This is a genomic window from Streptomyces sp. NPDC017056 (assembly GCF_044332485.1).
Classification (GTDB): domain Bacteria; phylum Actinomycetota; class Actinomycetes; order Streptomycetales; family Streptomycetaceae; genus Streptomyces.
This window is the reverse complement of the sequence record NZ_JBIRPD010000023.1, coordinates 1-57,671: the sequence shown is the minus strand read 5'-3', so window position 1 is coordinate 57,671 and position 57,671 is coordinate 1. Positions and strand designations below refer to the sequence as shown.

Below are 57,671 nucleotides of genomic sequence, written 5' to 3'. Positions count from 1 at the left end.
TAGCCGACTTCGCGCCGCAGCATGAAGCCCACGAGGGAGATCTTTCCCTGGAACAGGTGGGTCAGGTTGATGCCCGCGCTGAACACCCGCCGGCCCCGGTAGGCGGGGTGCGACATCACCCCTCCCCGCAGGACGCCCACCCGGCTCTCCTCGTCCAGCAGCACCAGGTCCGTCGCCGTCTCCAGAGCTTCGACCAGGGCGTCGTCCTCCGCGTTCAGGTACGCGTCGTTGCGCACCTCGACCTGGGCGATCCCCTTCCTCCGGGTCACCGAGACGGCCTCCAGGTCCGCACGGCCGGTGGCACGGAACCCGGGCAACGCCGCGACCGACCGCCGTGTCGGCCGCAGCATCGAACGCAACAGGTGCGGCCCCGCGACAGCCGAGCCGAACAGGGCCTGGAAGAGGAGGCCCTGGTCGATCTCCCACCCCTCCTTCTCCCACTGCGGCAACCGCGCCTCCGCCGCCAGGCGTTCGGAACCCGGTACAAGCCCCGGACAGCGCTCGGCGGCGAGTACGGCGACCTCCTCCACGCGCAACGACCGGGTGAGCCCCTCGGTAAGTTCCTCGTAGAGCCGCTCGGCATGGAGGCCCAGGAATCTCCGGCGGAGCACGCGGGCTCGCTCGTGCAGGCCCTCGGCATGCAGCCTCAGGTCCTGTGACCGCTTAGCCTTCGGCGGCAGTGCGTCCACCGCCCTCACCAGCTCTGTGAGGGAACGGGACACCCGCTGCCGATCCGCGCCGAACACGCCACTCAGCGTGGGGAGTTCGCGGACGCCGGCGATACAGTCGTCCTCCTGGGCGAAGTGCTCCGCCTCGCGGGGGGCCGGGGTATCGGCGTGCCCTCCGGCCGAGAGCCAGGTCGTGGACGGCTTGACTGCCTGTGACACCTTCACAGACGTGGCGTCCGGATCCGAAAATTCCATACGGCCCACTCTCTGTCCGGTCGTACACCCCGGACCATCCGCGATCACCGCCGTTACGTGCGCGGGGAAACTCCGGGGAGAGGCGACCGGGCACGGCTCGGGGCAGGACGACCCGGCGTGCCGGGACGACGGTTTCCGATCGGCACATCGCCCGAGACCGGCGCCTGTTCACGGAAGCGATCACGGGGCGGGCGCCGGCGGGGCGCAACCGTTCATCGCCTCGACCAGGCTTTTGGGCCGCATGTCCGTCCAGTTCTCCTCGATGTACGCCAAGGCACCGGAACGGCTGTCCCGGGCGTTGGCCACGCGCCAGCCGTCGGGCACGTCGAAGGCGGCAGGCCAGAGGGAGTGCTGTCCCTCGTCGTTGACCAGTACGAGGAACTCGTCGTCCGGATCGTCAAAGGGGTTCATGCCCCCGAAGGTTCCAGACGCCGAACGCTTCGGGTATCGGCGATGACCGCAGTTACGCAGGTTCGTTCGCAGGCGGAAAGGCGATAGGGTCGCTCGAATTCGGGGCTCTGGATAAATGCGCAAGACGAAAAGGCGCCACATGGCCAATAGGGCAAGTGCGCGGTCGGAAGCCAAAGTTCGCGGAGTGGGCGGTGTAGTGGGCCCCCGCACTCGGGCAGAAGCCTTGGGGTGTACCCCTGCCCGACCTTCCGACGGCCGGAAGTGTTGTCATAATATGAGGAAAAACGAAACCCTTGAAACCTCGGGTGACGGTCCCTACCATAAAAATGGCTGACTACTCCGCACCGTCCATGAGATCCCCCTTCCCATCGCGCGGGACTTCCCTCCGATTCTCATGGAGTTGTTCATGGTCGATCCGAATTTTATGCCTTATTCCTGTGATTCATGTGGTTCTCTCCTGGGGAAAGGATGCAAAACCGAAGCCTCAGCTGCTCGATACTGCTCGAATGCATGCCGACAGCGCGCCTATCGGCGACGCGTGAAAAGCGAGATTCTGGCCACGGAAACGTCCGGCGATCTGCTGACCCCGCTGAGCAGCTTCGTCGGCCGTGTGGACGAGATGGTGGAGGTCAGCAGGCTGCTTCGGGGCACCCGCCTGCTCACGCTGACGGGCACCGCGGGCGTGGGGAAGACGCGACTGGCACTCGAAGTGGCCGGGAAGGAGCAACGGGGCAGGCGCCAGAAGGTCATGGTGGCCGAACTCGGGGCGTGTGCCGGGCAGGAGTCCGTGGCGGGCCGGGTCTCCGCGGCGCTGGACAGCCATATCGGCACCGACATCTTTTCGGCGGAGGCGAGGGGGGCGGGTGCCAAGCTGTCCGGCGGGCTTTTGGTTATCGACAACTGTGAGCACGTGATCGGCGAGTGCGGACTCCTCGTGGGCCGGCTGCTCGCCCGGCACCCCGGGCTACAGGTCCTCGCCACCAGCCGCGAGGTGCTGCGGGTACCGGGCGAGACCTTGTATCCGGTGCACGGGCTGTCGCTGCCCGGCCCTGGCGACAAGTCGTCGGCCACCGAATACCTGCGGTCCGACGCGGTCCGGCTGTTCGCCGACCGGGCGCGCGCCGTGGTGTCGGACTTCGAACTTTCGCAGGAGAACGCTGCGGACATCCGGGCCGTCTGCGAGCGGCTGGGCGGCCTCCCGCTCCTCATCGAACTCGCCGCACAGCTGCTTCGGACTTTCTCCGTGGCAGAGCTGCGCAAACGGCTGGACGACCCGCTTTCGCTGCTGGTCGGCGGGTGGCGGACGGCGTCCGCCCGTCACCGGAGCTGGCAGGCGGCGCTCACCTGGAGCTACGACCTGCTCAAGCCCGCGGAGCAGCTGCTCTTCCGCTGGCTCTCGGTCTTCCCGGGCGGCTTCGGAGTGGACGCGGCGGCCGCCGTGGTCACGGACGAAGTCCCGGCGGCGTCGGTGCCCGAGCTGTTGACGGCGCTTGAATCCAAGTCCGTCATTCAGTCCCCCACCAGGCGGGGCCGGAAGGAATCGGGAGCCGGCAGGTTCCTGATGCTGGAGCCGGTCCGAGGCTACGCCCACCAGAAACTCCGCGACCTGCACGAGGAGGCACCGGCATACGAGGGACTCACTCGGTGGCTGGCGACTCTGGTCAGTCCGCTGTGGCAAACAGGAATCGCGCCTTTCGACACGTTACGTATGGCGGGGACCGAACTCGCCAACCTGCGACACGCCCTCGAAAGGCCGGCCGGCGGCGATGACGAACGCCGATTGCTGCTGGCAGGCGGGTTGGTCACCCTGGACACGACCCCGGCGGCCGGGACGGACGTGGCACGCCTCGTCCGCAGCGCCTTGCACACCGGGCACCCCGAGTCGCGTTACAGGGCGATCGCTCTTGAGGGAGCGGCGGTGCTGGCCGCTCGGCGCGGTGCGCACGTCGAGGCGCTACGCGTCATCCAGGAGGCGGTCGACGGGGAACGCGCGGCCGCGCCGAGCCCCCTGCTGTGCCGCCTTCTGCTGCGGCTCAGCCTCTTGAAGGAGCATTCCGGCGACCGTTCCGGAGCCCTCGAAGTCCTCACCGCGAGCGTCCGCATCAGCGAACGCCTGGGTGACGAACCGACCTTCGCGGTAGGCGTGGGTCACCTCGCCAGGCACGAGCTGACCTGCGGCGATCCCGCCTCGGCGGCCCGGCTGATCGGCAGGGCGCTGCCCGCCGTGCAGGCTCTTCCGCCGGAGTGGCAGTGCGACGTCATGAATGTGGCAGGGGCGCTCGCCGTCGAGTGTGACGACCTTTCGACGGCGGAGAGGTACTTCGCCGAACCGCTGCGCTCGGTGACGGAGGAGCCTGGCCATGCGGCCGGGCTGATCGAAGGGCTGGCCGTCGTGGCTGTCCGGCGCCTCCAGTTCGACCGCGGACTCCACCTGATCTCGGCAGCCGAGGCGATGGACGAGTCGGCCACCTGCGGATTGCGGCCCCATCCTTGGTGGCGTCAACGGGTCGAGGCAGCCAAGGCCGCCGGCATGAGCGGGCTGGCCACCCGGGCGGACCGCGAGCTGGCCTTGGGCCGTGCGCTCCGCTCGGACGATGTGGTGGCGTACGCGCTGGGCGACGGACAGCCATCGGCCCCGGCCCAGGACGAGGCCGGCCACGGCCCGTTGAGCCCACGCCAGTGGACCGTTGCCGCCTTGGTCATAAAGGGCTTGACGAACCGTCAGATCGCTTCGCGGATTCACGTGTCGGTGCGCACGGTGGAAACACACGTCCGCAACATTCGCGGCACGCTCGGCCTGCGCTCGCGTTCCCACATCGCCGCATGGGCCGCCCAGACCCAGCAGGAATAGGAAACGGACGCCACCAAGACCCGAGCCGGCGCGGGGGCGGGTTCCTGCGGGGCGGCTGGGTGTGCGTGTGCACGCGGACGCAGCCGGGCCCGCGAAGGACGGGTCCGGCTGCGTCGCTGTTGCGCTTTCGCTGCTGCGACACCGCTGCGACCTGGTGTCTCGTGCAGAGCTGCGCCCTGTTGGACTGCTACTGGATGGCCTTGATCAGCTCGCCGTTCGCCGTGTCGCCGCTCAGTTCCCAGAAGAACGTGCCGCCCAGTCCCTGCTGGTTCTTGTATGCCATCTTGGTGCCGATGGTCTCCGGGGTGTCGTAGCTCCACCACTGGGTGCCGCACTTCGCGTAGGCCGTGCCGGCGACCTTGCCGGTTGCCGGGCAGCGGGTCTTGAGGATCTTGTAGTCCTCGATGCCCGCCTCGTACTTGCCGGGCGCCGCGCCCGTCGCCGTGCCGCCCGGGGCGTCCTGGGTCACGCCCTGCCAGCCGCGTCCGTAGAAGCCGAGGCCCAGCAGCAGCTTGTTGGCGGGGACGCCCAGGCTCTTGAGCTTCTTGATGGTGTCGGTGGTGTTGTAACCGGCCTTGGGGATGCCGTTGTACGAGGTCAGGGGCGAGTGCGGGGCTGTCGGTCCCTTGGCGTCCCAGGCGCCGAAGTAGTCGTACGTCATCGGGTTGTACCAGTCGACGTACTGGGACGCGCCCTTGTAGTCGGCGGCGTCCAGCTTGCCGCCGGGCGAGGCGTCGGCGCTGATGGCTGCCGTCACCAACTTGCCGTTGAACTTGGCGCGCAGTGCCTTGAGGAGGTTGGTGAGCGCTTCCCGGCCGCTGGTGTCGCAGGTCAGACCGCAGGCGTTCGGGTACTCCCAGTCGATGTCGATGCCGTCGAAGACATCGGCCCAGCGCTTGTCCTGGACCAGGTCCAGGCAGGACTGCGCGAACGCGTTGGGGTTCTTGGCGGCCTCGGCGAAGCCGCCCGACCAGGTCCAGCCACCGAAGGACCAGATCACCTTGAGGTTCGGGTGCAGCTTCTTGAGCTTGCGCAGCTGGTTGAAGTTGCCGCGCAGCGCGCCGGCGTCCCAGGTGTCGGCCTTGCCGTCGACGCTCTGGTCGGCGGTGTAGGCCTTGTCGTAGTCGGCGTACGCGTCGCCGATGGCGCACTTGCCGCCCTGGACGTTGCCGAAGGCGTAGTTGATGTGCGTCAGTTTGTCGGCCGAACCGGACGTCTGGATGTTCTTGACGTGGTAGTTGCGGTCGTACACGCCCCAGTTGGTGAAGTAGCCGACCACCTTGCCGCCGGCCGCCGTGGGGGCGGCCGGTGCGGACGCGGTCGTCGCGGCGGACGCGGCGGCGGGGGAGTTCGCGGTGGCCGTTCCCGCGAACAGGCTGCCGGCCAGGGCCGCCGTACACAGTGCGGTGGTGGCCGCGGCCAGCCGGCGCGGCGATCGCGAGCGGAGCGGTCTGAGCATGTCGTCTCCTCGGAGGGGGGTCGAGGGGGTGCTGCCGGACACGCGTTCCGAATTGGCATGAACGCGTTGAGTGTTGGGGGAGAAGGTAGAAGGACTAGACCAGTTCGGTCAATGGTTTGGACCAATTTCGCGCTGCGTACAGGCTCCGTTGGCCCTGCCGGGTGAGCGGAGGACGAGGTAACGGCGCAGGTGGCGGGGCTGGGGGAGGGGAATGGGAGATGGGCGGGGGGTGGGTGGGAGGGGGTGCTGCCTTGTCGCTCGATCGGGTGGATGGGTGGAGCCGCAGGTGCGGGGGGTGACGAAGTCCGCTGGGTAGCGGAACAAGATCGCTGTCAACCGGTGACGGGAAGCTGTCCATCGGGCATACTCACAGCGCCACAGCTGCAGGTCACCGCCCTCCGCGATCCGGTGGGAGATCATCGGCTGAGTACTGCTGTGTACGTCCGGCGACGCCGCCACACCCTCGCGCGCGTCGTCGTAGCGCCCGACAGGGAGGAGAGCGCCGCCATGATCGAGTACGGCCCCCGGCCGGTGGACCGCAGGCTGCCCACCGAGGAAGCCCGCGACCTGCTGACGCTGGTACGGGACCTCGTCGAGCGCGAGATCAAGCCGGCCGCGGCCGAACAGGAGGACGTCGGCCAATTCCCCCGGCAGACCTTCACCCTGCTCTCCGAGTCCGGACTGCTGTCCCTGCCGTACTCCGAGGAGCACGGCGGTGGCGGCCAGCCCTACGAGGTCTACCTCCAGGTGCTGGAGGAACTGGCCGCCGGGCGGCTGACCGTGGGCCTCGGCGTCAGCGTGCACACCCTCGCCTGCCACGCGCTCGCCCGGTTCGGCACCAAGGAACAGCGCGCCACCCACCTGCCCGCCATGCTCGGCGGGGGCCTGCTGGGCGCCTACTGCCTCTCCGAACCCTCCGCCGGTTCCGACGCAGCCTCCCTGACCACCAGGGCGGTCCGCGACGGTGACATGTGGACCCTGGACGGCACCAAGGCGTGGATCACGCACGGCGGCATCGCCGACTTCTACACCGTGCTGGCCCGCACGGGCGGCAAGGGTGCCCACGGCATCACGGCCTTCCTGGTGCCAGGCGACGCGGACGGGCTGACCGCCGCCGCACCCGAGCGCAAGATGGGCATGAAGGGCTCGCCCACCGCCCAGCTGCACTTCGACGGCGTACGGGTGCCCGACGCCCGCCGCATCGGGGAGGAGGGGCAGGGCTTCGGCGTGGCCCTGTCCGCGCTGGACTCCGGGCGCCTGGGCATCGCCGCCTGCGCCATCGGCGTCGCGCAGGCCGCCCTGGACGAGGCGCTGGCGTACACCGCCTCCAGGCAGCAGTTCGGCCGCCCGCTCGCCGACTTCCAGGGCCTGCGCTTCATGATCGCCGACATGGCCACCCAGATCGAGGCCGGCCGTGCGCTCTACCTGGCCGCCGCCCGCCTGAGCGACGCCGGGCTGCCGTTCTCGAAGGAGGCGGCGATGGCCAAGCTGTTCTGTACCGACGCCGCGATGCGCGTCACGACGGATGCCGTCCAGCTCCTCGGCGGGTACGGCTACACCCTCGACTTCCCGGCCGAGCGCTACATGCGCGAGGCCAAGGTCCTCCAGATCGTCGAGGGCACCAACCAGATCCAGCGCATGGTCGTCGCGCGCCAGCTCGTGGGGCCCGAATCCCACTGACGCGCGACGGGGCCGCGCACCACCACCGCATACGACCGTGGTGAATGGCGGGCCGGGAGCGGGCTGCCGCCGGGGTGCCCCGGCGGTGCGATCACCGGCCGGCCGTGCCCAGCCCCTTCATGCCCGTGGCCGTGCCGATCGCCACCACCGGTTCCGGCAGCTCGCGCAGCAGCCGGCGGGCCGCGGACACCGCGACGCTGGACGACACCTCCAGCAGCAGGCCCTGCTCGGCGAGGCGGAGCTGTTCGGTGACGAACTCCTTCTCCGCCACTGCGACGGCAGTGCCGCCGGACCGCCACAGTGCGTCCAGGCCCTGCCAGCACGGGCGTTCCTCGCCGAGCGAGAAGGCGGCGGTGGGGTGGCTGATCACGCGCGTGCGCTCTTGGGCCGCGCGGTCGGCGTGGCGCAGCGCCGCGGTGAAGGGCGCCGCCCCCGCGGGCTCGGCGGCCACCATCCGCGGCGCGGCGGACACCAGCCCGGCGGCCGCCAGCTCCCGGAAGCCGCGCTCGATCCCCGCCAGCAGGTCCGCCCGGCTCGTCGGTACGACCACGGCGCCGATCCGCCGCCCCGCGAAGTCCCGCGCCAGCTCGTACGCCACCGACTTGTACCCCTCGTTGGCGTACGGGTTGCCGCCGGGGGAGGGCGAGGAGTAGCTGGTCAGCGGGTACCAGCCGTGCTCCTCGACGGCCTGTGCCAGCGCGGCGTTGCGCGCCCGGAACCCGCCCTCGACGCGCACCTGCTCGGCACCCAGCAGGTCGATCTGCGCGGCCATCGCGGGCGGCACGCCCTCGTCGGTGAAGACCACACAGCGCAGCCCGGCGCGGCCCGCGTAGGCCGCGGCCGCCGCGCCCGCGTTGCCTGACGACGCGGCGGTCACCGTGTCGGCGCCGGTCTCCACCGCCGCGGCCACGCCGACCGCCATCGCACGGTCCTTGTGCGAGCCGGTCGGGTTGCCGCCCTCGTACTTGACCCACAGCTCGCTGCCGCACTCGGGCGCGTTGCCGTCGCCGAGCGCGGCCGGATCGGTGCGCAGCCGTACGTTCGGCGTGCCGCCTTCACCGAGGGTCACCGGCGGCCCGCTGACCGGCAGCGTCTCCGGCCATCCCCAAGGGCCGCCCGGGTAGGACGCGAGATCCAGGCCGTCCAGATCGGCGAGCGGGGGCATCGCGTTGGCTCCGATGCCTTCCGCCGCGCAGCGGGGGCAGCCGGCGAACCCCGTCACCGGCAGGCCGCAGCGCAGACAGTGCAGGCTGCTCGGGCCCTGCCCGGAGCTTGCCGTCGTCATGGTGTCCCCCTCGTTCGGTCGCTGCTTTCGTTGCCGGTGTCCGCGATGGCCTTGCCGTTCCACTGTACGGGGCGGCGTACGCCGTACGGGGCAGGCGGGGTTCTCCGTGTCCGGCAGGTGTGGGACGGAGTGTTCCCCCTGCCCGCGCGGGTACGGCTATGGCCCGCCGACGACTCCTGACGTACGGTCAAATGCTTTACGTGGGACGGAGGATTCCGCGCTCCACGGTCTCCTGCCCGCGTCCGCCCGCGCGTCCAGGAGGTTCCCGTGACCGACCGTCCGATCGCGCTCGACGAATACCCGATCCACCAAGTCCCGCTGTCCATGCGGCATGTCGCCACCGGCGACCGCAACGCGTACGACCGGTGCATCTTCCACGTCGTGGACCACACAGGCCGCGCACTGCTCGTCGCCGGCCTCGGCGTCTACCCCAACACCGGTGTCATCGACGCCTACGCCACCCTCCGGCTCGGCGACCGCCTGGACGCCGTACGGGCCTCCGACGCGCTGACCGACGACCGCCTCGCCCTTTCCGTCGGCCCCCTCACCATCACCGTCGACCGGCCTCTCGAACGGCTGCGGCTGCACTGCGCCGCCGACCCGGCCGACCCCGAAGGGCTCTCCTACGACCTCGAATGGCACGCCGCCTTCCCCGCCGTCTGGGAACCGCACCACACCCAGTACCGCGGCGGCCGGCTCATCCTGGAAGGCCGCCGCTTCGTCCAGGCGGGCACCTGCACCGGCACCATCCGGGCCGCCGGCGAGGAGTCGGCCGTCACCGCGGGGGAGTGGACCGGCACCCGCGACCGCAGCTGGGGCGTCCGGCCGATCCCCGGCGAGGAGACCGGCCGCGCGGCGGAGGAAGCGCGGCCCGAAGGCTTCCACTGGATCTGGTGCCCGGTCCGCTTCGACGACCGGTTCGTCATGGTCGTCGTCCAGGAGGACGCCGACGGTCACCGTACCCTCAACGAGGCACTGCTCGTCCGCGACGGCACGCCCGATGTCCAACTCGGCTGGCCGTACGCCGACATCACCTACCGGCCGGGGACCCGGCAGCCCGAAAGGGCCGTTCTCCACCTCACCGATCCGGGCCGCAAGCCGCTCGAACTCACCGCCGAGATCCTCACCTCCTCGCCCCTGGCCGTCGGCGCGGGCTACCCGCCCGCCGACGACTGGCAGCACGGCACCTGGCGCGGACGCGGCTGGACCGACCGCCGCACCTACGACCTCGGCGACCCCGCCGCCCACCCCCTGGCCGCCTGCGGCGTCACCGACCACGCGGCCCGCTTCACCCTCGAAGGGCGCACCGGCTACGGGATCTTCGAACACGGCAGCTTCGGCCGCCACGACCCCAGCGGCTTCACCGGATACGCCGACACGGCACCGCCGGCCGACGCGGAGGCAGCGCGCCCCGCCAGGGACCCCGGGAGCCGGTCATGAGCAGCACGCCACGGCCTCGCACCACCACCCGCGACCCCGCCGAGCTGACCCGCCGCCTCTCCACGTGGCTGGCCGTCCGCCTGCCCGGCGCGCGAGCGGTCGCGGCGACCGTCCCCGCCTCCAACGGCATGTCCAGCGAAACCCTGCTCTTCGACATCGACCACCCCCGTCCGCCCGCCCGCTCCTGCGCGTTGCGCCTCGCCGCCGACCCCGCCGCTTACACGGTATTCCCCACCTATGACATGGCCCGCCAGTACCGGACGATGCGCCTGGTCGCCGAGCACACCGACGTGCCCGTGCCGCGCACCTTCTGGCTCGAAGAGGACCCGGAGCCGCTCGGCGCGCCGTTCTTCGTGATGGAGCGCGCCCAAGGCCGCGTGCCGCCGGACGTCATGCCCTACACCTACGAGGGGAGTTGGCTGCACGCCGCCACCGACGCGGAGCGCGCGGGCCTGGAAGCGGCCACGGTCTCGGCCCTCGCCCGGATCCACGACCAGGTGCCCGTCGCAGAGGCGCAGTTCCTCGCCCTGCCCGGCAGCGGAAGCGCGCTGCGCCGGCACGTGGCGGCCCAGTGGGCGTACTACACGTGGGTCGTCACGGGACGGGAACCGTCGCCGCTCATCGAACGCGGCTTCGCCTGGCTGGCAGACCACTGGCCGCCGGACGCCGAAGGCGCCGACGGTACGGTCATGACCTGGGGCGACGCGCGCGTCGGCAACATCGTCTACGACGGCTTCGCGCCCGCCGCCGTCCTGGACTGGGAAATGGCCGCACTCGGCCCGCGCGAACTCGACCTGGGCTGGATGATCTACCTCCACCGGTTCTTCCAGGACCTGACGGAGAGCGGCGGCCAGCACGGTCTGCCGGACTTCCTGCGCCGTGAACGCGTCGAGGAGCGCTACGCGCGGCTCACCGGCCACGAGCCGCGGGCCATGGACTTCCACACCCTCTACGCGGCCCTGCGGCACGCCGTCGTCATGCTGCGCGTGGCCTACCGGCAGGTGCATTTCGGTGAAGTGCCCGCACCGGCCGACCCGGACGCGCTGATCATGCACCGGGCGTCGCTGGAGGCGATGATCGAGGGCCGCTACTGGTGAGGCCCTCGGCGGCGGTGGTGTGCCGCCGAGGTGGCGCGGGAGCGGGGGTCCGCTCCCGCCCGGCTCAGGGCCTGCGCATGCGCGGCACCCGCGTCGGCCGCGTGCCGGGGCTGCCCACGTGCGAGAACGGCTGCCGCCGCCAGTCGAGCCCCTCCGGGAGCGTCAGCAGCACGCCCGCGTCCCGCTCCTGCGCCTCCATGGAGTCGTCCGGTGACGGGGCGTCGGCCACCGGCCGCCCCGAGCCCTCGCACACCGTCAGGCAGAAGGGGTCCCACGGCGTCGGGCACAGCGCGTGCTCCGGCAGCGTGTCCTCGTCCGCCAGCATCGCGATCGGCTGGGCGCAGTCCGGGCAGTTCACCCGGAAGATCTCCATGGTCTCGAAGGCGTCGTACGGATCGTCGTCAACGGCGAAGCCGAGACTGTCGCCCTCCTCGGCGTCGTGGCTGAGCGGCGTGGATTCGGACTTCAGACGTCGCAATGTGGTCATCCCCCTCGGGTGGGCCGTATGCGGGCCGCCGGCTTCCTGTGACGGGCGGCTCCGGCCATCACGAGCAATTCCCCTCATGCCCCGCGCATAATCGCCGAGCCCTGCGGGATACGGGGTCACGCGTGTGGCATTGGTCACACACTCCGCGCGAACGTGTCCACGATCCGGCGCACGGTGCGCATATGCGCCCGAGCACAGTAGGTTGATCGGGTGGAGGAGTTGGACCGACAAATCGTGGATCTGCTCGTCAAGGACGGGCGGATGAGCTACACCGACCTGGGCAAGGCCACCGGCCTGTCCACTTCGGCGGTGCACCAGCGGGTGCGCCGCCTGGAGCAGCGCGGTGTCATTCGCGGCTATGCCGCCATCGTGGACCCGGAGGCCGTGGGGCTGCCGCTCACCGCCTTCATCTCGGTGAAACCCTTCGACCCCAGCGCCCCGGACGACATCGCCGACCGCCTCGCCGAGGTGCCGGAGCTGGAGGCGTGCCACAGCGTGGCGGGTGACGAGAACTACATCCTCAAGGTGCGGGTGGCCACGCCTCTGGAGCTGGAGCACCTGCTGACCCGTATCCGCACGCTGGCCGGGGTCTCCACACGCACCACGGTCGTGCTCTCCACGCCGTACGAGGCCCGCCCGCCGCGCATCTGACGCCTGTCCGGTGCGTTGCGTGTGCCGGGGGCGTGCCTCCGGCCGGTCCGCCCGCGCGGGCGCCGCGCACGCCGGGCCTCGGAATCCCGACCCCGCGCGCGGAAGTGCCGCCCGCAGGGGCCAGACTGTCCGCTATGAGTGAGCGCACCCCCGACCCGGCCCGGCCCCGTACCGTCCTGCTTCGCGGCGGGGAGGTGCACAGCCCCGCCGACCCCTTCGCCACCGCCATGGTGATCGAGGGCGGCAGCGTCGCCTGGGTCGGCGAGGAGGGCGCCGCCGACTCCTTCGCGGACGGCGTGGACGAGGTCGTCCACCTGGACGGCGCGCTCGTCACCCCGGCGTTCACAGACGCACACGTGCACACGACGGCCACCGGCCTCGCGCTCACCGGCCTGGACCTGGCCAGGGCCGGTACGCTCGGCGACGCGCTGGCCCGCGTACGGGAGCACGCCGCGGCACGTCCCGGCGACCGGGTCCTGCTGGGGCACGGCTGGGACGCCTCCGCCTGGCCCGAGGGCCGGCCCCCGTCCCGCACCGAACTGGACGCCGCGGCCGGCGGCCGCCCGCTCTACCTGACCCGGGTGGACGTGCACTCGGCGGTCGTCACCACCGCCCTTCTCGACCTCGTCCCCGGCATCCGCGACCTGCCCGGATTCCACGCCGAGCAGCCGCTGACCGGCGACGCGCACCACGCCGTACGAGCCGCCGCGTACGCCACCGTCACCCCCGCCCAGCGCGACGCCGCCCAGGCGGCGGCCCTGGCGCACGCCGCGTCCGTCGGCATCGGCACCCTCCACGAGTGCGCCGGACCCGAGATCTCCAGCGAGGACGACCTCGCCGCCCTGCTGGCCCGCGCCGCGGACGGGCCGGGCCCTCGCGTCGTCGGCTACTGGGCCGAAACCGTCACCAACGCAAAGGACGCCGACCGCATCCGTGCCCTCGGCGCCCTCGGTGCCGCCGGCGACCTCTTCGCCGACGGATCCCTCGGCTCGCACACCGCCCACCTGCACGCCCCGTACGCCGACGCGCCCCACATCGGCACCGCCCACCTGGACGCCGACGCCGTCGCCGCGCACGTCGCGGCCTGCACCGAGGCCGGGCTCCAGGCCGGGTTCCACGCCATCGGCGACGCCGCCCTGACCGCCGTCACCGACGGCGTACGGGCTGCCGCCGACCGCGTCGGCACGGCCCGCGTCCGGGCCGCCCGGCACCGCGTGGAGCACGCCGAGATGCTCACCGGGGACACCATCGCCGCGTTCGCCGAGTTCGCCCTCACCGCCTCCGTCCAGCCCGCCTTCGACGCGGCCTGGGGCGGCGAGGACGGCATGTACGCGGCCCGCCTCGGCGCCGACCGCGCCCGTACCCTCAACCCGTACGCGGCCCTGCTGCGCGCCGGCGTCCCGCTCGCCCTGGGCTCCGACAGCCCCGTCACGCCGCTGGACCCGTGGGGCACCGTCCGCGCCGCCGTCTTCCACCGCACCGGCGGGCACGGCATCTCCGCCCGCGCCGCCTTCACCGCGCACACCCGCGGCGGCTGGCGCGCGGTCGGCCGGGACGACGCGGGCGTCCTGGTGCCCGGCGCGCCCGCCGACTACGCGGTCTGGCGCACCGGCGACCTCGTCGTACAGGCCCCCGACGAGCGTGTCGAGCGCTGGTCCACCGACCCCCGTTCCGGCACGCCCGGCCTGCCCGACCTCACGCCCGGCCGGGACCTGCCCGTATGCCTGAAGACGGTGGTGGCGGGGCGTACGGTGTACGAGCGGCCGAACGAGTGACTTCGCGCGGGCGCGTACCACCTCGGGACGCGCCCGCAGGCCCCAGCCCCACCTGCGAGGCTGGGGCGCCGACCTGGGGCGACGCGAAAACCACGCAGGTTGGCCAACTGTTGACAGCAGACGGTCGGCGGCCGGTAGGTTCGGCCGGGTCCACCACAGGACGTCCGACCGGGAGACCTCCGCGCAGTCGTCGAGCGCAGCTGGGCCATGGGACGGGGTGCCGCACCGGCACACCGCCACTGGGAGCCAGGTCCAGCACCTGCGGCACGGGGACGACGGAAAGGTTTCGTCCGATCGGCAGGTGCGACCCGGGTGGGGCCCGGTTGCTCAGTAGACAACGGCTTTCGGTCGATCCGCAGCCAGCGGGTCCCAGGTCGGCCCGAAGGGCGCCGGGCCCCGATCCGCACCGCGTGCGGAGCCCCGCCTGCCGCCGCCGTACCACGGACGCGGCTCCCCGTACCTTCCGCCACCCCCGCTCCGCCGCCGCGGCGCACCGTTGTACGGTCTGCACACCACCGCACGACCTGCAAGGAAGGCCGCGACCGTGCCATCGGGCTCCGACACCCCCCAACCAGCCGTTCCCGGGCGCGGTCGCCGGTTCGCGGCGCTGGTGCGCCGTGCGGCGCCGCGCACGGCGCTCGCCGTAGTGAGCGGCCTCGCGCTCGCGCTGGCCTTCCCTCCGTACGACCTGTGGCCGCTGTCGCTCGCGGCCGTCGCCGCCCTCGGTCTGCTGACCCGCGCCCGGACGGCCCGTCAGGGCGCCTGGACGGGCTTCGCCTTCGGTCTGCCGTTCTTCTTCCTCCTGCTCAAGTGGCTCCATGTCGTCGGCTGGGACGCGGTGTTCGGGCTGGCGGTGATCCAGGCGCTGTACCTGGCCCTGCTCGGGGCCGGCCTCGCGGTCGTCTCGCGCCTGAAGTTCTGGCCGCTGTGGGGCGCCTGCCTGTGGATCGCGGAGGAGTGGGCCCGTGACCGCGCGCCCTTCGGCGGCTTCCCCTGGGGGCGGCTCGCTTTCGCCAACACCGGTTCGCCCTTCACCCCGCTCGCGGCCCTCGGCGGCGCCCCGCTGGTGACCTTCGCCGTCGCCCTCGCCGGCTCGCTGCTGGCGGCGGCGGCCGTCGTCCTGTGGAGGCTGCGTGGTCCCGGGCGGTCCGCGAAGGCGGTGCTGCCCGCCGTCGAAGCCGTCGGCCTGGCCGCAGCGGTCACGGTGGCCGGCCTCCTGGTCCCGGTGCACACCGGCGCGGACGAGCACACGAACATCGCCATCGTGCAGGGCAACGTGCAGCGGCCCGGCATGGACTTCCTCGGCCGTCCGATGCAGATCCTGGACAATCACGCCACGGCGACGGAGAAGCTGGCCGCCGACGTGAAGGCGGGCAAGGCCGAGAAGCCCGACCTGGTCATCTGGCCGGAGAACGCCTCCGACCTGGACCCGTTCCGCTACCCGCAGGCGTACGACCGCATCGACGAGGCGGTCAAGGCGATCGGCGTGCCCGTCCTGGTCGGCGCCCTCGTCGACCACCCGGACAAGCCGGGCTACGTCTTCAACCAGGGCATCGTCTGGGACCCGGTGAAGGGCCCCGGCGCCTCGTACACCAAGCAGCACCCGGTGCCGTTCGGCGAGTACGTGCCGTTCCGGGAGCAGCTGAGCAAGATCATCACACGTTTCCAGCGGGTGCCGCGCGACTTCTACCCCGGCGACCACACCGGCGTCCTCGACGTCGGCCCCGCCCGGCTCGGCGACGTCATCTGCTTCGAGGTCGCCTACGACGAGATCGTGCACGACACCGTGAACGCGGGCGCCCGCGCCCTCGTCGTCCAGACCAACAACGCCACCTACGGCCGCACCGGACAGCCCGAGCAGCAACTGGCCATGTCCAAGCTGCGCGCCGTGGAACACGGCCGTGCCGTCGTCACGGCGGCCACCAGCGGGATCAGCGCGGTGGTGGCCCCGGACGGTACGGTCACTCACAAGATCCCGGAGTTCACCCAAGGGGTGCTGGAGGCGAGCCTCCCTCTGCGTGATGAAAAAACCGTGGCCGACCGCGTCGGTGCCATTCCCGAGTGGGTGCTCGCTATCGTGGGACTTCTGTCCTGCGTCGCCGCGACAGTCATTGGCCGGCGCGGGCGTACGAAGGACGAGAAGGGGCAGCAGTGACAGACGGCGGTCAGCGGAAGTACGGTCCGCTCGGCACCACTTTGGTGATCATTCCGACCTACAACGAGGCGGAGAACATCAAGCCGATCGTCTCGCGGGTACGGTCCGCCGTGCCGGAGGCGCACATCCTCGTCGCGGACGACAACAGCCCCGACGGCACGGGAAAGATCGCCGACGAACTCGCGGCGGTGGACGACCACGTCCAGGTGCTGCACCGCAAGGGCAAGGAAGGGCTCGGCGCCGCCTACCTGGCGGGCTTCAAGTGGGGCATCGAGCACGGCTTCGGCGTCCTGGTGGAGATGGACGCCGACGGCTCCCACCGGCCCGAGGAGCTGCCGCGGCTGCTCACCGCCCTCAAGGGCGCCGACCTCGTGCTCGGCTCGCGCTGGGTCCCCGGCGGCCGGGTGGTGAACTGGCCCAAGCACCGCGAGTACCTCTCCCGCGGCGGCAGCACGTACTGCCGGGCCATGCTGGACGTGCCGCTGCGCGACGTGACCGGCGGCTACCGGGCCTTCCGCAAGGAGACCCTGGAAGGGCTCGGCCTGGACGAGGTCGCCTCACAGGGCTACTGCTTCCAGGTCGACCTGGCCCGCCGTGCCGTCGAGAGCGGCTTCCACGTCGTCGAGGTGCCGATCACCTTCGTCGAGCGCGAGCGCGGCGACAGCAAGATGAGCAAGGACATCGTCGTGGAGGCCCTGTGGCGGGTCACCGGCTGGGGCGTCGGCTCCCGGGTCAACAAGCTCCGCGGCCGCTGAGCCGTAGCCGCGCGGGATAGGCCGGTCGGGCGGAGTCCTCTCGGCCCGGCCGGTCATCATCGGCCGGGCCGAGTTTTGCGGTCGCATGATCGGGAAACTCGCGCCATATGGTGCAAATCGGCTACACGATGATGACTGAGCAAGCCGGCCCGCGTGATCTCGTCGACCACGTCGTCCGTGCCGAGGAAACCGGGTTCGACTTCTCGGTGACCTCCGACCACTACGCGCCCTGGCTGGAGTCCCAGGGCCACGCCCCGTACGCGTGGAGCGTCCTGGGAGCCGCGGCGCAGGCCACCTCCCGCATCCCGCTGATGACGTACGTGACCTGCCCGACGGTGCGCTACCACCCGGCGGTCGTCGCGCAGAAGGCCGCGACCCTGCAACTGCTCTCCGGCGGCCGCTTCCGGCTCGGTCTGGGCTCGGGCGAGAACCTCAACGAACACGTCGTGGGGCGCGGCTGGCCGGGCAAGAGCACCCGGCACGAGATGTTCACCGAGGCGCTGGAGATCATCCGGGCGCTCTTCGACGGCGACACCGTCACCTACCACGGCAACCACTTCGACGTGGACGCCGCCAAGCTCTGGGACCTGCCCGACCAGGCCCCGCCGATCGGCGTGGCCGTTTCGGGGGAGCGGTCCTGCGAGATCGCCGGCCGCCTCGCCGACCTGGTCATCGCGACCGAGCCGAAGAGCGAGCTGATCACCTCCTTCGAGAAGCACGGCGGCGCCGGCAAGCCGCGGGTGGGCCAGCTGCCCATCTGCTACGACCCCGACCGGGACGCCGCCGTACGGCGCGCCCACGACCAGTTCCGCTGGTTCGCGGGCGGCTGGAAGGTCAACTCCGAGCTGCCGGACCCGGCCGGGTTCGCCGGGGCCACCCAGTTCGTGCGCGAGGAGGACGTGGCCGGGACGATTCCCTGCGGGAACAACGTGGACGACTTCGTCGAGGCGGTGCGCCCGTACGCGGAAGCCGGTTTCACGGAGATCGCCGTCGTCCAGGTCGGCGGCGACCACCAGCGGGAGTTCTTCGACTGGGCCGAGAAGAAGCTGCTGCCCGCGCTGCGCGAGCTCTGAGCGGGCCGGAAAGCCCCGAGCGAGCCGGGAGCCCCGCCGGACGGTGTCCGCGGGGCTCCCGGGCCGTACGAGGGGCGTGCGCCGCCCGGCGGGCCCGCATCAGTCGGCGGGCTCGTCCGGGGTCGGCTCCTCGGCCTGCGTGTCGTGGTCGTGCGCCGCCCCGCGGCGGCCCGTGCCGGAAACATCGGTGTCGGGGACATCCGTGTGCTCCTCGCGGTCGTCACCGTCGTCGGGGGTGCGGCCCTCCCACGGATCCGGCGCGCCCCGCGGGTCGGCCTGCTGGTCCGGCAGGTCCCGGGGAATGGCGCTGCCGCCCTGCTCCGGCGTCTCGCTGCGCTTGTCCATCGCGTTCGACCTCCTGGTACGGGGAAGGGGAATGGTGTCCGGTACGGGTGCCCGACGGACGGGCCCGCATGCGTTCCGCATGATCAGCAGTACGGGAGAAGGGGAGACAGCGGTGACGTCCAGGGAACTCGCCATGGTGCTGGACTGCGCGGACCGGGAGGCGCTCGCCGCCTTCTGGGCCCAGGTCCTCGGCTACCGGATCACGCGCGAGACACCGCCGTACATCGCCCTGACCGACCCGGCGGGGCGCGATCCCGAGCTGCTCCTCCAGCAGGTGCCGGAGCCCAAGCAGGGCAAGAACCGGATGCACGTCGATCTGCGGGTGCCCGCGATGGAGCCGGAGCTGAGCCGGGTGGTGGGCCTCGGCGCGCGGGTGCTGCGCGGGCCGTTCGACGACGAGGGCTGCCTGACGACGGTGCTCGCCGACCCCGAGGGCAACGAGTTCTGCCTGATCGTCTTCAGCAGCACGTGAGGCGGCCCCGGGGCCCACCCGCGGGCGTGCCGGGCGCGCGGCGCCAGGCACACTTGAGACATGACGTTCGCAGCCACGCCATCGCCCCAGTCCCGCCCGCCCAAGCGCTCGCGGGCCCGCCGGTTCGTCCCGTTGGGCATCGCCGCCTGGCTGGTGCTCGAAATCTGGCTGCTGACGCTGGTCGCCGACGCGGCGGGCGGCCTGACGGTGCTTCTGCTGCTGATCGCCGGCGCCGTCGCGGGCGGCTACGTGATCAAGCGGGCCGGGCGCCGGGCGTGGAAGAACCTCACGGAGAGCATGCAGGCGGCCGGAGGCGCCACGGCGTCGGCGGAGCCGCGGGAGCGGAAGCCGTCGGGCAGCGGCAACACCCTGCCCATGCTCGGCGGGCTGCTGCTGATGTTCCCTGGCCTGGCCTCCGACGTCGCCGGGCTGCTCTGCCTCTTCCCGCCCACCCGCAAGCTGCTCCACCGCCGCGCTGAGCGCTTCCTGACCCGCCGGGCGCGCTATGCGCCGGGATCGCTGGGCGACGCCTTCCAGCAGGCCCGTATGCACCAGCCGGACGGCAAGGTCGTCCAGGGCGAGGTCGTCCGCGAGGACGAGCGGCCGGCGCCGCGCCGCGAGGACCCGCCCCTGCCGCGCTGAGGCCCGGTACACCGCCGCGGACCTGCGGAAGATTCCGCAGGTCGCGCGTGACCCGGCCCACACCGGCAGGGCCGGGAAAGGGTACGGAAACGGGCCGGGGCCACTGCGTGATGCAGTGGCCCCGGCCCGATCGCGCGTCCGTTCGTCAGGCGGACTTGCGACTGTTGTTGTTGTCGCGCGGGTGCACGGCAATGTTCATGGTGCCGGAGCGCAGGACGGCCAGCCGTTCGGCCAGCACCTCCTCCAGCTCCTCGCGGGTGCGCCGCTCCATGAGCATGTCCCAGTGCGTACGCGCGGGCTTGCCCTTCTTTTCCTCAGGGCCATCGCCATCCACCAGGAGGGCTTGTGCACCACATACCTTGCACTCCCACTCTGACGGAATCTCGGCCTCTACCGAGAACGGCATCTCAAAGCGATGTCCGTTCTCGCATGCGTACTCCACCGCCTGGCGCGGGGCCAGGTCGATGCCGCGGTCGGTCTCGTAGCTGGTCACCACAAGTCGCGTGCCGCGAAGAGCTCGCTCACTCATGAATCGTGCCTCCCGGGCTTTGTCGCCCACAGGACAGGTGTCGCTGTCGTCGTCATCCGGTCAACGTCCGGTCGGCGGTGAAGATTCCCGTCACCGGGACCCGTGCCCACCCGTCGCCCACCACCGCCCAAGATGGAGGCGCTGGCGCTGCTGCCTTCCTTCGTGCCGCCCCTTGTTGTACCCACCAGTGCCCGGTTTGTCACATCTGGCAGCAGATGTCACCCAGCGCTTTCGGTAGTTCAGCGCGCAGTAACGGTCCGCCTGGTGAGCCAAAGGCGTACACTACCGGCCCACCGGCCCCATCCCTAAATCCGGGGCGCCATCGGCGGGACCACCGGGGTCTGCTAACGGCTCGTCAGGGGCCCGGAAGCCTCACTGCGAGGGCCAGGAGTCCCGGGCGGCCAGTACCTTCCGCAGGGCGCCGATGTCGTCGGTCATGATCCCGTCGACTCCGAGATCGAGCAGCGCCGCCATCCGCCGCGGGTCGTTGACCGTCCACACGTGCACCTGTAGACCCCACGCGTGCGCCGCCCGGATCAGCAGCGGGTCCACCACGCGCACCCCGGACTGCCGCTCCGGGACCTGGACGCAGACCGCGTTGCGCCGGACCGCGGCCCCCATCAGCCGGTCCAGCGGCACGCCCCGGCCGTACGAGCGCACCCGCAGCCCCAGGACCCCGCGCGTGCCGAGCGACGTCGCCAGCCGCGGACCGGCCAGCCGCTGCGCCCGCGCCACCCTGGCCTCCGAGAACGAGCCGACGCACACCCGGTCCCAGGCCCCCGTGCGGCGCAGCAGGTCCAGCGTCGGCCTGAGCGCGGCCTCCGCCTTGATGTCGACGTTCCAGCGGGCCTGCGGGAACTCCTCCAGCAGCTCTTCGAACAGCGGCAGCGGCTCCCGCCCCGCCACCCGCGCCTGCCGGACGGCCTGCCAGGGAAGGCGCCCGATCGCCCCGCCCGTGTCCGTGACCCGGTCCAGCGTCGCGTCGTGGAACGCGACGAGCCGGCCGTCCGACGTGGCGTGCACGTCGGTCTCCAGGTAGCGGTAGCCGAGCGCCACCGCCCGCCGGAAGGCCGCGGCGGTGTTCTCCAGCCCGTCCGCCGCGCCGCCCCGGTGGGCGAAGGCGAGCGGGCCCGGGTGGTCGAGATAGGGGTGGCGTACGGGAAAGCCGCGGGAGGTCAACTGCTGGGAGCGCATTGGCCAGAGGATATACAGGCCGGGTGGCCGCCCCGTCGGCAACCGGCCATGCGCCACCGGTCACGCGGGGCGACGGCCCGTCGCTCCGCGCGCATCAGCGCAGGGTCTCTCCGGACAGGTCGAGTATCAGCTCGGCCGCGGTCTCCAGCTGGGAGAGATCGTGCCGCGGGCTCTCCTCCGGCGGTACGGGCCCGGCGTAGCTCGACAGGAAGGTGTCGAGAACGACGTAGGCGACACCCAGCTCCGCCAGCGCCTCCAGGTCCGCGCGGACCTGGTCGACCGTCCCGTGCCCCGGGAGGCGGGTCTCCGACTCCACCGGCCGCTCCGTGAGGTGCAGGGCGATCCGGGGCGCCACCGCCGGCGTCGGGCGGCCGGCCGCCTCGGCCGCGGCCTCCAGGACGGGCAGCCGCTCGCGGATCGCGTCCGCGCCCAGCGTGTACGGGTGCCAGGCGTCGCCGAAGCGCGCGGCCCGGCGCAGCGCGGCGTCGCTGAGGCCGCCGACCCAGACCGGCGGGTGCGGGTCCCGTACGGGGGCGGGGCCCGTGGTGATGCCGGAGTACTCGGCGTGCTCGCCGCTGAACGAGACCTCCGGCTGCGTCCAGTGCTCCTTGATGCAGGTCAGGTACTCGTCGGTGATCCGGCCGCGGGCCGCGAAGTCGATGCCGAGCGCCGCGTACTCCTGCTCGGACCAGCCGATGCCCACGCCGAACACGAGCCGGCCGCCGCTGAAGCGGTCCAGATTGGCGGTCACGCGGGCGGTCTGCAGCGGGTGGCGGTACGGGAGCACCACCACCGTGGTGCCCAGCTCGATGGTGCTGGTGCGGCCCGCGAGCCAGGCCAGCGTGGTGAACGGGTCGTAGAAGGGCGGCGGGAAGGCGCCGGCGACCTCCCGCGGCAGCGTCACGTGGTCGGAGATCATCGCCAGGTGGTACCCCAGCTCCTCGGCGCCGCGCACCCACGTCTCGATGCCTTCGGGGGTGGTGCCCGCCCCGTAGTTGAGGATGTTGATCCCGACCTTCACAGTCCGCTCCCTCGGTTGGTGCTCCCCGCCAACCGGCCAGCCGGACATAAAAAAGACCAGGTCAGAGGGGGTGTTGGCGAGGCGAGCGTAACAGTTGGCGGGATCGGCGAAGGGCGCGTACCGCGATAAAAGGGCATAAGCGGAAGGGAGTTGGACCGGGGAGCGGCGGGTGCGCCCCGGTCAGCGGTCGACCGCCGCGGGGGCGTCGGCGGCCGGGGCGGGGGGGGGGGGGGGGGGGGGGGGGGGGCGCCCCCCCCCCCCCCCCCCCCGCCACGGTCGCCGATCTCGAAGAAGCGCAGCGAGAACTGGGCCAGCGGCCCGATGGCCAGCGCGTAGATCACGGTGCCAGCGCCCACCGAGCCGCCCAGCAGGAAGCCGACGGCGAGCACGGTGACCTCGATGCAGGTCCGCACGAGGCGCAGCGGCCGGCCCGTACGCCGGTGCAGGCCGGTCATCAGGCCGTCGCGCGGGCCGGGGCCGAAGCGCGCCGAGATGTAGAGCCCCGTCGCCAGGCCGTTGAGGAGGATGGCGCCGGCCAGTAGCGGGATGCGGGCGCCAAGGGAAGAGATCTCCGGTACGACGGCGAGCGTCGCGTCCATCACGAGGCCGAGGAGCACGACGTTGGAGACCGTCCCCAGGCCGGGGCGCTGCCGCAGCGGAATCCACAGCAGCAGGATCAGCGCTCCGGAGACGATCGTCACCGTGCCGATCGTCAGGCCCGTGTGCCGGGAGATGCCCTGGTTGAGGACGCTCCACGGCTCCAGACCGAGGCTCGCGCGCAGTTGCAGGCCCATGCTGAGGCCGTACAGGACCAGCCCCGCGTAGAGGTGGACGAGCCGGCGCGGCAGCCGCCGTCCCCGAGCCCCGGGGGTGTCTGCCGTACGGCCGCCGGTGCCGCCCTCCGTGGGACGGTCGGCGCCACCTTCCGTACGGCGCTCGTCCGCGCTCCCCGCCGTACCGGACCTACGCGTGCTGAACAAAACCTTCCCCCTCCTGGCATGATTGGACTGGCGCGTGTCACTCTGTGGCCCGGACTTGATCTCTTTCCATGGCCAATTCCAGAAAGGTGGACTGCTTCAATGGCGCAGTGGACTTCGGCAGTAGGGGCGTCACAGCTCGCCAGGCTGCTCCGGTCGCAGGACACCCGGGACGCCGTGCCACCGGCCGGCGGCCGCCGCGTCCCCGCCTACCGCGGCCTCGCCGACGGCGTACGGCTCCTCGTCCTCGAAGGCCGCGTGCCCGTCGCCGCCCGCCTCCCCGCGGAACGCGAACTGGCCGCCGCGCTCTCCGTGAGCCGCACCACCGTCGCCGCGGCCTACGAGGCGCTGCGCGCCGAAGGCTTCCTGGAATCCCGCCGCGGATCGGGCAGCTGGACGGCCGTACCCGCCGGGAACCCCCTGCCCACCCGCGGCCTGGAACCGCTGCCGCCGGAGGCCGCAGGGTCCATGATCGACCTCGGCTGCGCCGCCCTCCCGGCCCCCGAGCCCTGGCTCACCCGCGGCGTACAGGGCGCCATGGAACACCTGCCGCTGTACGCCCACACCCACGGCGACTACCCGGCCGGCCTGCCCGCCCTGCGCCAGGCCCTGGCCGACCGCTACACCGCCCGCGGCATCCCCACCATGCCCGAACAGATCATGGTCACCACCGGAGCCATGGGCGCGGTCGCCGCCATCTGCCGCCTGATCACCCGGCCCGGCGAACGGGTCGCGGTGGACTCCCCGTCCTACGCCAACATCCTCCAGCTCATGCGCGACGCGGGCGCCCGGCTGGTTCCCGTCGCCCTCGCCGACCGGCTCGCCGGCTGGGACATCCCCGCCTGGCGTCAGGTCCTGCGGGACGCCGCGCCCCGCATGGCGTACGTCGTCGCCGACTTCCACAACCCGACCGGCACCCTCGCCACCGAGGACCAGCGCCGTCGGCTGGTGGACGCCGCCCGGGCGGCCGGCACGGTCGTGGTCGCCGACGAGACCATGAGCGAACTCAACCTGGACGGCGTCGACCTGCCCCGCCCCGTCTGCGCCTTCGACCCGGCGGGCAGCGCCGTCATCACGGTCGGCTCCGTCAGCAAGGCGTTCTGGGCCGGCATGCGCATCGGATGGGTGCGGGCCGCTCCCGACATCATCCGCAGCCTCATCGCCGCCCGCGCCTACGCCGACCTGGGCTCGCCGGTCCTCGAACAGCTCGCCATCACCTCGCTGCTGGAGAGCGACGGCTGGGAACAGGCCGTGGAGGTGCGCCGCGACCAGGCGCGCGAGAACCGCGACGCCATCGTCGCCGCGCTCCGGCGCCACCTGCCCGACTGGGAATTCAGCGTGCCCGGCGGCGGCCTCACCCTGTGGGCGAGGACCGGCGGGCTCTCCGGTTCACGGATCGCGGAGGCGGGGGAGCGGCTCGGCGTACGGGTGCCCTCCGGGCCCCGCTTCGGCGTCGACGGCGCGTTCGAGGGGTTCGTCCGGCTGCCGTTCACGGTCAGCGGGGCCGTCGCCGACGAGGCCGCTTCCCGGCTGGCCGCCGCGGCCCGCCTGGTCGCGACCGGGGCCGCGGCCGGCGAGGTCGAGACGCCGTACAGCTTCGTGGCCTGACGGGCCGGTGCCCGGCGCGTGGCCTGACGCGCCGGTGCCCGGCGCCGGGCACCGGCCCTGGGTCATCCGCGCCGCACGCTACCGGGCCCGGCCGGTGTCAGGCGGCGGGGGAGCACCGGTAGAGCGACCCGGTGGCCGTCCGTTCGGCCGCCGAGGCTGCCGGGCCGCCGTACGCCTTCGGGGGCACCTCGGTGCAGTGCGACCGCACCCAGGCGCTGATCTTCTCCGTCTCCGACACGGGCGCAGGCCCCTTGTTGCCGCCGTCGTTCGGCTTCGGGACCGTGAGCATCGCGTAGCGCAGCTCCCCGGACGCCACCATCCTCTGATACTCGGCGAGGGTGACGGACGGAGCCGAGCCGGTGAGGCCACCGAGAGGCAGGATGGGCAGCCCGGTCGCGGCGATGGCCGAGGCCCGGGCCCAGCCGCCGTCCGCGGAGAAGGTGTACTCGGCCCCGCCGTTGTGCTGCCGGACGTAGTCGATGATGCGCTTCTGCAGGGGCGTCAGTGCTTTCGGGGTGTGGTCGGCCGACGATTGGGACTGGCCGCCGACGACCCTGCTGACCGGTGCCGTGCCCCGGGGCGGCCCCGTGCCCTTGTCCTCGGGGCCGCGCGGTCCCGCGTTGGCGTCGAATGCCGTTCCCGCGAACCGCGGGTTGAAGACGGACAGCGACCAGACGGCCGGGGCCGCGAACATCGCCAGACAGCCGGCGGCCGCCCCGGCGAGACCGATGTGCCGCAGCCGTACCCGCCCGCGCAACACCAACGCCGCGAGGCCGACGAGCGCGGCCGCGATGATCAGAGGCAGCAACCACGGTGTGAAATAGGGGTATTGGGAGGCAATGTAAGCCGACCATGCGGCTTGCAGGGCGACGGTCACGGGAAGCGCGTGGGCCCAGCGGCCGTCGCGCGTGCGGTAGGCACGCCACATCGCCAGGGTCCCGGCCGCCGACAGCGCCGCGAGGGCGGGGGCGAGTGTCGCCACGTACGCGGTGTGCGGCACCGAGGCGAAGCTCAGCGCCACCGCCACGGTCAGCAGCCAGGCACCCCACATCACATAGCCACCGCGCCCCACGTCGGTACGCGGCCGCTTCCGGTGCCTGAGCAGTCCGAACGCGAGAGACGCCAGCGCCAGGGGATAGAGCCAGCCGATCTGCGCCAGCAGACGCAGGTCGAACAGCTTGTGCCAGACGTTCCCCCAAGGCCCCATGTTCAGGCGCTTGCCCTGGCCGCCTTGCGGGGGAGTGCGGCCCTTCTTGCCGGAACCGTCACCGCCCTGGCGCTGCCCCGAGTCGCCCTGCCCCGAGCCGGCGGTGGCACCGCCTTGACCACCGGTGTTCCCCTTCTGGCCGCCGGAGCCGCCCGACGTGATGCCTGGTCCGTTGCCCTGGTCGATGCGGTCGAAGCCGTTGTATCCGAAGACCATCGAGAAGGCACTGTTGTTGGCCGACCCGTCCACGTAGGGGCGCGAGTCCTTCGGCGTGAACGTCACCATCAGCACCCACGAGAGGGACACCGCGCCCATCACCACCCCCGCGGTCAGCAGATGGAGGAGCCGCCTGCGCAGCGTGACCGGTGCGGCGATGAGGTAGCCCAGGGCCAGGGCCGGCGCGATGAGCCACGCCTGCATCATCTTGGCCTGGAAGCCCAGCCCCACCCACACGCCGGCGAGGAGCAGACGCGACAGCCACCCCGTCGTCACGGCCCGCTGGTACTGGTCCGCTGCCAGCACCAGGCACATCACCAACGCGGCGTCCAGGATGGCGTGGGCGAACATCGACGCGGCGATCGGGGTGAGCGTCAGCAGGCCGGCCGCGAACAGCCCCGCCGCCGCTCCCCGCCAGCGCCGCACCACCCGGTACATGACCAGGACGCTGACGACCCCTTCGACGCACTGCGGCAGGGTCAGCGACCAGTCGTGGAAGCCGAAGATCCGTGCGGATATCGCCTGCGGCCACAGGAAGCCGCCGATCTTGTCAAGGGTGACGGTCGCCCCGGGGTCGTAGGCGGTGAACAAGAACGCCTTCCAGCTCTCCGTCATGCTGCGGGCGGCGACGGAGTAGTAAGGGGCCAGACCGCTGGAGGTGATGTTCCAGGCGTACAAGAGGGCGGCGAGCGCGGCGATACCGAGCAGCGCGGGCCTGGCCCACCGGGGCTGGTCCGCCGGCGACCGCCAGAACTGCCACCGGGGGCGCGCCGGGGCGCCGGGCGCCGTGGCGCTGCGGGACGCCGACGACACCGGGGCGGAGGAAGAGGGGGGAGGAGGAGACGACGCTGACATGACTGAGGCAGCTCCCTGATCGCAGGGGTTGTCGGTGAGAGGGCCGACGCGATGACGGTCGTCGCCCGGCCGGGCACGGGCGGCGCGCCGCCACAGCGTGGCTCGGTAAGGACCAAAATCACCGTGCGGTGCAGATACTGGGCCCCGCGCATTGGGCGAGGCAAGAGGGGCGGAAGTCCATAACGGGTTCAGCCGTGGTCCCGGCGGGCCGCAGACGACGGGAAGTCGCCATTCCGGAAGGGGACGGAACCACCGCAGGCCCGGAGCCCGGAGGTTGCCTCCCGGGACGTGCCGGGATGTGAGGTCGGTGACGCGTACGGACACTTACGGGGACGCCAGGATTCCGATGGCGAGTGGCTGGTGCTGAATACTGAGGCGAAAGAGGCTCCGGAGAACCCGCAAGTTGGCCGAACTTGCCCAAACTCCGACGGCCGTGCCGTGTCCAGAGTCCGCACCCCGCCACGGTGGTCGCGGTAGTGATGATGTCACTGATGGCGACGTCATTACAGGGGAGCAAGGAAATTCCGTGGTCGATGGTGTCCGGAACTCCGAGATCGAAAAGAGTGTGCCCCGGCCAACCGGTTATTTGGACAGTTGGACACGAGAACGGAGAGTCCGGCGTCCGGACCTGTGTCGAACGGACGCGACTGCTGAGCGCTGGGAATTCGGACAGGTCATCAGTATCGTTCATGACGTGACTTCCGCCGTTCACGCGTAATGGCGGACCAGTTCGACAAGACGGGGGCGGCCACCTCGGTGGCCAGCCAGTAGGCGTCGCAGACGACGTTGGAGTACTGGAAATCAAGTGCGGAGCGCAACCCGACCCTGCCTTCCCTCCGGGGTGAAGTGCGGGCCGGTGCCGACTGTTGCCGGTCGACGAGCGGGCGGAATGTGATCGACCCGTGATCGGCCGGGAACGTCGTGCTGCGGGGAGCGCTCCGCATAACGGGGGGAAATGATGAACGTCCACACCGGTGACACGCTGCCCCTGTCCGATTGCCAGGAGGGGATCTGGCGGTCACGGCGCGCGAATCTTTCCGGAACGCCTGGCCACTCCGGGCTTTCCGTCGACATACACGGGCCTCTCGACCTGGCCTTGTTCGAACGCGCATTGCGACAGGTCGTTTCCCATGTGGACATGCTGCGTGTGCGCTTCGTGGAGGACGGCGAAGAGGGCGTGTCGCAGATATTCACCGGGCAGCCGATATGGGAGCTGTCGGTCGTCGATCTCGGCGCGGAAAGCGACCCTCGGACGGCAGCCGAGAGCCTGATGCGGGCGGAAGCGCGGCGGGTACAGAACACCGCAGCCGACCAGCTGTTTTCTTACACAATCTACCGCCTGGCCGCCGATCGCCACGTGTGGTTCCAGTGCTACAACAGCCTGCTGATGGACGGTTACGCGTGCGCACTGCTGGGGCGCCGGGTTGCCGAGGTGTATACGACGCTCTCCCAAGGCGAGACGGTCTCCGGGCCGCAGCACGCCTCCTTGCGTGAACTGTGGGACCAGGAGGCGAATTACCACAGCTCGGAGAGGTATACGCGCGACCGGGCGTACTGGCTCGCGCGTTTCGCGGACCGGCCGGAGTGGACCGGCATTCCGGGATACCGGTCGGGGCGCGCCCAGGACGTCGCGGCAGAGGACGGTGTGCTGCGGGAAACCGGGCAGCTGCCGCCCACGGTGGCGGCCGGGCTGCGCGCGGCGGCCGACTGCGCGGGGGTGAGCTGGACGAGGCTGCTGCTCGCCGCGACCGGGGCCTTCCTGGGCCGGATGACCGGGGCGGACGAGACGGTCCTGAGCCTGCCGGTGACGGGACGGGCGGGGGACGGGGCGCGGCGGACGCCGTGCGCGATGGCGAACACCCTGCCGCTGCGGCTCCCGGCGCGAGCCGGATCGAGCCTGCTGGAACTGGCCGGCGCGGCGGAGCGAGAGGTCGCCGCGCTGCTGGAGCACCAGCGGTTCCGCGGCGAGTGGCTGCGGCGGGAGCTGGGCCGTCCGGAAGGCGGGCGCCGGCTCTTCGGGCCGTACGTGGACGTCGTTCCGGCGGGCGCGGACCTGTGGTTCGGGCCGCACCGGGGCGTCGTGCGGGAGCTGCCGAGCCGACGGATCGAGGACTTCGGCGTACGGGTGAACAGCTCGTCGGACGGCGAGGACACGCAGATCACTTTCGAGGCCGACGCCGACCTGTACGACCACGCGTGGCTGTCGGGAGCCCACCGGTCGTTCCTGCGTTTCCTGGAGCAGGCGGCGGACGATCCGGCCCTGCCTGTCGGCCGGATGGACGCACTGGGCGAGGCCGAGCGTTCGCAGGTGGTGGAGGAGTGGAACGACACCGCACAGCCGGTGTCAGCGGGCAGCGTCGTCGAGTTGTTCGCCGCTCGGGCCGAGGCGGCGCCGGACGTGGCCGCGGTGCGGTGCGGTCCGGAGGTGTTGTCGTATGGGGAGTTGGAGGCGCGGGCGAACCGGTTGGCGCGGTATCTGACGGGTCTGGGTGTGGGGCGTGAGTCGCGGGTTGGTTTGTGCCTGCCGCGTGGGGTGGACATGGTGGTGGGTCTGCTGGCGGTGTGGAAGGCCGGTGGTGCGTACGTGCCGCTGGACCCGGAGTACCCGGCCGACCGGCTCGCGTACATGGTCGCCGACAGCGGCGCTTCGGTGGTGCTGGGCACGGCGGAAACACTGTCGGAGATACCGGTCGGAGCGGCGACGAACGTCGTGCTGCTGGACCGGGTGGCGGAGGAGATCGCGGCCGAGTCGTCCGCCGGCCTCGAAGTGGCCTGCATGGCAGACCAGTTGGCGTACGTGATCTACACGTCCGGTTCGACGGGTCGGCCCAAGGGCGTGGCGGTGGCCCACGGTGGGGTGGCGAATCTGGCGGAGGCGATGCGCCCGGTGCTGGGCGTGGCCCCGGGCGTGGCCGCGCTCCAGTTTGCTTCGTTCAGCTTCGACGCCGCCGTACTGGATGTGGCGGTGACGTTGGGCGGAGGCGGCACCCTCGCGATCGCTTCCGGCGAAGAACGCATGGAGCCCGAGGCGCTGGCGGAGATGATCCGTACGGCGGGTGTGCGGGTGGCGAGTGTGGTGCCGTCGCTGCTGGGTGTGCTGGACCCGGAGGCCGTGCCGGGGGTGGAGAACTGGGTGCTGGGCGCGGAGCGTCTGACCGCTGATTTGGCGGCGCGGTGGCGGGCCGGGGCGCGGGTGTGGAACACCTATGGCCCGACCGAGGCGACCGTGATCACGACGGCGACGCCGTTGAAGGAAGGTATCTCCCCGGCGGACGCGGCGCCCGCGATCGGGCGGCCGATCGGCAACACGCAGGTCTTCGTGCTCAACGAGTTCCTCCAGCCGGTGCCGGTGGGCGTGGTTGGCGAGGTGTACGTAGCGGGTCCGGGCCTGGCGCGCGGTTACGTGGGGCGCCCCGATCTGACGGCGGAGCGTTTCGTGGCCAGTCCGTTCGCCGAGGGTGGGCGGGTGTATCGCTCGGGTGACTTGGCGCGGTGGACGGCCGGCGGGGAGTTGGAGTTCGTCGGGCGGGCGGACGAGCAGGTCAAGATCCGTGGGTTCCGGGTGGAGCCGGGTGAGGTCGAGGCGGTGTTGGCGGGGCATCCGGACGTGGCCCAGGCCGCGGTGGTGGTGCGGGAGGACCGGCCGGGCGAGAGGCGTCTGGTGGGTTATGTCGTGCCTGGGGTGCGTGAGGTTGATCCGCAGTCGTTGCGTGCGTATGTGGCGGAGGCCGTGCCGGAGCACATGGTGCCGGCGGCGGTGATGGTGCTGGACGCGCTGCCGCTCACGGTGAACGGAAAGCTGGACAAGGCCGCCCTGCCCGTACCCGAACCGGAGAACCGGCGCGAGGGGCGAGCCCCGCAGAACCCTGTCGACGCTCTTTTGTGCGACCTGTTCGCCGAGGTACTGGGCCTGGAACGGGTGGGCGCCGACGACAGCTTCTTCGAGCTGGGCGGCGACTCGATCCATTCCATGCTGCTGGTGTCGAGCGCCCGGCGGGCCGGCCTGGCCATCACCACCCGCGAGGTCTTCGAGCACCGGACGCCGGAGGGCCTGGCAACCGTGGCCGTCGTCCTGGGCGAGGGTGGTCTCGGAGCGGAAGGCACCGCTGCCGGGGCGGCGGTCGCGCCGACCGGCGGCCTGCCGCTGACCCCGGTGATGCACGAGGTGCTGGGACGAGTGGGCCCGGAGGCTCTGCCCGAGGTGTACCAGTCGGCTCTGGTGGCCGTTCCGGGCGGCCTGGATCTCGCCGTGCTGGTGGATGCGGTGCAGGCGGTGGTGGATCACCACGATGTTTTGCGGGCGCGGTTGGAGGTTGTTCCGGAGCGGCGGTTGGTGGTCGGTGAGGTGGGTGCGGTCTCGGTTGAGCCGTGGGTGCGCCGGGTGGATGTGGCGGGTGTCGGTGACTGGCGTCCGTTGGTTGCCGAGCAGGTGCGGGCTGCGGTGGGGCGGCTGGATCCGCTGGCCGGTGTGATGGTGCAGGTGGTGTGGCTCGACGCCGGGCCGGACGTCCACGGCCGTTTGCTGCTGGTCGTCGATCACCTGGTGGTGGACACCGTCTCCTGGCGGGTCCTGGTCCCGGACGTACAGGCCGCGTACGAGGCGCTGGACGCAGGCAGCCGACCGGAGCTCGACACCGCGGGCACCTCGTTCAGGCATTGGGCGCGGGAACTGTCGGCGCAGGCGGAGAGCGCGGAGCGGTTGGGCGAGCTGGCGCAGTGGCGTGAGCTGCTGCAAGAGCCTTCCGTTCAGCTGACGGCTGAGCCGGTGGACCCGGGCCGGGACGTGGGCGGCGCGGTGCGGGAGGTCTCGGTGACGGTTCCGGCGGGGGTTACGTCGGCGTTGCTGACCAGCGTCCCGGCCGCGTTCCACGCGGGTATCGACGATGTGCTGTTGGCGGGGCTGGCCGCGGCGGTCGCGGAGTGGCAGGGTGACCGGGAACAGGGCCGGCGGTCGGCTGGTGGGTTCTTGGTGGATGTCGAGGGCCATGGCCGGGTGCCGTTGGACGAAGGAATGGACCTGTCGCGTGCGGTGGGTTGGTTCACTGCCGTGCATCCGGTGCGGCTGGATGCGGGTGCGGTGGATGGGGCCGAGGTGCGTGCGGGTGGTCCGGCGGCGGGCCGGGTGCTCAAGCGCGTCAAGGAGCAGGTGCGGGCGGTGCCCGGGGATGGCCTGGGTTACGGCATGCTGCGTTATCTCAACCCCGGAACGGCGTCGGCACTCGCCGGGCTGCCGTCCGCGCAGGTCGGCTTCAACTACCTGGGCCGGTTCGCCGACCGGGACGGGGAATGGCAACTCGCCGGTGACGGCATGGGCGAGGGCATACCGACGCACGCACCGGTGATGCACGCGCTGGAACTCCTGGGCCTGGTGCGCGACCGGGCCGGGGGGCCGGAGCTGACGCTCACCCTGTCGTGGCCTGAACGCCTGCTGGACGCTGCGGCGGCACAGGGGCTGCTCGACACTTGGGCGTCGATGCTGGCCGGGCTGGTCACGCATGCGGCGCGCCCCGAAAGCGGTGGGTTCACGCCGTCCGACTTCCCCCTCGTGCAGCTCGACCAGCCGCAGGTGGAAGAGCTGGAGGCGGAGGTCCCCGGGCTGGTGGACGTGCTGCCGGTCGCACCGCTGCAAGAGGGCCTGCTCTTCCACGCCCTCTTCGACGAGGGGGCCGAGGACGTCTACGTGGAGCAGATGGTCCTCGACCTCGACGGACCGGTGGACGCGGAGGTCCTGCGAGCGTCGTGGCAGGCGTTGCTGGACCGGCGTACGAGCCTGCGGGTCGGCTTCCGTCAGCCGGCCGGGATGGACCGGCCCGTGCAGACGGTGGCCCGGCACGCGGTGCTTCCCTGGCGCGAAGAGGACCTGTCTGCCCTAGGCGCGGATGCCGCGCACGCGGAGTCGGAGCGCTTGGGTACGGAGGAACGGGCCCGCCGCTTCGACCTGGAACAGCCCCCGCTGCTGAGGGTGCTGCTGGTCAAGACCGGCCCGGCCAGGCACCGGATGATGATCACGCTGCACCACCTCCTGCTGGACGGCTGGTCGCTGCCGATCCTGATGCGGGAGCTGTGGTCCTGCTACGCCGAGGGCGGTACGGCGCGGGCGCTGCCGGCCGCGGCGCCCCATCGCGACTACCTGGCTTGGCTGGTCCGCCAGGACGAGCAGGCCGCGCGCGAGGCGTGGCGGCAGGCCATGGCCGGCGTGGAGGAGCCGACCCTCGTCGCCCCGGCTGCCCCCGGCGGAGCCTCGGCTTCGCTCGGCAGGATCACGCTGCAGGCGGGTACGGAACTGGCCGGGGCACTGGGCGAGCTGGCCCGTCGCCACGGCGTGACGCTGAACACGGTGGTGCAGGCTGCCTGGGCCGTCGTGGTCGGGCAGTTGGCGGGGCGCCGTGACGTGGTGTTCGGCGCGACGGTGGCCGGGCGACCCGCAGAGCTGCCGGGCATGGCGGACATGCTCGGGCTGTTCATCAACACCGTGCCGGTCCGGGTCCGGTTCGACCCCGCATGCACCGTCACGGAGACGCTGACCGCCTTGCAGGCCCAGCAGTCGGCGCTGCTGGACCACCAGCACCTGACCCTGAGCGCCATACAGCGCCTCGCGGGCCCGGGTGCGACCTTCGACACCCTCATGACGTTCGAGAACTACCCGGGTGACCCCGGCATACCGGCTTCCGTCGAGGGCCTGACGCTGACGAACACCGAGATGCGGGAGTCGACCAACTTCGCGCTGGCCCTGGGCGTCATGCCGACCGACGCCCTCCACCTCCGCCTGGACTACGGGCCCGACCTGTTCGACCGGCGGCAAGCCGTGCAGATCAGCCGCCGGCTGCTGCGGGTCCTGGAACAGCTGGTGGCGCACCCGGAGGCCCGGGTCGGCGACATCAAGGTGCTGGACGAGGCCGAGCGTTCGCAGGTGGTGCAGGAGTGGAACGACACCGAGCAGCCGGTCGCGGCGAACACGCTGCCGGAACTGTTCCGGGCGCGAGTGGAACAGTCGCCGGGCGCCGCCGCGGTGCGGTGTGGCTCGGAGGTGCTGTCGTACGGGGAGCTAGAAGCGCGGGCGAACCGGTTGGCGCGGTATCTGACGGGTCTGGGTGTGGGGCGTGAGTCGCGGGTTGGCTTGTGCCTGCCGCGTGGGGTGGACATGGTGGTGGGTCTGCTGGCGGTCTGGAAGGCCGGCGGAGCGTACGTACCGCTGGACCCGGAGTACCCCGCCGACCGGCTCACGTACATGATCGCCGACAGCGGTGCGTCTGTCGTTCTCGGCATGTCTGAGACGCTGGCCGGAGTGTCTACCGGTATGGCGGACGCGGTGTTGCTGGGCGAGAACACGACCGAGCGCACGGTCGCCGCCGAGTCCGCGGAGCCGCTGAACCATGCCGTGGTGCCGGACCAGTTGGCGTACGTGATCTACACGTCCGGTTCCACGGGGCGCCCCAAGGGCGTTGCGGTGGCCCACGGTGGCGTGGTGAACCTGGCGGAGGCCATGCGGCCGGTGCTGGGCGTGGACGAAGGCACGGTGGCACTGCAATTCGCTTCGTTCAGCTTCGACGCCGCCGTCCTGGACGTGGTGGTCACTCTTGGCGCTGGTGGCACCTTGGCCATCGCGTCGACTGAGGAGCGTACGGACCCCGAGGCGCTGGCGGAGATGATCCGTACGGCGGGTGTGCGGGTGGCGAGTGTGGTGCCGTCGCTGCTGCGTGTGCTGGACCCGGAGGCCGTGCCGGGGGTGGAGAACTGGGTGCTGGGTGCGGAGCGCCTGACCGCTGATTTGGCGGCGCGGTGGCGGGCCGGGGCGCGGGTGTGGAACACCTACGGCCCGACCGAGGCGACCGTGATCACGACGGCGACGCTGTTGGCGGACGACATCACCTCGCAGGACGCGCCGCCGGCGATAGGGCGGCCGATCGGCAATGCCCGGGTGTACGTCCTGGACGACTTCCTGCGACCGGTGCCTCCTGGTGTGACAGGTGAGGTGTACGTGGCAGGGCTCGGGCTGGCGCGCGGTTACGTGGGCCGAACGGACCTGACCGCCGAACGCTTCGTGGCCAGTCCGTTCGGCGCGGGTGGGCGGGTGTATCGCTCGGGTGACTTGGCGCGGTGGACGGCTGGCGGGGAGTTGGAGTTCGTCGGTCGGGCGGACGAGCAGGTGAAGATTCGTGGGTTCCGGGTGGAGCCGGGTGAGGTCGAGGCGGTGTTGGCGGGGCATCCGGATGTGGGGCAGGCCGCGGTGGTGGTGCGGGAGGACCGGCCGGGCGAGAGGCGTCTGGTGGGTTATGTCGTGCCTGGGGTGCGGGAGGTTGATCCGCAGTCGTTGCGTGCGTATGTGGCGGAGGCCGTGCCGGAGCACATGGTGCCGGCGGCGGTGATGGTGCTGGACGCGTTGCCGCTCACGGTGAACGGGAAGCTGGACAAGGCGGCCCTGCCCGCGCCTGAATTGGCGGTCGGCAACGGCCGGGCCCCGGAGACACCGGCCGAAGCGGTGCTGTGCGGCCTGTTCGGTGAGGTGCTGGGGCTGGAGCGGGTGGGTGCGGAGGAGTCGTTCTTCGAGCTGGGCGGCGACTCGATCATGTCGATGCTGCTTGTGTCGAATGCTCGCCGCGCCGGGCTGGTGTTCACGAGCCGCCAGGTGTTCGAGCAGCGGACACCGGCAGGACTGGCGACGGTGGCAGCCGCGGCGGACAGCGTGGTCTTGCACGAAGGAGTGCCTGCTGTCGGCGAGGTGCCGCTGACACCGGTCATGCACGAGTTGCTGGACCGGGTCGGCCCGGATGGGGCCGGCCAGGTCGTCCAGCCCAGCGTCGTGGCCGTTCCGGGCGGCCTGGACTTTGCCGTGCTGGTGGATGCGGTGCAGGCGGTGGTGGATCACCACGATGTTTTGCGGGCGCGGTTGGAGGTCGTTCCGGAGCGGCGGTTGGTGGTCGGTGAGGTGGGTGCGGTCTCGGTGGAGCCGTGGGTGCGCCGGGTCGATGCGACGGGTGTTGGTGACTGGAGTCCGTTGGTTGCCGAGCAGGTGCGGGCTGCGGTGGGGCGGCTGGATCCGCTGGCCGGTGTGATGGTGCAGGTGGTGTGGCTCGACGCCGGGCCTGACGCCCAGGGCCGTTTGCTGCTGGTCGTCGATCACCTGGTAGTGGACACGGTCTCCTGGCAGGCGCTGCTGCCGGATGTGGCTCGGGCGTACGCGCAGTTGTCTGTAGGCGGCCGACCGGAGCTCGACACCGCGGGCACCTCGTTCAGGCACTGGGCGCGGGAGCTGTCGGCGCAGGCGGGCAGCGAAGAGCGGTTGGGCGAGCTGGCGCGGTGGCGTGAGCTGCTGGAAGGTCCTGCCGCTCAGCTGACCACGGCACCGGTGGACCCGGGCCGGGATGTCGAGACCACCGTGCAGCGGATCTCGATGACGGTGCCGGCGGGCGCTACGTCGGCGTTGCTGACGGCTGTTCCGACCGCGTTCCACGCGGGTGTCGACGATGTGCTGTTGGCGGGGTTGGCTGCGGCGGTTGCGCAGTGGCAGGACGACCGGGAACAGGGCCGGCGGTCGGCTGGTGGGTTCTTGGTGGATGTCGAGGGCCATGGCCGGGTGCCGTTGGACGAGGGGATGGACCTGTCGCGTGCGGTGGGTTGGTTCACTGCCGTGCATCCGGTGCGGCTGGATGCGGGTGTGGTGGATGGGGCCGAGGTGCGTGCGGGTGGTCCGGCGGCGGGCCGGGTGCTCAAGGCCGTCAAGGAGCAGGTGCGGGCGGTGCCCGGGGATGGCCTGGGTTACGGCATGCTGCGTTACCTCAACCCCGAAACGGCGTCGGCACTCGCCGGGCTGCCGTCCGCGCAGACCGGCTTCAACTACCTGGGCCGGATCGCCGACCGGGACGGGGAATGGCAACCCGTCGCGGAAACCGGGTTCGAGGGGAGTGCGACCGGGGCGTACCCCGTCATGCACGCTCTTGAGGTTCTGTGCATGGTCCACGACCGGGCCGACGGCCCGGAACTGACGTTGACGCTGGCCTGGCCCGAGCGGCTGCTCGACCAGACGGCCGCACAGGACCTGCTCCAGGGCTGGGCGTCGATGCTGACGGGCCTGGCCACCCACACCCTCCGGCCCGGCAGCGGTGGGCACACGCCCACCGACTTCCCCCTGGTCAAGCTCGAACAGCGGCAGGTGGAAGAGCTGGAGGCGGACGTTCCCGGGCTGGTGGACGTGCTGCCGGTCGCGCCGCTGCAAGAGGGCCTGCTCTTCCACGGCCTGTACGACGAGCAGAGCGACGACACGTACGTGGAGCAGATCATCCTCGGTCTGGAAGGGCGGCTGGACGCGACAGTACTGCGGGCGTCGTGGCAGGCGCTGCTGGACCGGCATGCGAGCCTTCGTGCGGGCTTCCGCCAGCTGGCCGGGATGGACCGGCCCGTACAGACGGTGTCCCGGCACGTAGTACTGCCGTGGCGCGAAGAGGACCTGTCGGCACTCGACGCGAATGCCGCTTGGGCGGAGTCCGAGCGCATAGGCATCGAGGAACGCGGGCGCCTGGACCTCTCGGCACCGCCGCTGTTGAAGGTCACTCTGATCCAGGTGGGTCAGGACCGCTACCGCATGATGATCACGCTGCACCACATCCTGCTGGACGGCTGGTCGCTGCCGATCCTGATGCGGGAGCTGTGGGCCTGCTACGCGGCGGGCGGCAGCGCGGGCGACCTGCCCGCGGTCACTCCGTACCGCGACTACCTTGCTTGGCTGGTCCGCCAGGACGAGCAGGCCGCGCGCGAGGCGTGGCGGCAGGCACTGGCCGGCGTGGAGGAGCCGACCCTCGTCGCGCCGCTCGCCTCGAACACCGCGCCGGTGCTGGGGCGCATGCTGACCGTCACGGCGGACGGTTGGCTGGCGGAGGCGCTGCGGGAGGCGGCCCGCGGGCACGGCGTGACGCTGAACACGGTGGTGCAGGCTGCCTGGGCTGTCGTGGTCGGGCAGTTGGCGGGGCGCCGTGACGTGGTGTTCGGCGCGACGGTTGCCGGGCGGCCTGCGGGCCTGCCGGGTATGGCGGACATGCTCGGGCTGTTCATCAACACCGTGCCGGTCCGGGTCAGCCTCGACGCCCGGCGGACGGTCGCCGAGCTGCTGACCGGCTTGCAGGCCCAGCAGTCGGCGTTGCTGGACCACCAGCATCTGAGCCTGAGCGCCATTCAGCGCCTCGCGGGGCCGGGTGCGACCTTCGACACCCTGCTGGCGTTCGAGAACTATCCGGGTGACCCGGCGATGCAGCCTGCCGTCGACGGGCTGGCGCTCACGGACACCGGCATGCGGGAGTCGACCAACTTCGCCCTGACGCTGGGTGTCAACCCCGCCGACGACCTGGGCCTGCGGCTGGACTACCGGCCTGACCTGTTCGACGAGGAGACCGTCCGCGCCTTGGGCAACCGTCTGCTGCGGGTACTGGAACAGGTCGCGACGGCTCCCCAGACTCTTCTGGGCGACATCGACCTGCTGGGCGAGGCCGAGCGTTCGCGCGTGGTGGGGGAGTGGAACGACACTGCCCGGCCGGTGCCGGCTGAGACGCTGTTGAGGTTGTTCGAGGGCTGGGTGGAACAGACACCGGGTGTGGCCGCGGTGCGGTGTGGCTCGGAGGTTTTGTCGTATGGGGAGTTGGAGGCGCGGGCGAACCGGTTGGCGCGGTATCTGACGGGTCTGGGTGTGGGGCGTGAGTCGCGGGTTGGTTTGTGCCTGCCGCGTGGGGTGGACATGGTGGTGGGTCTGCTGGCGGTGTGGAAGGCCGGTGGTGCGTACGTGCCGCTGGACCCGGAGTACCCGGCCGACCGGCTCGCGTACATGATCGCCGACAGTGGTGCGACCGTCGTCCTGGGCATCGACGAGACGCTGTCGGGAGTGCCGGTCGAAGCGACGACGCAGGTCGTGCTGTTGGACGAGGCGGCGGAACCCATCGCTGCCGAGTCGACCGCATCGCCCGACATCGCGGTCAAGGCTCACCAGTTGGCGTACGTGATCTACACCTCCGGCTCCACGGGCCGGCCCAAGGGCGTGGCGGTGGCCCACGGCGGCGTGGTGAACCTCGCCGAGGCCATGCGGCCGGTGCTGGGCGCGGCCCCGGGCGTGACCGTGCTCCAGTTCGCTTCGTTCAGCTTCGACGCCGCGGTACTGGATGTGGCGGTCACGCTGTCCGCCGGTGGCACCCTGGCGATCGCATCCAGCGAAGAGCGTACGGAGCCCGAGGCGCTGGCGGAGATGATCCGTACCGCCGATGTGCGGGTGGCGAGCGTGGTCCCGTCGCTCCTCGACGTGCTCGCCCCCGCCTCCGTGTCCGGGGTGGGCAACTGGGTGCTGGGTGCGGAGCGGCTGAGTGCCGGTTCGGCGGCGCGGTGGCGGGCCGGGGCGCGGGTGTGGAACACCTACGGCCCGACCGAGGCGACCGTGATCACGACGGCGACGCTGCTGGAGGAAGGCATTTCTCCGGCGGACGCGCCGCCGGCGATAGGGCGGCCGATCGGCAATGCCCGGGTGTACGTCCTGGACGACTTCCTGCGGCCGGTGCCTCCTGGTGTGACGGGTGAGGTGTACGTGGCCGGTCTCGGGCTGGCGCGCGGTTACGTCGGCCGGACGGACCTGACCGCCGAGCGCTTCGTCGCCAGTCCGTTCGCCGAGGGCGGCCGGGTGTACCGCTCGGGCGACCTGGCGAAGTGGACCGCCGACGGGGAGCTGGAGTTCGCCGGGCGCGCCGACGAACAGGTCAAGATCCGCGGGTTCCGCGTGGAACCGGGCGAGGTCGCGTCCGTACTTACCTCCCACCCGGACGTGGCCCAGGCCGCCGTCGTGGTGCGCGAGGCCGGTCCGGGCGAGAAGCGCCTGGTCGCGTACGTGGTCCCGCACGCCGACGCCGAACTCGACACCGTGCTGCTCCGCGACCACGCCGGTGCCCGGCTGCCTGACTACATGGCGCCGTCGGTGCTGATGGTGCTGGACGCGCTGCCGCTCACCGCCAACGGCAAGGTGGACCGGGCGGCTCTGCCGGTGCCCGAGGAGAGCAGCGGCAAGGGTCGCGGCCCTGAGACGCCCACCGAGGCGCTGCTGTGCGGCCTGTTCGGTGAGGTGTTGGGGCTGGAGCGGGTGGGTGCGGAGGAGTCGTTCTTCGAGCTGGGCGGCGACTCGATCATGTCGATGCTGCTGGTGTCGAATGCCCGCCGCGCCGGGCTGGTGTTCACGAGCCGCCAGGTGTTCGAGCAGCGGACACCGGCAGGACTGGCGACGGTCGCGGCCGCGGCCGACGGCGTGGAGGTCCATGACGCGGTCCCCGGCGTCGGCGAGGTGCCGCTGACACCGGTCATGTACGAGCTGCTGGACCGCGTAGGCCCGGAGCACGTGGGAGGCGTTTCCCAGTCGAGCGCGCTGGTCACGCCGGCCGGTGCCGAGTTCGGGGCCTTGGTGCGCGCGGTGCAGGCGGTGGTGGATCACCACGATGTGCTGCGGGCGCGGTTGGAGGTCGTTCCGGACCGGCGGTTGGTGGTCGGTGAGGTGGGTGCGGTCTCGGTGGAGCCGTGGGTGCGCCGGGTGGATGTGGCGGGTGTCGGTGACTGGCGTCCGTTGATTGCCGAGCAGGTGCGGGCTGCGGTGGGGCGGCTGGATCCGCTGGCCGGTGTGATGGTGCAGGTGGTGTGGCTCGACGCCGGGCCGGACGTCCAGGGGCGCTTGCTGCTGGTCGTCGATCACCTGGTAGTGGACACGGTCTCCTGGCAGGCGCTGCTACCGGATGTGGCTCGGGCGTACGCGCAGGTGGCGACCGGTGGCGAGGTGTCGTTGGACGCCGTACCGACGTCGTTCAGGCACTGGGCGCGGGAGCTGTCGGCGCAGGCGGAGAGCGCGGAGCGGTTGGGCGAGCTGGCACGGTGGCGTGAGTTGCTCGAAGGCTCTTCCGCTCAGCTGACCACGGCACCGATGGACATGGGCGGCACGGTGCGCGAGGTCTCGGCAACGGTTCCGGCGGGAGCCACGTCGGCCTTGCTGACCACCGTCCCGGCCGCGTTCCACGCGGGCGTCGACGATGTGCTGTTGGCGGGGTTGGCTGCGGCGGTTGCGCAGTGGCAGGGCGACCGGGGGCACCGCTTGGCTGGTGGGTTCTTGGTGGATGTCGAGGGCCATGGCCGGGTGCCGTTGGACGAGGGGATGGACCTGTCGCGTGCGGTGGGTTGGTTCACTGCCGTGCATCCGGTGCGGTTGGATGCGGGTGCGGTGGATGGGGCCGAGGTGCGTGCGGGTGGTCCGGCGGCGGGCCGGGTGCTCAAGCGCGTCAAGGAGCAGGTGCGGGCGGTGCCCGGGGATGGCCTGGGTTACGGCATGCTGCGTTACCTCAACCCCGAAACGGCGTCGGCACTCGCCGAGCTGCCGTCCGCGCAGATCGGCTTCAACTACCTGGGCCGGCTCCCTGCCACAGACTCCACCGGCCCGATGGCCGCTCGGCAGGACTGGGCGCCCACCGGGGAGGCCGGGCCCGGGCAGGGCGCGACCGACCCGTTCCCCGCGGCGCACGCCCTGGAGATCCTGTGCATGGTGCACGACCGGGCCGGAGGGCCGGAGCTGACGCTCACCCTCGCCTGGCCGGAACGCGCGCTGGACGCGTCGGCCGCGCAGGCCCTGCTCGACGCCTGGGCCGCGATGCTGACCGGCATGGCCGCGCACACCGCAGCCCCCGCCGCAGGCGGTCACACCCCCTCCGACTTCTCTCTCCTCGACCTGTCGCAGGAGACCGTGGAGGAGCTGGAGGCCGCGGTCCCGGGGCTGGTGGATGTCTGGCCGCTGTCGCCGCTCCAGGAGGGGTTCTTCTTCCATTCCGCCTATGACGAGCAAGGCATGGACGTCTACGCGGGCCAGCGGGCGCTGTCGCTGGAGGGCCCGTTGGATGCTGCCCGACTGCACGCTTCGTGGGAGGTGTTGGTGCGGCGGCATCCGGTGTTGCGGGCGAGTTTTCATCGGTGTGGGTCGGGTGAGTTGGTGCAGGTGGTGGCTGGTGAGGTGGTGTTGCCGTGGCGTGAGGTGGATGTGTCGGGGTTGTCGGTGGGTGAGGTGGAGGTTGAGGTGGGGCGGTTGGCTGAGGAGGAGTTGGGTCGGCGGTTTGATGTGGGGGTGGCGCCGTTGGTGCGGTTGTTGTTGGTTCGGTTGGGTGGGGGTCGGTTCCGGTTGGTGTTGACGTCGCATCATATTGTGATGGATGGCTGGTCGTTGCCGGTGTTGTTGGATGAGTTGGCGGCGGTGTATGGGGCGGGTGGCGATGGTGGGGTTTTGTCGCCGGTGTTTTCGTATGGGGAGTATTTGGGGTGGTTGGCGGGTCGGGATCGGGAGTTGGTTCGGGGTGTGTGGCGGGCTGAGTTGGCGGGTGTGGAGGGGGCGACGTTGGTGGCGTCGTCGGGGTTGGGTGGGGTGGCGGTGCGGCCGGAGGCGGTGCGTTGGGAGTGCTCGGTGGGGTTGACGTCGGCGTTGGTGGGGTTGGGTCGGGTGTGTGGGGTGACGATGGCGACGGTGGTGCAGGGTGCGTGGGCGTTGGTGTTGTCGCGGTTGGCGGGGCGTGGGGATGTGGTGTTCGGGGGGACGGTGGCGGGTCGGCCTGCGGAGTTGGCGGGTGTGGAGTCGGCGGTGGGGTTGTTCATCAATACGTTGCCGGTGCGGGTGCCGGTGGTGGCTGGTGAGTCGGTGGAGGGGTTGTTGGTGGGGTTGCAGGGTCGGCAGGTGGGGTTGTTGGGGACGCAGCATGTGGGGTTGTCGGAGGTTCGGCAGGTGGCGGGTGTGGGGGCGGAGTTCGATACGTTGGTGGTGTATGAGAACTATCCGCGGTCGTCGGCGCAGCCGGGGGGTCCGGGGGAGTTGGTGATGCGTCCGGCGGGTCAGGCCAAGGACGCGAGTCACTATCCGCTGGCGTTGATCGTGGGTCCGGGGGAGCGGCTGGAAGCGCAGCTGGACTACCGGCCGGACGTGTATGACCGGGCCACTGCCGAGGCCATCCTCGGCCAGTTCGTCCACGTGCTGGAGCAGATGGCAGCCGACCCCACCACCCCGGTGGACCGGGTGAGCGTGCTGAACGCCGCCGAGTGGGCGCGGCTGACAGAACCGAGGAACGTACCCGGCCTCCCTGTTCCCTACGGGACGCTGCCCGAGCTGTTCGGCCGCCAGGTGCAGCGCTCGCGGGACGCCGTGGCCGTCGTCGCGGGTGAACGGTCCCTGACGTACGGAGAGATAGAAGAGCGAGCGGGCCGGCTGGCGCGCTATCTGATGGCTTCGGGCGTAGGGCCCGAGAGCCGGGTGGCCGTGGTGGTGGAGCGGTCCGTCGCGGTGATCGAGACGCTGTTGGCGGTCTCCATGGCGGGCGGCGCCTTCGTACCCGTAGACCCCAATTACCCGTCCGAGAGGGTCGAGTTCCTGCTCGGGGACGCGGACCCGGTGCTGGTGATCTGCACCGGTGCCACGCGCGACGTGGTCCCGGAGGAGTTCTCCGGCCGGGTGACGGACCTGGACACGCCGGCGGTCGCCGAGGCGGTGGCGGGCTTCGCGGCGGGCCGGGTGGCGGACGAGGAGCGCCTCGGACGGCTGAGCGTCGCCAACGCGGCGTACGTGACCTACACATCGGGTTCCACGGGCCTCCCGAAGGGTGTCGTCCTCTCCCACGCGGGCCTGGCGAACCTGGCGCAGGCCCAGATCGAGCGGTTCGGCGTCCACCCGGGCGCCCGCGTGTTGCAGTTCGCGTCGCTGAGCTTCGACGCGGCGGTGTCCGAACTGTGCATGGCGTTCCTGTCGGGCGCGTCGCTGGTGGTCGTCGGCACCGAGGACCTGCCCCCGCGCGTGGCGCTCGGCGAGGCCGTGCGTGCGTCCGGGGCGACGCATGTGACCGTGCCGCCGAGCGTGCTGGCGGTCGAGGAGACGCTGCCGGACGAGTTGGAGACGCTGGTCGTGGCGGGTGAGGCATGCCCGTCCGGGCTGGTGGACCGGTGGTCCGGCGGGCGCCGGATGGTGAACGCGTACGGGCCGACGGAGGCGACGGTCTGCGCGGCCATGAGCCTGCCGCTGACGCCGGGGCACGAGGGCGCGGTGCCGATCGGCCCGCCGATGACGAACGTACGGGCCTTCGTGCTCGACGGGTTCCTGCACCCGGTCCCGGTCGGAGTGGCGGGCGAGCTGTACCTGTCCGGCCCCGGTCTGGCCCGCGGCTATCTCGGCCGCCCGGGTCTGACGGCGGAGCGGTTCGTGGCCTGCCCGTTCGCGCCGGGCATGGGGGTCCCCCCGGCCGAAGGCTGGGGGAGGATGTACCGGACCGGGGACGTGGTGCGCTGGACCGGCGAAGGCGAGCTGGTCTTCGTGGGCCGGGCGGACGCCCAGGTGAAGGTGCGCGGGTTCCGGGTGGAGCCTGGCGAGGTGGAAGCGGTCCTGGCCGCGCGCCCGGAAGTGGCGCAGGCCGTGGTCGTCGCACGGGCGGACGGCTCCGGCGACAAGCGGCTGGTTGCCTACGTCGTCGTGGACGTACCCGAGGACGTGCGCGACGAAGTGCCGGATGCCCTGCGCGAGCACGCGGCGGCGTTGCTGCCGGAGTACATGGTCCCGGCGGCGACAGTCGTCCTGGACGCGCTGCCGGTGACGGTGAACGGGAAGGTGGACCTGGCCGCGCTGCCTGCACCGGACTTCTCCGGTCTGGTCACCGAACGTGCGCCGCGGTCGCCGGCGGAGGAGTCGCTGTGCGCCGTGTTCGCCGAGGTGCTGGGGCTGGAACGGGTCGGCGCCGAGGACAGCTTCTTCGCGCTGGGCGGCGACTCGATCATGTCGATGCAGGTGGCGTCGCGGGCCCGGCAGGCGGGCTGGGCCGTGACCCCGCGCCAGGTCTTCGAGGAGAAGACTCCGGAGCGGCTGGCGCTCGTCGCCGAGGCGGCCACGGCGGAGCGGCAGAGCACCTCTCCCGCCGACTTCTCTCTCCTCGACCTGTCGCAGGAGACCGTGGAGGAGTTGGAGGCCGCGGTCCCGGGGCTGGTGGATGTCTGGCCGCTGTCGCCGCTCCAGGAAGGGCTGCTGTTCCACTCCTCCTATGACGACGAAGCGGCGGACGTGTACGGAGGACAGCGCGAGCTGGACTTGGACGGCCCCCTCGACGTGGACCTCTTCCGCGCTTCGTGGGAGGTGTTGGTGCGGCGGCATCCGGTGTTGCGGGCGAGTTTTCATCGGTGTGGGTCGGGTGAGTTGGTGCAGGTGGTGGCTGGTGAGGTGGTGTTGCCGTGGCGTGAGGTGGATGTGTCGGGGTTGTCGGTGGGTGAGGTGGAGGTTGAGGTGGGGCGGTTGGCTGAGGAGGAGTTGGGTCGGCGGTTTGATGTGGGGGTGGCGCCGTTGGTGCGGTTGTTGTTGGTTCGGTTGGGTGGGGGTCGGTTCCGGTTGGTGTTGACGTCGCATCATATTGTGATGGATGGCTGGTCGTTGCCGGTGTTGTTGGATGAGTTGGCGGCGGTGTATGGGGCGGGTGGCGATGGTGGGGTTTTGCCGCCGGTGTTTTCGTATGGGGAGTATTTGGGGTGGTTGGCGGGTCGGGATCGGGAGTTGGTTCGGGGTGTGTGGCGGGCTGAGTTGGGGGGTGTGGTGGGGGCGACGTTGGTGGCGTCGTCGGGGTTGGGTGGGGTGGCGGTGCGGCCGGAGGCGGTGCGTTGGGAGTGCTCGGTGGGGTTGACGTCGGCGTTGGTGGGGTTGGGTCGGGTGTGTGGGGTGACGATGGCGACGGTGGTGCAGGGTGCGTGGGCGTTGGTGTTGTCGCGGTTGGCGGGGCGTGGGGATGTGGTGTTCGGGGGGACGGTGGCGGGTCGGCCTGCGGAGTTGGCGGGTGTGGAGTCGGCGGTGGGGTTGTTCATCAATACGTTGCCGGTGCGGGTGCCGGTGGTGGCTGGTGAGTCGGTGGAGGGGTTGTTGGTGGGGTTGCAGGGTCGGCAGGTGGGGTTGTTGGGGACGCAGCATGTGGGGTTGTCGGAGGTTCGGCAGGTGGCGGGTGTGGGGGCGGAGTTCGATACGTTGGTGGTGTATGAGAACTATCCGCGGTCGTCGGCGCAGCCGGGGGGTCCGGGGGAGTTGGTGATGCGTCCGGCGGGTCAGGCCAAGGACGCGAGTCACTATCCGCTGGCGTTGATTGTCGGTCCGGGGGAGCGGCTGGAAGCGCAGCTGGATTACCGGCCGGACGTGTATGACCGGGCTGCTGCCGAGGCCATCCTCGGCCAGTTCGTCCACGTGCTGGAGCAGATGGCAGCCGACCCCACCACCCCGGTGGGACGCATCGGCGTACTGGCGTCGGCGGAACGCGACCTGGTCGTACGGGACTGGAACCCCGTGGCCGCCGAGGTGCCGAGCACGTCGGTGCCCGAGCTGATCGCCGGGCAGGCCGCACGCAGGGCTGCCGCGGTGGCCGTCTCGGACGGCGAACGGACGCTGTCGTACGGAGACCTGGCGGCGCGGTCGGCCCGGTTGGCCGCGTACCTGCGCGGGCTGGGCGTGCGACGCGGAGACCGGGTCGCGGTGGTGATGGAACGTTCGGCGGAGCTGCTGGTGACGCTGCTGGCGGTATGGCGGGCCGGCGCCGCGTACGTACCGCTGGACACCGGAAACCCGGCGGAGCGCGTGGAGTTCATACTGTCCGACGCCGATCCGTCGGTAGTGGTGTGCACCCAGGACAGCCGGGACGCGGTGCCGGCCGGTGCCGTGGCGGCGGAGCTGCTGGTGCTGGACGACCCGCGGGTGGCGGCGGCCGTGGCCGGGTGCCCGGCGGACGGGACGCCGGTCACGACGGGCCCGGAGGACGCGGCGTACGTGATGTACACCTCGGGATCGACGGGTGCGCCGAAGGGCGTGACGGTGCCGCACGGCAGCGTTGCGGCGCTGGTGAGCGAGCCAGGCTGGTCCGTAGGCCCGGACGACACGGTGTTGCTGCACGCCCGGCACGCCTTCGACATCTCGATGTACGAGATGTGGGTGCCGCTGGCAGCGGGCGCCCGGGTGGCGGTCGCCGGGCCGGGCGTGGTGGACGCCGAGCGGATCCGCGCGGCGGTGGCGGACGGCGTGACGGCGATCCACGTCACGGCCGGGCTGTTCCGGGTGATCGCGGAGGAGGAACCGGGCTGCTTCGCCGGCCTGCGGGAGGTGCTCACGGGCGGTGACGTCGTACCGGCCGGTGCGGTGGCACGCGTACGGGAGGCGTGCCCGGAGGTGGCGATCCGCCACCTGTACGGGCCGACCGAGAGCACCCTGTGCGCGACCTGGCGGCTGCTGCCGCCGGGCGACGAGGCACCGGAGGTGCTGCCGATCGGGCGCCCGCTGACCGACCGCAGGGTGTACGTCCTGGACGCCTTCCTGCACCCGGTGGCGCCGGGCGTGCCCGGCGAGCTGTACATCGCCGGGGCCGGCCTGGCCCGCGGCTACCTGGGGCGGCGGGCGCTGACCGCCGAACGGTTCGTGGCCTGCCCGTTCGCGCCCGGCATGGGGGTCCCCCCGGCCGAAGGCTGGGGGAGGATGTACCGGACCGGCGACCTGGTGCGCTGGACGAACGACGGCGAGCTGGTCTTCGTCGGCCGGGCCGACGAACAGGTCAAGATCCGGGGCTTCCGGGTGGAACCGGGCGAGGTGGAAGCGGTCCTGGCCGCACACCCCGCCGTCGGCCAGGCCGTGGTGGTGGCCCGCGAGGACCGCCCCGGCGAGCGCCGCCTGATCGGTTACGTCGTACCGGGCGAGCAGCAAGAAGTGGACGCCCGACTGCTGCGGGAGCACGCTGCCGGGACGCTGCCGGAGTACATGGTGCCTGCTGCTGTGGTGGTGCTGGACGCGCTGCCGGTGACGGTGAACGGGAAGGTGGACCGGGCCGCGCTGCCCGCCCCGGACTTCTCCGCCCGTGCCGCCGGGCGCGATCCGCGCACCCCGGCCGAGCGGACGCTGTGTGCGCTGTTCGCCGAGGTGCTCGATGTGGACCGGGTGAGTGTGGAGGACGGCTTCTTCGAGCTGGGCGGCGACTCGATCAGCTCGATGCAGTTGGCTTCACGGGCGCGGCGCGCCGGTCTCGTACTGACGCCCCGGCAGATCTTCGAGGAGAAGACCCCCGAGCGGCTGGCGGAGGTGGCGACGCCGGCCGACGAGGCGGCACGTACCGTCCGGGACGTCGGTGTGGGCGAGGTGGCGTGGACACCGGTGATGCGCGGCATGGGCACGCAGGCCGTCAACAGCGAGTTCGCGCAGTGGATGGTCGTCGGCGCCCCGGCGGAGCTGACACAAGATGTGCTGGTGGCCGGGTTGGGGGCGCTGCTGGATACGCACGACATGCTGCGGGCCCGTGCGGTTCCCGGCGAGCAGACGCTGATGGTGGGTGAACGCGGCTCGGTGGACGCCGCCTCGCTGGTCACCCGTACGGTCGCCGGGGACGGCTCCCTGGACGAGGCAGTGGACCGCGCGGCGCACGAGGCGGTCGGCCGACTGGACCCGTCCGCCGGGGTGATGCTGCAGGCCGTATGGCTGGACGCAGGCCCCGACCGGGTGGGACGGCTGGCTCTGGTAGCCCATCACTTGGTGGTGGACGGGGTGTCGTGGCGGGTGTTGTTGCCGGATCTGCGGGTGGCGTGTGAGGCGGTGGCGGCGGGCCGGACACCGGTGCTGGATCCGGTGGGGGTGTCGTTCCGTGGCTGGTCGCGGGAGTTGGTGGCGCAGGCCGGTGGTGTGCGGGTGGCGGAGTTGGCGGACTGGGTGGCGCTGGCCGGTGCGGGTGAGCCGGTGGTGGGTCGCCGGGCGCTGGATCCGGTGCGTGACACGGTGGGGACGCTGGAGCACCGTTCGTGGGTGGTGCCGTCGGAGCAGGCGGCGACGTTGGCGGGGCGGACGCCGGTGGTCTTCCACTGTGGTGTGCACGAGGTGTTGTTGGCGTCGTTGGCGGGTGCGGTGGGCCGGTGGCGGCCGGAGCTGGCCGGCGGGGTGCTGGTGGACGTCGAGGGTCATGGCCGTGAGCCGTTGGGCGGTGTGGATCTGTCGCGCACGGTGGGCTGGTTCACCAGCGTCCATCCCGTACGCCTGTCGGTGCCGCACGACACCGCCCTTGAAGACGTATCCGCGGGCAACCAGGCAGCCGGTGTGTTGTTGAAGGCGGTCAAGGAGCAGGTGCAGGCGGTGCCGGGGGATGGGCTCGGGTACGGGTTGTTGCGGTATCTGAATCCGGATACAGCGGAGACGTTGGCCGGGTTGCCGTCGGCGCAGATCGGGTTCAACTATCTGGGCCGGTTTGCGGCTGGTGGGTCGGTGGGCCCGGTGGTGGCGTGGCAGTTGGCGGGGGAGTCGGCGGTCGGGGGTGCGGCGGGGGCGGATATGCCGGTGATGCACGCGCTGGAGGCGGGTGCGGTGATCCGGGACACGCCGCAGGGTCCGGAGCTGACGCTGAGTCTGGGGTGGCCGGGCGGTCTGCTGTCGCAGGCAGAGGTGGAACGGCTCGGCGAGGCGTGGTTGGAGATGCTGGCCGGCCTGGCCGAGCACACCACCGCGCCCACCGCGGGCGGCCACACCCCCTCCGACTTCTCCCTCGTGCACCTGACGCAGGAGGGTGTGGAGGAACTGGAGGCCGCGGCACCGGAGCTGGTGGACGTCTGGCCACTGTCGCCGTTGCAGGAAGGGCTGCTCTTCCACTCCGCCTATGACGACCAGGGCCCCGACGTCTACTCCGTGCAGTGTGTCCTGACCTTCGACGGGCCACTGGACCCCGGCCTGTTCCGGGCGTCGTGGGAAGCGCTCGCGGACCGCCACCCGGCGCTGCGGGCCAGCTTCCACCGGCCGGACTCGGGCGAGGCGGTGCAGGTCATCGCGCGGAACGTGACGCTGCCCTGGCGGGTGGTCGACCTGTCGGCACTGGCGGACACCGCCCAGGCCGGCCAGGTCGACGCGATCGCCGCGCAGGAGCGGGACGGCCGCCTGGACCTGGCGGCGGCACCGTTGCTGCGGCTGGTCCTCATCAGGCTCGGCGACCGCCGGCACCGCCTGGTGCTGACGACGCACCACATCCTGACGGACGGCTGGTCGCTGCCAGTCCTGTTCGGCGAACTGTCCGCGGTGTACGCGGCGGGCGGCCACGCGCGGGCGCTGCCACCGGCGGCTTCCTACCGGGACTACCTTGCCTGGCTGGACCGCCAGGACACGCAGGCGGCACGGGACGCGTGGCGGGCGGAACTCGCGGGCGTGGAGGAGCCGACGCTCGTGGCGCCCGCGGACCCGGCCCGGCAGGCGGTGCTGCCGCGGGAAAGCCTGATCGCTCTGTCCGAGGAGACCACCGGGAGGCTGACGGCGTGGGCCCGGCAGCAGGGCCTGACGGTGAACACCGTGCTGCAGGGCGCGTGGGCGCTCGTACTGGCCAGGCTGACCGGGCGCAGCGACGTGGTGTTCGGCGCCACCGCGGCCGGCCGGCCGCCGGAGCTGCCGGGCGTGGAGTCGATGGTCGGCCTGCTCATCAACACGCTTCCGGTACGGGTCTCGCTCGAGGGCGGGCAGCCGGTGCCGGAGATGCTGACGCGGTTGCAGGAACGCCAGTCCGCACTCATCGCCCACCAGCACCTGGGACTGCCGGAGGTCCAGCGGCTCGCCGGGCCCGGGGCGACGTTCGACACCCTCATGGTGTACGAGAACTACCCCCGTCCGGCTGCCGCCCCCACCACGGCCGACAGCCTGGTCTTCCGGGGCATGGAGACGCACCAGGCGACCAACTTCCCGCTGTCCATCGGAGTCATACCGGGCGAGCCGCTCCAGATCCTCGTCACGTACCGGCCGGACCTGTTCGACGAGCGGGAGGCGACCCGCATGGGCCGCCGTCTGGTGCGGGTGCTGGAGCAGGTGGTCGCCGGTGCGCCGGTCCGGGTCGGCGAGATCGACGTCCTCGACGAGGCCGAGCGCTCGCAGGTGGTGGAGGAGTGGAACGACACCGCCCGCCCGGTGCCGCAAGGCACGCTGGTGGACCTGTTCGAGGAGTGGGCGGAACGAACGCCCGACGTGGCTGCGGTGCGGTGCGGCTCGGAGCTGTTGTCGTACGGGGAGCTGGAGGCGCGGGCGAACCGGTTGGCGCGGTATCTGACCGGTCTGGGTGTCGGCCGTGAGTCGCGGGTGGGGCTGTGCCTGCCGCGCGGGGTGGACATGGTGGTCGGGTTGCTGGCGGTGTGGAAGGCCGGTGGTGCGTACGTGCCGCTGGACCCGGAGTACCCGGCTGACCGGCTTGCGTACATGGTCGCCGACAGTGGTGCGGCCGTGGTGTTGGGCACGGGCGAGACGCTGACCGGCGTCGAGGTGGGTTCGGCGGCTGCCGTGTCGCTGGAGGAGGCGACCGGAGCCATCGCCGCTGAGCCGCCCGGGCCGCTTGCCTTGCCAGTCACGGCGGACCAGTTGGCGTACGTGATCTACACGTCCGGTTCGACTGGCCGGCCCAAGGGCGTGGCGGTGGCCCATGGCGGTGTGGTGAACCTGGCGGAGACCATGCGGCCGGTGCTGGGCGTGTCCGAGGGGGTGCCCGCCCTCCAGTTCGCCTCCTTCAGCTTCGACGCGGCGGTACTGGACGTCGCGGTCACGCTGGCCGGAGGCGGCACCCTGGCCATCGCCACCAGCGAGGAGCGGTCCGAGCCCGAGGCGCTGTCCCGGATGATCCGTGCCTCGGGCGTGCGGGTGGCGAGCGTGGTGCCGTCGCTGCTGGGCGTACTCGAACCGGAAGCCGTGCCGGGCGTGGAGAACTGGGTGCTGGGCGCGGAACGTCTGACCGCCGACCTGGCGGCGCGGTGGCGGGCCGGGGCGCGGGTGTGGAACACCTATGGTCCGACCGAGGCGACCGTGATCACGACGGCGACGCCGCTGGCCGACGACATCACCTCACAGGATGCGCCGCCCGCGATCGGCCGCCCGCTGGGCAACGTCAAGGTGTTCGTGCTCGACGACTTCCTGCAGCCGGTTCCGGTCGGCACCGTCGGCGAGTTGTACGTGGCCGGGCTCGGGCTCGCCCGCGGTTACGTGGGACGCGCCGACCTGACGGCGGAACGCTTCGTCGCCAGTCCCTTCGCCGAGGGCGCGCGCATGTACCGTTCCGGCGACCTGGCGCGGTGGACGGTCGACGGGCAGCTGGAGTTCGCCGGGCGGGCGGACGAGCAGGTCAAGATCCGCGGCTTCCGGGTGGAGCTGGGCGAGATCGAGTCCGCCCTCACGTCGCACGTGACCGTGAACCAGGCCGCGGTCGTCGTACGCGAGGACCGGCCCGGCGACAAGCGGCTGGTCGCCTATGTCGTCAAGGACGTCCACGAAATCGACACGGCGCTTCTGCGCGAGCATGTGGCGGCTGTGCTGCCGGAGTACATGGTGCCCGCGGCTGTGGTGGTGCTGGACGTGCTGCCGGTGACGGTGAACGGGAAGGTGGACCGGGCCGCGCTGCCCGCGCCGGACTTCTCCGCCCGTGCCGTCGGGCGCGAGCCGCGCACCCCGGCCGAGGAGGCCCTGTGCGCCCTGTTCGCCGAGCTGCTGGGGCTGGAACGGGTCGGTGCGGAGGACAGCTTCTTCGCGCTGGGCGGCGACTCGATCATGTCGATGCAGTTGGCGTCGCGGGCGCGGCGCGCCGGCTGGGTGGTGACTCCGCGGCAGATCTTCGCGGAGAAGACCCCGGAGCGGCTGGCGCTCGTGGCCGAAGCGGTCGGAACCGAGGCGCAGGACCGTGACCTGGGCGTGGGCGAGGTGGCGTGGACGCCGGTGATGCGGGCCCAGGGCCCGAAGGTCACCGACTCCGAGTTCGCGCAGTGGATGGTGGCGGGCGCCCCGGCGGAGCTGGGCCAGGACGTGCTGGTGGCCGGGTTGGGGGCGCTGCTGGATACGCACGACATGCTGCGGGCCCGTGCGGTTCCCGGCGAGCAGACGCTGATCGTGGGTGAACGCGGCTCGGTGGACGCGTCCGAACGGGTCGTGCGCATCGACGCGGCTGCCGCGGCTGACGACGACCTGGACGCGCTCGCGGGAGAGGCCGCGGAGCGTGCGGTGGAGCGGCTGGACCCGGCGGCGGGCGTGATGGTGCAGGCGGCGTGGGTGGATGCCGGGCCGCAGCGGACCGGACGTGTGGTGTTGGTGGTGCACCACTTGGTGGTGGACGGGGTGTCGTGGCGGGTGTTGTTGCCGGATCTGCGGGTGGCGTGTGAGGCGGTGGCGGCGGGCCGGGTGCCGGAGTTGGATCCGGTGGGGGTGTCGTTCCGTGGCTGGTCGCGGGAGTTGGTGGCGCAGGCCGGTGGTGTGCGGGTGGCGGAGTTGGCGGACTGGGTGGCGCTGGCCGGTGCGGGTGAGCCGGTGGTGGGGCGCCGGGCGCTGGATCCGGTGCGCGACACCGTGGGGACGCTGGAGCATCGTGCGTGGGTGGTGCCGTCGGAGCAGGCGGCGACGTTGGCGGGGCGGACGCCGGTGGTCTTCCACTGTGGTGTGCACGAGGTGTTGTTGGCGTCGTTGGCGGGTGCGGTGGGCCGGTGGCGGCCGGAGCTGGCCGGCGGGGTGCTGGTGGACGTCGAGGGTCACGGGCGCGAGCCGTTGGGCGGTGTGGACCTGTCGCGCACGGTGGGCTGGTTCACCAGCGTCCACCCCGTACGCCTGTCGGCGACCGGGGTCGACCTGGGCAGGGCCCGGGCCGGTGGTGAGGCGGCCGGTGTGTTGTTGAAGGCGGTCAAGGAGCAGGTGCAGGCGGTGCCGGGGGACGGGTTGGGGTATGGGTTGTTGCGGTATCTGAATCCGGATACAGCGGAGACGTTGGCCGGGTTGCCGTCGGCGCAGATCGGGTTCAACTATCTGGGCCGGTTTGCCGCTGGTGGGTCGGTGGGCCCGGTGGTGGCGTGGCAGTTGGCGGGGGAGTCGGCGGTCGGGGGCGCGGCGGGGGCGGATATGCCGGTGATGCACGCGCTGGAGGCGGGTGCGGTGATCCGGGACACGCCGCAGGGTCCGGAGCTGACGCTGAGTCTGGGGTGGCCGGGCGGTCTGCTGTCGCAGGCAGAGGTGGAACGGCTCGGCGAGGCGTGGTTGGAGATGCTGGCCGGCCTGGCCGAACACACCACCGCGCCCACCGCGGGCGGCCACACCCCCTCCGACTTCCTTCTCCCCGCCCTCGCACAGGACGAAGTCGACGACCTGGAAGACGAGTTCGCCGACGAGGACATATAACCCCGCGAAATCACTCAGGAGGAGAGAGAACAATGACCCGATCCCGTATCGAGGACGTCTGGCCGCTGTCGCCGCTGCAGGAGGGGTTGCTGTTCCACGCCACCTTCGACGGCGAAGGCCCGGACGTCTACCAGGGACAGCGAGGACTCGAGCTGGTCGGACCGCTGGACACGGGCCGCCTGCGAAGGTCGTGGGAGAGCCTGCTGTCCCGGCACGCCGCCCTGCGGGCAGGCTTCCGCCGGCGCAAGTCGGGCGAGGCCATGCAAGTCATCGCCCGGGAAGTGACGCTGCCCTGGCAGGAAGCCGACCTCTCCGACATGGCGGAGGCGGAAGCCCTCGCCGAGCTGGCCCGGCTGTCCGAACGGGACCGCACGGAGCGCTTCGACCTGGCGACCGCACCCCTGCTGCGCGTGCTGCTCGTCCGGCTCGGCGCGGAGCGGCACCGTATGGTGCTCACCCACCACCACATCCTCCTGGACGGCTGGTCCCTGCCCATCCTCGTCAACGAGATGTTCGCGGCGTACCGGGCAGGCGGAACCACCGCCGGACTGCCGCCGACCACCTCCTACCGCGACTACCTGGCGTGGGCGAACCGCCAGGACAAGGAGGCGGCGCGGGACGCGTGGCGGGCGGCGCTGGCCGGGATCGACGAGCCGACGCTCGTGGCGCCGGCGGACCCCGCCACACCGACCGTGGTGTGCGAGTCCGAGACCACCGACATGCCCGCGAAGCTGTCGCAGGACCTGGTGCGGCTGGCCCGTGGCCAGAACCTGACCGTGAACACGCTGGTACAGGGTGCCTGGGCGCTGGTGCTGGCCCGCCTGACCGGCCACGACGACGTGGTGTTCGGCGCCACCTCCGCCGGGCGGCCCACGGAGCTGCCGGGCGTGGAGTCGATGGTCGGCCTCACCATGAACACGCTTCCGGTACGGGTCCCCCTCGAAGGCGGGCAGCCCGTGCTGGAAATGCTGGCGCAGTTGCAGGAACGCCAGTCGGCGCTGATGGCACACCACCACCTCGGGCTGTCGGAGGTCCAGAGAGTGGCAGGGCCCGGCGCGGCCTTCGACTCGCTCGTCGTGTACGAGAACTACCCCCGGCCCCCGGCCGGGCAGCCCGCCCCGGACAGCTTCGCCATCTCGTTCACCGGCGGCCAGGAGTCCGCGCACTACCCGCTCACGCTGATCGTGGCCCCCGGCGACCGGATGCCCTGGAAGATCGACTACCGGCCCGACCTGTTCGACCGGGGCACGGTTCAGTCGATCCTCCGCCGTCTGCTGCGGGTGCTGGAGCAGGTCGCGGCCGACCCGTCCGCCCGGGTCGGCGAGATCGACGTGCTGGACGAGGCCGAGCGTGCCCTCGTGGTGCGGGAGTGGAACGACACCGCGCGGCCGCTCGCGGGGGGCATGCTGCCGGAACTGTTCCGGGCACGCGTGGAACGGGCGCCCGACGTGGCCGCGGCGCGGTGCGGTCCGGAGGTGTTGTCGTACGGGGAGCTCGAAGCGCGGGCGAACCGGTTGGCGCGGTATCTGACGGGACTGGGGATCGGCCGTGAGTCGCGGGTGGGTCTGTGCCTGCCGCGCGGGGTGGACATGGTGGTCGGGCTGCTGGCGGTGTGGAAGGCCGGCGGCGTGTACGTGCCGCTGGACCCGGAGTACCCGGCCGACCGGCTCGCGTACATGATCGCCGACAGCGGTGCGTCCGTCGTGCTGGGCACCACCGGGACACTGGCCGGCACGGCGGTGGGCTCGGCGGCTGCCGTGGCGCTGGACGAGGCGGCCGAAGCCATCGCCGCCGAAGCGCCCGGCCCGCTCGACGTGACGCTGCACCCGCAACAGGCGGCCTACATCATCTACACGTCTGGTTCCACCGGCCGGCCCAAGGGCGTGGCAGTGCCCCACGGAGGTGTGGCCAACCTGGCGGCGGCGATGCGTCCGGTGCTGGGAGCCGACCCGGGTGTCACCGTGCTCCAGTTCGCTTCGCTCAGCTTCGACGCCGCCGTCCTGGACGTGGCGGTCACACTGGCCGCCGGTGGCACCCTGGCGATCGCTTCCAGTGAAGAACGCATGGAGCCCACGGCGCTGGCGGAGATGATCCGTGTCGCCGGCGTGAGCGTGGCGAGTGTGGTGCCGTCGCTGCTGGACCTGCTCGACCCGGCCGCCGTCCCCGGCGTGTCGAACTGGGTGGTCGGCGCGGAGCGCGTGACCGCGGAACTGGCGGCGCGGTGGCGGGCCGGGGCGCGGGTGTGGAACGCCTACGGTCCGACCGAGACGACCGTGATCACGACGGCGACGCTGCTGGCGGAAGGCATCACCCCGCAGGACGCACCGCCCCCGATAGGCCCGGCGCTCGGCAACGCCCAGGTGTACGTCCTGGACAGCTTCCTGCGACCGCTGCCTCCCGGCATCACCGGCGAGCTGTACGTGGCCGGGCTCGGCGTGGCGCGCGGTTACGTGGGACGCCCCGCCCTGACGGCGGAACGCTTCGTCGCCAACCCCTTCGCCGAGGGCGCGCGGATGTACCGCTCCGGTGACTTGGCACGGTGGACGGCCGACGGGCAGTTGCACTTCGTCGGCCGGGCGGACGAGCAGGTCAAGATCCGCGGGTTCCGCGTGGAGCCGGGCGAGATCGCGTCCGAACTCCTCACGCACCCGGACGTGGCCCAGGCCGCGGTGGTGGTGCGCGAGGACCGGCCGGGCGACAAGCGCCTGGTCGCCTACGTCGTCCCCGAGGGTGACCGCGTCCTCGACGGCCCGGCGCTGCGCGACTTCGCCGGCACCCGCCTCCCGGAACACATGGTCCCCGCCGCGGTGGTCGTACTGGAGGCACTGCCCCTCACGGTGAACGGGAAGTTGGACAAGGCTGCTTTGCCGGTTCCTGGGTTTGTGGTGGTGGGTGGTCGTGGTGCGGCGACGGCGACGGAGGAGGTGTTGTGTGGGTTGTTTGGTGAGGTGTTGGGTTTGGTGGGTGTGGGTGCTGAGGAGTCGTTCTTTGATTTGGGTGGGGATTCGTTGTTGGCGATGCGGTTGGTGGCGCGGGTTCGGTCGGTGTTGGGTGTTGAGGTGAGTGTGCGGGAGTTGTTTGGTTCGCCGACGGTGGCGGGGTTTGCGCGGTTGGTGGATGGTGTGGTGGATGTGGGGCGGGTTGCGTTGGGGCGGCGGGTGCGGCCGGAGTTGTTGCCGTTGTCGTTTGCGCAGCAGCGGATGTGGTTCTTGAATCGGATGGAGGAGGGTCCGGCTGCGGGTGCGGCGTACAACTTGCCGTTGGCGTTGCGGATTTCCGGTGCTCTGGATGTGGGGGCCCTGGAGGCGGCGTTGGGGGATGTGGCCGAGCGGCACGAGAGTCTGCGGACGGTCTTCCCGGACGTGGAGGGCGTGCCGTACCAGCGAATTCTGGA

At 71.7% G+C, this 57,671-nt stretch carries 24 protein-coding genes and 1 pseudogene (1 of these 25 running past the window's edge); 14 read left to right on the top strand and 11 right to left on the bottom strand.

Annotation, left to right across the window (positions count from 1 at the left end):
* Both ACH4OW_RS32580 and ACH4OW_RS32575 read right to left on the bottom strand, forming a co-directional pair.
* On the bottom strand, positions 1-923 hold the 5' portion of the coding sequence (locus ACH4OW_RS32580; RefSeq protein WP_398031462.1) for an enoyl-CoA hydratase/isomerase family protein. It extends 595 nt beyond the left edge of the window; 923 of the gene's 1,518 nt are visible here — the first part of the coding sequence; it begins with the start codon at positions 921-923; its stop codon lies beyond the left edge, outside the window.
* Positions 924-1,103: 180 nt separating this feature from the next.
* The gene (locus tag ACH4OW_RS32575) at positions 1,104-1,334 is read right to left on the bottom strand and encodes an MbtH family protein (RefSeq protein WP_398031461.1); all 231 of its coding nucleotides are present in this window, start codon (positions 1,332-1,334) and stop codon (positions 1,104-1,106) included.
* Between the two features lie 406 nt (positions 1,335-1,740).
* Here ACH4OW_RS32575 and ACH4OW_RS32570 point away from each other — a divergent pair, with 406 nt between their 5' ends.
* Entirely contained in the window at positions 1,741-4,185 is a 2,445-nt protein-coding gene (locus ACH4OW_RS32570; protein ID WP_398031459.1) for an ATP-binding protein, read from the top strand.
* A gap of 187 nt (positions 4,186-4,372) precedes the next feature.
* On the opposite strand, the gene ACH4OW_RS32565 is transcribed toward ACH4OW_RS32570, so the two are convergent.
* Complete coding sequence (locus tag ACH4OW_RS32565; RefSeq protein WP_398031458.1) at positions 4,373-5,644, bottom strand: glycoside hydrolase family 18 protein; 1,272 nt, start codon at positions 5,642-5,644, stop codon at positions 4,373-4,375.
* A 507-nt stretch (positions 5,645-6,151) separates the two neighbouring features.
* On the opposite strand from ACH4OW_RS32565, the gene ACH4OW_RS32560 reads away from it, so the two are divergent.
* The gene (locus ACH4OW_RS32560; protein WP_398031456.1) at positions 6,152-7,324 is read left to right on the top strand and encodes an acyl-CoA dehydrogenase family protein; all 1,173 of its coding nucleotides are present in this window, start codon (positions 6,152-6,154) and stop codon (positions 7,322-7,324) included.
* Between the two features lie 91 nt (positions 7,325-7,415).
* Here ACH4OW_RS32560 and ACH4OW_RS32555 read toward each other — a convergent pair whose 3' ends face one another.
* Positions 7,416-8,609: a pyridoxal-phosphate dependent enzyme gene (locus ACH4OW_RS32555; protein WP_398031455.1), complete on the bottom strand. Its 1,194-nt coding sequence runs from the start codon at positions 8,607-8,609 to the stop codon at positions 7,416-7,418.
* A gap of 267 nt (positions 8,610-8,876) precedes the next feature.
* Between ACH4OW_RS32555 and ACH4OW_RS32550 the strand changes: the two genes are divergently transcribed.
* Together ACH4OW_RS32550 and ACH4OW_RS32545 are read left to right on the top strand one after the other, a co-directional pair.
* The gene (locus ACH4OW_RS32550) at positions 8,877-10,049 is read left to right on the top strand and encodes a hypothetical protein (protein ID WP_398031453.1); all 1,173 of its coding nucleotides are present in this window, start codon (positions 8,877-8,879) and stop codon (positions 10,047-10,049) included.
* A complete protein-coding gene (locus tag ACH4OW_RS32545; protein ID WP_398031452.1) occupies positions 10,046-11,146 on the top strand; it encodes a phosphotransferase family protein in 1,101 nt (366 codons plus the stop codon). The genes ACH4OW_RS32550 and ACH4OW_RS32545 overlap by 4 nt, the downstream gene beginning before the upstream one ends.
* A gap of 64 nt (positions 11,147-11,210) precedes the next feature.
* Here ACH4OW_RS32545 and ACH4OW_RS32540 read toward each other — a convergent pair whose 3' ends face one another.
* On the bottom strand, positions 11,211-11,633 hold the full coding sequence (locus ACH4OW_RS32540) for a hypothetical protein (RefSeq protein ID WP_360131974.1): 423 nt from the start codon (positions 11,631-11,633) through the stop codon (positions 11,211-11,213).
* 210 nt (positions 11,634-11,843) lie between these two features.
* On the opposite strand from ACH4OW_RS32540, the gene ACH4OW_RS32535 reads away from it, so the two are divergent.
* The 5 genes from ACH4OW_RS32535 to ACH4OW_RS32515 all read left to right on the top strand — a co-directional run bounded on the left by ACH4OW_RS32535 (position 11,844) and on the right by ACH4OW_RS32515 (position 18,042).
* Positions 11,844-12,284: an Lrp/AsnC family transcriptional regulator gene (locus ACH4OW_RS32535; protein ID WP_026170119.1), complete on the top strand. Its 441-nt coding sequence runs from the start codon at positions 11,844-11,846 to the stop codon at positions 12,282-12,284.
* Positions 12,285-12,418: 134 nt separating this feature from the next.
* Complete coding sequence (locus tag ACH4OW_RS32530) at positions 12,419-14,059, top strand: amidohydrolase (RefSeq protein WP_398031449.1); 1,641 nt, start codon at positions 12,419-12,421, stop codon at positions 14,057-14,059.
* Positions 14,060-14,603: 544 nt separating this feature from the next.
* Entirely contained in the window at positions 14,604-16,214 is a 1,611-nt protein-coding gene (gene lnt / locus ACH4OW_RS32525) for an apolipoprotein N-acyltransferase (RefSeq protein WP_398031448.1), read from the top strand.
* Positions 16,211-16,969, top strand: coding sequence for a polyprenol monophosphomannose synthase (locus ACH4OW_RS32520; protein ID WP_360131983.1), 759 nt, complete (start codon positions 16,211-16,213; stop codon positions 16,967-16,969). The genes lnt and ACH4OW_RS32520 overlap by 4 nt, the downstream gene beginning before the upstream one ends.
* Before the next feature lie 107 nt (positions 16,970-17,076).
* Positions 17,077-18,042 (top strand): LLM class F420-dependent oxidoreductase, encoded by a 966-nt coding sequence (locus ACH4OW_RS32515; protein WP_360131986.1) that lies wholly within the window; start codon positions 17,077-17,079, stop codon positions 18,040-18,042.
* 99 nt (positions 18,043-18,141) lie between these two features.
* Here the strand turns inward: ACH4OW_RS32515 and ACH4OW_RS32510 are convergent, their stop codons facing one another.
* Positions 18,142-18,387 carry a hypothetical protein gene (locus ACH4OW_RS32510; protein WP_360131989.1) on the bottom strand — a complete coding sequence of 82 codons (246 nt, stop codon included), beginning with the start codon at positions 18,385-18,387 and terminating at the stop codon, positions 18,142-18,144.
* 112 nt (positions 18,388-18,499) lie between these two features.
* Here ACH4OW_RS32510 and ACH4OW_RS32505 point away from each other — a divergent pair, with 112 nt between their 5' ends.
* Complete coding sequence (locus tag ACH4OW_RS32505; RefSeq protein ID WP_398031445.1) at positions 18,500-18,859, top strand: VOC family protein; 360 nt, start codon at positions 18,500-18,502, stop codon at positions 18,857-18,859.
* A 60-nt stretch (positions 18,860-18,919) separates the two neighbouring features.
* Positions 18,920-19,501 carry an FxsA family membrane protein gene (gene fxsA, locus ACH4OW_RS32500; protein ID WP_360131992.1) on the top strand — a complete coding sequence of 194 codons (582 nt, stop codon included), beginning with the start codon at positions 18,920-18,922 and terminating at the stop codon, positions 19,499-19,501.
* A gap of 145 nt (positions 19,502-19,646) precedes the next feature.
* On the opposite strand, the gene ACH4OW_RS32495 is transcribed toward fxsA, so the two are convergent.
* The 4 genes and pseudogenes from ACH4OW_RS32495 to ACH4OW_RS32480 all read right to left on the bottom strand — a co-directional run.
* A complete protein-coding gene (locus ACH4OW_RS32495; protein ID WP_360131994.1) occupies positions 19,647-20,030 on the bottom strand; it encodes an RNA polymerase-binding protein RbpA in 384 nt (127 codons plus the stop codon).
* 372 nt (positions 20,031-20,402) lie between these two features.
* Positions 20,403-21,224 (bottom strand): glycerophosphodiester phosphodiesterase, encoded by an 822-nt coding sequence (locus ACH4OW_RS32490; RefSeq protein WP_398031443.1) that lies wholly within the window; start codon positions 21,222-21,224, stop codon positions 20,403-20,405.
* A gap of 94 nt (positions 21,225-21,318) precedes the next feature.
* Entirely contained in the window at positions 21,319-22,245 is a 927-nt protein-coding gene (locus ACH4OW_RS32485) for an LLM class F420-dependent oxidoreductase (protein ID WP_360131999.1), read from the bottom strand.
* A gap of 263 nt (positions 22,246-22,508) precedes the next feature.
* Positions 22,509-23,039, bottom strand: a pseudogene (locus ACH4OW_RS32480) (YitT family protein); the annotation flags it as partial.
* Between the two features lie 285 nt (positions 23,040-23,324).
* Between ACH4OW_RS32480 and ACH4OW_RS32475 the strand changes: the two are divergent.
* Positions 23,325-24,830, top strand: coding sequence for a PLP-dependent aminotransferase family protein (locus ACH4OW_RS32475; RefSeq protein WP_360132002.1), 1,506 nt, complete (start codon positions 23,325-23,327; stop codon positions 24,828-24,830).
* Positions 24,831-24,927: 97 nt separating this feature from the next.
* Here ACH4OW_RS32475 and ACH4OW_RS32470 read toward each other — a convergent pair whose 3' ends face one another.
* Entirely contained in the window at positions 24,928-27,066 is a 2,139-nt protein-coding gene (locus ACH4OW_RS32470) for an ArnT family glycosyltransferase (protein ID WP_398031440.1), read from the bottom strand.
* A gap of 997 nt (positions 27,067-28,063) precedes the next feature.
* Here ACH4OW_RS32470 and ACH4OW_RS32465 point away from each other — a divergent pair.
* Complete coding sequence (locus ACH4OW_RS32465) at positions 28,064-54,277, top strand: non-ribosomal peptide synthase/polyketide synthase (RefSeq protein WP_398031439.1); 26,214 nt, start codon at positions 28,064-28,066, stop codon at positions 54,275-54,277.
* A 32-nt stretch (positions 54,278-54,309) separates the two neighbouring features.
* Positions 54,310-57,671: amino acid adenylation domain-containing protein (locus ACH4OW_RS32460; protein ID WP_398031437.1), on the top strand; the 3,362-nt coding region annotated here is incomplete at its 3' end.

What these genes read in the sequence shown, in the direction of transcription:
- ACH4OW_RS32575 (WP_398031461.1), bottom strand. Translation starts at nt 1,334, where the DNA reads ATGAACCCCTTTGACGATCCGGACGACGAGTTCCTCGTACTGGTCAAC.
- ACH4OW_RS32570 (WP_398031459.1), top strand. Translation starts at nt 1,741, where the DNA reads ATGGTCGATCCGAATTTTATGCCTTATTCCTGTGATTCATGTGGTTCT.
- ACH4OW_RS32565 (WP_398031458.1), bottom strand. Translation starts at nt 5,644, where the DNA reads ATGCTCAGACCGCTCCGCTCGCGATCGCCGCGCCGGCTGGCCGCGGCC.
- ACH4OW_RS32560 (WP_398031456.1), top strand. Translation starts at nt 6,152, where the DNA reads ATGATCGAGTACGGCCCCCGGCCGGTGGACCGCAGGCTGCCCACCGAG.
- ACH4OW_RS32555 (WP_398031455.1), bottom strand. Translation starts at nt 8,609, where the DNA reads ATGACGACGGCAAGCTCCGGGCAGGGCCCGAGCAGCCTGCACTGTCTG.
- ACH4OW_RS32545 (WP_398031452.1), top strand. Translation starts at nt 10,046, where the DNA reads ATGAGCAGCACGCCACGGCCTCGCACCACCACCCGCGACCCCGCCGAG.
- ACH4OW_RS32540 (WP_360131974.1), bottom strand. Translation starts at nt 11,633, where the DNA reads ATGACCACATTGCGACGTCTGAAGTCCGAATCCACGCCGCTCAGCCAC.
- ACH4OW_RS32530 (WP_398031449.1), top strand. Translation starts at nt 12,419, where the DNA reads ATGAGTGAGCGCACCCCCGACCCGGCCCGGCCCCGTACCGTCCTGCTT.
- ACH4OW_RS32515 (WP_360131986.1), top strand. Translation starts at nt 17,077, where the DNA reads ATGGTGCAAATCGGCTACACGATGATGACTGAGCAAGCCGGCCCGCGT.
- ACH4OW_RS32510 (WP_360131989.1), bottom strand. Translation starts at nt 18,387, where the DNA reads ATGGACAAGCGCAGCGAGACGCCGGAGCAGGGCGGCAGCGCCATTCCC.
- fxsA (WP_360131992.1), top strand. Translation starts at nt 18,920, where the DNA reads ATGACGTTCGCAGCCACGCCATCGCCCCAGTCCCGCCCGCCCAAGCGC.
- ACH4OW_RS32495 (WP_360131994.1), bottom strand. Translation starts at nt 20,030, where the DNA reads ATGAGTGAGCGAGCTCTTCGCGGCACGCGACTTGTGGTGACCAGCTAC.
- ACH4OW_RS32490 (WP_398031443.1), bottom strand. Translation starts at nt 21,224, where the DNA reads ATGCGCTCCCAGCAGTTGACCTCCCGCGGCTTTCCCGTACGCCACCCC.
- ACH4OW_RS32475 (WP_360132002.1), top strand. Translation starts at nt 23,325, where the DNA reads ATGGCGCAGTGGACTTCGGCAGTAGGGGCGTCACAGCTCGCCAGGCTG.
- ACH4OW_RS32465 (WP_398031439.1), top strand. Translation starts at nt 28,064, where the DNA reads ATGATGAACGTCCACACCGGTGACACGCTGCCCCTGTCCGATTGCCAG.